Genomic DNA, 57,671 nt, shown 5'->3' on the forward strand with positions numbered 1-57,671 from the left:
GATCCCAATGTAGTTGAAAGAAATCAATTGATCGAAACTGCTCGTAAAATTTATGAGGCGTTTGAACTTGATCCTCGACTGCAAAAATTAGCGGCTAATCTTATTGTTGAACTAACTGAAATGGGGTTAAGAATTCAGATTTTAGCAACTGATGATAAACCAATGTTTGATGTTGGTAGTGCAGTTATTCATCCTAATATGCAAGAAATTCTTCACGCTCTAGCACCAATAATAAACGATTTACCCAATAAGATGACCTTATCTGGGCATACTGATGAGCGCCAGTATATAACAGGTGATAGAGGTTATAGTAACTGGGAATTATCTGCTGATAGAGCAAATTCATCAAGACGAGAACTTATCGCTGCTGGATTAGATTCAAGCAAAATTATTCGAATTATTGGTTTAGCTGATACGGTTGGTTTAAACAATCCTAATTATAGTAAAGATGCTAATCGTCGTATTAGTATTTTAATTTTGAATAAGTCAGCTCAAAAATATATTGAAGATGAAAATACAATGACTGGAATAGATTTTTTAAAACAAGCAACTAAATCTGAACAATAGCATTGGAATTACTTAGGTTAAGCGTGTTAAAAAATTAAATTTCAATTATTTTCTAAAAATAACTAAAGTTTTATCTTTTTTATCCGATATAAGAATAACCCTTTAAGTTAATAATTTGATTATTGACTAAATATATTTAGGAGCTTTTATGTCAAATTCATTGATGAATACCGGTATTAGTGGATTAAATGCTGCGCAAAATATGCTTAATGTTATAAGCAATAATATCAGTAATGCGCATACCGTTGGTTACAATCGTCAACAACAAATTTTGCAACAAGCAAATGGCACTAAATATAATTATGGTTTTGTTGGTAACGGTGTATCTGTATCATCAGTTAATCGGGCATATAATAGTTTTGTGGTTGGCCAATTACGTCAATCTCAATCACAAAATGGCTCTATAAAGGCTTATTACAATGAATTGTCAAAAGTCGATAATTTATTAGCGGAGAATGATAATAGTATTTCCTCGCAACTAAATAGTCTGTTTGCAAGTTTAAATAAACTTTCTTCAAATGCGGGTGATGCCGCTTCCAAGCAAACAGTAATAAATGATCTTAGCTCGTTAGTCAGTCAGTTTAATAAAACGGAATTGAATTTAAAAAATCAGATTGCCAATATCAATACTGAAATTGTTAATAATGTTGATACCATTAACTCTTATACCCAACAAATTGCTGATCTTAACCAAAAAATAGCAAGATTACAGGCAGTAAGTGGTGGTCATGAGCCGAATGCATTGCTTGATGAACGCGATCAACTGGTTAATGAATTAAGCGAGATGATAGGCATCACCGTTACTGAGCAAAATGGACAATACAATATTTCACTACCTAATGGTTTAAGTTTAGTGCAAGGGTCATCGGCAACTCAGTTATCTGTACAGCCGTCTAAAGATGATCCTGCTTTAAATACAATTATTTACACTCATAATTCTGGTGCGACTCAAGAACTATCAAGTCAAAATATCGCATCAGGCCGATTAAATGGATTATTAGCTTTTCGTGATGGACCACTCCTAGAATCTCGCAACCAATTAGGTTTGATTGCGTTAAATCTAGCAGAACGATTTAATGAAGTACACATGTCAGGGGTTGATATTAATGGCGAACCAGGTCAGAAATTATTTGATTATCATAGCCCAACTAGTATTGCTAACGCCCAAAATCAAGGTAATGCCACTGCTAAAATTAACTATAACTCAGTGACAGACGTCAAAGCATCTGATTATAAAATTGAGTTTAATGGTAACGATTGGGTCGTAACCAGATTGTCTGATAACAAGCAAATTACCCCACAAGTTGAAGATGGTAAATTATTGTTTGATGGATTATCTATTGAAATAAATGGTGATCCAGTAGCGGGTGATAGTATCTTACTTAAACCTGTTGCAGATGTAGCATCATCACTCCAGCTACTAGTTAAGGATGTCAACAAACTAGCAACAGGTATTAATGATGATGAAAATGGTAATGGCGATAATCGTAATGTAGCTAAATTGCTTGATATCCAAAATGAAAAATTAATTAATGGCACTAAAACGTTAAATAGTGCTTATAACGCCTTAGTTAGTTATGTGGGAAGTGAAACACAGACAGCTAAAATTTCAGCGCAATCTAGTCATAATATTACTCAAGAAATTTATGAGCAAAATCAATCAATATCAGGCGTTAATATTGAAGAAGAATATATCTCTATGCAGGTTTATATGCAGTATTACCAAGCTAATGCAAAGATTATTGATGCGGCAACCACAATATTCGATACCATTTTAGGTTTAGCTAAATAATAGAAGGGTTTAAATATGCGTGTTAGTACTAATGCAATGTATCAAAAAAATTTAACGAGTATTTTAAATACCAACAGTAAATGGCAAAAATCAGGATTGCATTTAGCAACCGGTAAAAAAATCTTATCACCTTCTGATGATCCTATGGGGTCATCGCAAGCATTAATTTTAAAACAGGCTCAATCAAGAAATACTCAGTATCAATCAGCTCGTGAAAGTGTTAATAACTCGTTAAGTCGCCAAGATACAGTACTAAAAGAAGCGAATACTGTTATCCAATCAATTCAAGAGACACTAGTTTATGCGGGTAATGAGACGTTAAACGATGAAAATAGACGTGACTTAGCCAATAAATTACAAGGACTAAAAGATCAATTAATTTCGTTAGCTAATGCTAAAGACACTAATGGCAATTATATCTTTGCTGGAAATAAAAATGATACACCTCCTTTTGTTGTGGATGAATCTGGTAAAGTTAATTATGTCGGTGGTTCTACAACGATTAATATTTTTATTGATGATACGCGTGAAGTGTCATTGAGTTTTACTGGTGATCAGATTTTTATGTCAGGCGCCAATAGTTCTGTGGAAAGTGATGTTTTTGCTAGCATTGACTATGCATTAGAAGTACTGCAAATCGGTTTAGATGATAATGACCCTGATGCGATTACGCAATTCAGAGAAGGTTTATCGAAAGCTAGTCAAGGCGTTGATAATTCGTTTGAAAATATCTCAACAGTTAGGGCTGCAGGTGGTAATGTGTTAGCGGAAGTTGAACGATTAACTGCACTAGGTAAAACCTTGGACATTGATTTTCAGACACAAATTAGCCAAATTGAAGATGTTGATTGGTATGAAGCCATTGCAGATTATGTGATGTTACAGGCAAATTTACAAGCAGCTCAATATACTTTTATGAATATGCAAAATATGTCCTTATTTCAAATGAAATAACTTTCTGTCATCACTTATTTAAATCGTTAATAAACAGGAGGCTTATGCCTCCTATTTATTAACTTCATTAAAATTTAGTTAATTTATTTAGTTATTATTTAAAGGCAATTTGTCTAAAACCTGATATTGATTTTTGCGGTGTATTTCTAGCAATTTCTTCAATTCGACTAATAATTTGAATTAACTTTTCGCTATAGTTAGGATCGGTTGCATAGTGTGCATCTTGCAGTGCTTTGGCTGCGGTTCTTGCATCAGGTGCGTTAACAACGGCACGATAACGTGGGCTTTTGGTAAGTAAATCAAGATAATCTGCTAATGCATGTTGTTTACTTTTATAAACTCTAAATTCATCTTGAATCTTAACCATATTGTTATTTAAAAATTCTCGTGTTGTTAACCGAGTTGAATTGCCTTTCCATGATGATGTCGCTTTTATGCCAAAATAGTTGTGACTTGGTTGATTGTCGGCTGTTTTTATCTGCTTTTTACCCCAACCTGTTTCTAAGGCCGCTTGTGCAATGATAACCTCATAAGGAATACCTGACATTTTGGATGCCTTTTTAGCTGGTTCAAACCACTCGACTATAAATTGCGTGATATGGTCTTTATCAAAATCATTAACTGCTGGCGGTAATGGTTTGACGTTAGTATTCGTTAATTTATTCGTTTGCTGGTAAAGCATTTGACCTAATGCCGCAGGCGATGAATTTGAATCACTAAATAAAGATTGTGCTAATTCTATATTATTAGCCTGAGATTGTGGGGTAATAGATCTATTTGGCTGATTATTTAATTGTTTGGCAATAATATTGGCAAGACCTAATCCTTTACCTGCAGCCTGTTGAGCAATTTGCTGATCAAACATCGAAGTAAATAACTGCATTGCAGATTGATTAAATAATCCACCATTAGGAACGGCTTTTCGCATAGATTGCATCATCATATTGACGAATAGTGTTTCAAACTGATCGGCAACTTGCTTGACACTTTCACTTGATCCACTAACAGCGTTACGCCTTAATTGGCCAATGCTCGAAAAATCATAAGCAAAGCGATTAATAGACTGATTAACTAGGTTTTTCATAATAATTATACTTTAAATCGTTTCCAATGCAGCGTGCAAACAACCTGCGGTTTTTAATGCCTCAAGTATCGACATTAATTCTGTTGGATTTGCTCCTAATAAATTAAGTGAGCTAATTACTCGGTTTAAATCAGCGCCAGAAGCTAAATTATGTAATGCTCCGCCATCTTGTTCGATGCTAACCTCATCATCAGGAACAACTACGGTTTGTCCTCCGGCTAACGGAGTGTTAGGCTGGCTAACTTTTAATTTGTTATTGACCACCACAGACAAATTACCATGAGCAACGGCACAATTGTCTAATTGAACTTTTTGATTCATCACCACCACGCCAGTGCGTGTATTAATGACTACTTTTGCTGAAATTGGTGAAGCACTAATTTGTAGGTTTTGAATCTTCGATAATAATTTAACTCTTGCCTGACTATCTTGTGGCATGTTCAATTTAACCGTCATACCATCTAAAGCAACTGCGATATTTTTTTGTACCTTGTTAATTGCTTCAGCGATTTTTGATGCCATGGTAAAGTCAAAATGGTTAAGGTGTAAGTGAATGGAACTTTTTTCATCTAAGCGGGTTGTTAATTCCCTCTCAATTGTCGCTCCACTCGGGATAGTTGCACCAGCCATTTGATTAACTGTTACACTACTGCCTTTGCTGCTTGCGCCCATACCACCAACAAAAAGATTACCTTGAGCAATGGCATAAACTTGATTGTCGGCACCTTTCAATGGCGTCATAATCAATGTGCCACCGCGAAGGCTTTTGGCATTACCTAATGAAGAGACAACAACATCAATTTGTTGCCCAACTCGTGCATAAGATGGTAATTTAGCAGTAACCATTACCGCAGCAACATTCTTTAATTGCATGTTACTACCTGATGGTACGGTAATACCTAATTGCGAAAGCATGTTGGTTATACTTTGAATGGTAAATGGTGTTTGTGAAGTTTGGTCTCCTGTACCATCTAGCCCAACAACAATTCCATAGCCTACTAAGGCGTTTTCACGCACGCCTTGAATAGTTACTAAATCCCTTATTCGTTCGGCATAACTATAGGGTGTGCCCACTATCATTATTAAAATAATAAAAGTTCGTAATATATTAAGCATAATCAGATTCATTAAAATGGTGAAAGATTAAAAAACAGGCGTTGTAACCAACCCATAGTTTGAGCTTCATCAATGTAGCCATTACCTACATATTCAATGCGAGCATCGGCAACTTGAGTTGAAATAACGGTATTGTTACCACTTATTGTCCTAGGGTTAACAACGCCTGAAAATCGAATAAATTCTGTTCCCTGATTTATTGCAATTTGTTTTTCACCAATTACTTTTAAATTGCCATTAATCATGACATCTTGAACGGTGACGGTGATGGTTCCACTAAATGTATTTTTTGCATTAGCGCCACCAGAACCTTTAAAATCGTTACTGCCTGAGATATCAGTATCTACTTTGCCTCTACCAACTAATCCATCTAAAAAGTGAGGAACAGTTTTTACACCTAAATTTACCCCACCATTACGGCCAGCATTAATAGATGAACTTTTGCTCGCACTCACATTTTCTTGTAATACAATGGTTAATACATCACCAATATTGCGAGGTCTACGATCTTCAAACATTGGTTGATAGCCAAAACTACTTGGTTGTGATGCTTGATATATTGAGCCACTTGAATTAACAATTTCTGGTATTTGAGGAACAATACTGGTTTGCCCTTCAACTAATGCTTTTTTAGGTAATTGGCTACAACCAACTAATAACATCATTACTAAAATATAAAGATATCTCATTATCATAGTTTTATAACTGGTTTAAACGTTGCAACATTTGGTCAGACGCTGATATTGCTTTACTGTTAATTTCGTAAGCACGTTGTACTTGAATCATGTTAACTAACTCTTCTGCGACATTTACGTTAGAGGTTTCGATATAACCTTGATACAGCAATCCAGCACCATTTAATCCCGGTGTATTTTCAGTTGGAGCACCAGAGCTTTCGGTTTCTAAATAGAGATTTTCCCCAACACTTTCTAACCCAGTGTCATTAATAAAAGTATGTAATGTTAATTGACCAACTTGCACTTGAGTTGATTGATTGGCTAACGTCACACTAACAATACCATCCCGTGCCACGGTCATTTTTATCGCATTTGATGGAATGTTGATGGTTGGTTGAATTTCGTAACCAGCAGCCGTAACTAATTGACCATTTTGGTTAACTTGAAAAGCACCACTTCGAGTATAAGCTAGCGTTCCATCAGGCATCAGAACTTGGAAAAAACCTTGTCCATTAATAGCGATATCACTGCTATTATCAGTTAATTCTAAATTTCCTTGGCTATGGATTCGTTCGGTAGCTACAGGTCTAACACCGGTACCAATTTGTAATCCAGAAGGTAGTGTTGTTTGTTCAGATGATTGGGCGCCAGGTTGGCGAATAGTTTGATATAACAGATCTTCAAAAACAGCACGTTGGCGTTTAAAACCACCAGTACTAACGTTGGCTAAATTATTGGAAATTATATCCATATTCATTTGTTGTGCAGTTAGCCCAGTTTTTGCAATCCATAATGATTTAATCATTGCTTTTTCCTATTTTAATTATGTTAACGATAATATTTGATTGGCTCTTTGTGCATTTTCATCTGCTGTAGTAATTTGCTTCATCTGCATTTCAAATTGACGAGAATGGCTAATCAAATTCACCATTGCAGTAACAGGATTAACATTACTGCCTTCTAATACTCCAGACATTAGTTTTGCGTTAGGATTATCTTGTAATACTGCACCACGATTGTTAACAGTTGTTGCATGAAAAAAACCGTCATCGCCACGTACCAACTCATTAGGTTCAAGGTGAACTTTCTTTATTTTTCCAACTTGAGCAATGGTTGTGCGTTTATCACCTGCACCTAACGCTGATAAAGTTCCGTCGGCACTGATACTAACCTGTGAACGCTGAGGAACTGTTAATACGCCATTATCACCAAGCAATGGATGACCTTGGATATTAAGTGTGCCATTTTCATCAATTTGAATCGCACCATTACGAGTATATGCTTCACTACCATCAGCTAACTGTACAGCTAGCCAATCATCTTCTGATAAAGCAACGTCTAAATCTCGCCCAGTGTAATTAAATGCACCCATTGTTGAATCATAGGTAGGCGTGGTTGCTGCAACCATGGTCCTTGTTGGCATACTATTACCCACAATAGGAACGGCTTTCATTGCCGTTAATTGAGCACGAAAGCCTGCTGTTGATACATTAGCTAAGTTATGACTGGTTATGGATTGTTGATTTAATGTTTGGCTAGCGCCAGACATGGCAGTATAAATAACGCGATCCATACATATTCCTTAAATTATCTTAAATTAACTAATGTATTAAGAATTTGATCTTGTGTCTTAATGGTTTGAGAATTAGATTGATAATTACGTTGGGCAACAATCATATTGACTAATTCTTGGCTCATATCGACATTAGATGATTCAACGGCGCCACTGGCTAATGCTCCAAAAGTACCTGTATTGGCTGAGCCTAATACTTCACCACCAGAATTAAGTGTTGAACGCCAGTTATTATTCCCTGCTGACTCTAATCCATTAACATTGGCAAAATCAGCCATGGCAATTTGACCTAATAACATGGTTTGTTGGTTAGAATAAACACCATAAATAGTGCCATCATTGTTAATACTATAGCCAACTAAATCACCTGCTGCGTAGCCATCAACGATAGGGGTTTTTATGCTACCGACTTCTTTACCCATATTTTGTTGAGTACTGTTTGCAAGTGACAATGTAAAGCTATTATCTTCTGATCCATTTATGCCATTAATATTTATAGTCATTTCTGGATCACTGATTAATTTGCCTGATGAATCAAATTCCATTTTTCCTAATGCTTGTAGAGTTGCATTAGGATCGCTACTATCAAGGTAATGAACATCCCATTGATTATCTGCTGTTTTTACATAAAAAAGCTGAACATTACGTTGATTACCTAATGAATCATAAGTGGTGATAGTGGTTGAATAATTGAATGTGTCAGCATCTGTTGCATTAATGGGTTGTTTTTCAGGAACTTTACTATTTGAATTTAGATTTGTTTGCAAAGCAGCTTTATTGGTTGCTGATGCATTTAACATTTCTTGTGAAATTTTTAATGGACCCGGTGCTGAACCTTGTTGAATTTGTGGTGGAGTACCTGTCGCAAGATAACCAGTCAAATTGAAACCGTCAGCAGATACGATATTACGTTCAGCATCTAATTGAAACTGACCATTACGGGTATAGTAGATTTGTCCACTACTATCAACTAATCTGAAAAATCCATTACCTGAAATCGCTACATCTAAACTGTTGTTGGTTGAAGTTGTTGTACCGTCATTAAAATTTTGCATAACAGCAGCAACTTTAACACCCATCCCTACTTTTGAACCGGCATAGATATCAGCAAATGAAATACTAGCACTTTTAAAGCCAACTGTTGCAGAATTGGCAATATTATTACCAATAACATCTAATTGTTTAGAAGCGGCATTCATACCACTGATTGCTTGAGAAAATCCCATATAAACTTATTCCCCTTTAAAGAATTTGACGCACTTCGTCAATACTAATTGAACCAAGTATCCCTAAATCAAGTAATACTTTATTATTAACTTTGCTATTAATTACTCCGTAAACAACAGAGTAAGCTAATGGTGTTGATGTGACTTTTTGCCCCTCGTAAGTAGCATTAACTAAAAACGTGTAGCTACCATCTGGAGCTAAAGTTCCATCGTTAAGTTCTCCATCCCAAGTAAAAGAGCTGACACCAGCAGGGATGGATCCAAGATCGACTTCTCGTACAACATTACCATTTTCATCTTTTATGGTGATAACAACCGAATCAGCATCACGCATAAGTTCAAAACCAAACGGCGTAGTAATGGTCTCTTTATCACTTTTTGAACCATCTATTTCTGAAGTTGCGACTAATATTTTATTACCAGGAACCATAACGCCTTTACCAATCATATTGCTCGCATTGACAGATAAACTATCGTCAATCTGGCCTGAAACCATACCTAACGTTGTATTAAGTCGTTCAATGCCTGCTAGCGTATTAATTTGCGCCAATTGCGAGGTTAACTGACTATTATCCATTGGATTAGTTGGATCTTGATTCTTCATTTGGGCAATAAGTAATGTTAAAAAGTTATCTTGTAATTCCTGACTAGAATTACCATCAGATGAACCTTTCCTCACTGCTTGTGGACTAGCCATATTTGACGATTCTGAAACTGGTACATTCGAAATACCCATGAATTAAGCCCCTTTATTGCCCTAAGGTAAGTGTTTTAAGCATTAAGCTTTTTACGGTATTAATGACTTCCACATTTGCTTGGTAGCTACGAGATGCTGAAATGGTATTGACCATCTCTGCCACTACATCTACATTAGGTTTTTGAATGTAACCTTTCTCATCAGCTAAAGGGTGCTTAGGGTCATAGACTAAATTCATTGGTGATGGGTCTTCGATGACCTCAGATACTTTTACTCCAGCAACGCTATTTGGATAATTAATATCATCGACTTGGAAAATAACTTGTTTAGCTCGATAAGCCTGACCTGAAGTACTCGTCACACTGTCAGCATTTGCTAAATTACTTGCACTAACATTCATTCGTTGAGTTTGAGCCATTAAGGCAGAACCAGAGATAGAAAAAATAGAAAAGCTCATAATGGTTATCCTTGCTGTAATACGGATACTACATTTCTAAATTGTTCACCTAAAAATGTTAAATTACTTTGATAATGGATACTGTTATCCATAAAAGCTGTTCTTTCTTGATCCATTTCAACAGTATTACCATCAGCAGATGATTGATAAGGAATGCGATACAGAAGTTGATAATCAGCTGAGCCGATAGTGTTGGTTTGAATATGCTTTGCTGATGTTATATTAAGTTTTATATTATTAAGCGTATGTTGATTATTGATAGCTTTTTTTAATTCAATATTAAAATCAATATCTCTAGCTTGATAATTAGGCGTATCACTATTGGCAATATTGGTCGCAAGTATATTTTGTCGTTTTTCACGAACACTTAATGCTTGTTGATGAAAGTTAACAAAAGTATCTAATTTATTTAGCATAAAATCATCTCATCTTTTTTTATGTAGAGAATTTTAAGCAAATCAAAAAAAAATCATCGTATAAATAACGATAAAAATTGCCCTTATTTCAACATTCAATAAATTAGCTGATAAAGTAAAATTTAGTTACCAATAATGTTGTGAACAAATATGTCTCAGTTTATAAAATATATAAGCCTTTTAGGTATGTTGTGTAGCTCAAAAATAGCTTTGGCTAACTCAATGGAAAAACAGATTAGCGATCTAATCTATCAACAAATTAGCGAAGCTAATATTGATAATATTGCTATTGATTACCTCACTTTGAAACCTCAATTAAAATGTGATTCACCAACATTTGCGATTTTAAATAAAAATAAGCAGTGGGGTAATTTAACTATTACTGCTAAATGTGAAAACATTACTAAATATATTCAAGTTTATGTTGCTGTTACTGGGAGTTATGTTATGGCGAATCAGCCGATAAGTGCAGGAACATTAATGACAGAGCAGCAAGTGAAAATGCAATCTGGGCGGTTAGATAAATTACCACCTACTGTAATTTTGAATAAATCAGAGGTTATCAATCATATTGCTTTAAGAAATATTAATAATGGTGAGCCTATTAAAAATTCAATGTTACAAAAAAATTGGCATGTTAAAGCAGGTCAAACAGTAAAAGTAATTGTTAATGGTGAGGGGTATTCAATTGCTGCTAATGGCAAAACACTAAGCAATGGTGCCTTGGGTGAATTAATAAATATCAAACTTAATACAGGTAATATTGTTCAGGGTGTTATTACAGAAAAAGGTATCACAATTTTAAACAAATAAAATTAATGATTTTCTAATTTTTGCCGATAATTAGATTAAACCTCCCCTATAAACCTCAACGTTAATTGAAGGAATTTTATGAGTATAGATGCAACAAAAATGGTTACCACCGTATCAGGGGTACTTAATCGTATAAATGAGCAAAATAAAAAAACTAATGCATCTATGCAAAACTCAAATAACTTAACGTTGAATGTTAAGTTAAGCCAAAATACTATAGCATTGTTGCATTCAACTGAAAATGATATCGATATTAGTAAAATTGAAAAGATAAAACAGGCCATTACTGAAGGTAAATTAGTGATCAATCTAAATAAAATTGCCGATGAAATTATTAAGCAAACTTTCGAAAATATTGAAATCTAATTGATTTTGAAGGAATGTCGTCATGTTAGAATTAGATAACATTTTTAATAATGTAACAGTTATGTTACAAGCCCTGTCAGATATTTTAGAAGCTGAACAACAAATATTATTTAAAAATAATTCAGTAAATCAATTGAGTGAGATTATAAACCAAAAAAGCCAATTACTCATTGAGTTAAAATTACTGGATGAAAAAAGACTAAAAGTTAGTCAGCAATGCAATATTCAGTCACCTTATAGTGAAAAACAAGAGTTAGCATTAAAATGGCAAGCTATCACAAAAATGACTCAGCGATTAGCTCAAATCAATCGGGAAAACGGAGTGCTTATTCAAAACCGAATGAACGTAACGCAACATTCAATAGATTATTTGAAAAGTATGAATAATCCTGCTGTTTATACCCATAATGGTTATCAACAACCAGAAACTATTTCATCTAAACGCGCTAAAGTTTAATCATTTTGAAGTTGTTTTACGGTAAACGAGATAAATAACTATTAAATTAGGGTCTTATTAAGCCAATAACTTTCTCAAGTTGCGTTCATACTGTGCTGTAAACGGTAATTAGGCAATAAAATTGATTTAATTAAGATATGGCTGATGATAGTGATCTAGATAAAAGCGAACAACCCACCGATAGCAAATTAAAAAAAGCCAAGGAAAAGGGACAAATCCCACGATCTCGCGAGTTAACATCGTTAATTATTTTGTTGGTTAGTATCCTATTATTTTGGATGATGGGCAGTCATTTTGTTGCTAATTTAAAAACAATTATTCAACACGCTATGTTGGTTGCATACCGAACAGATGATGATAAACAAATTATTTTCAATTTAATTAATTTATTAACCGCTGGATTTTGGTCGATTTTACCTATTTTTTTCGGATTAGTCATTATTGCCATCATTGCACCTATGGGAGTTGGTGGTTTACTTTTTAGTTTGCAATCAATTAAACCCAATTTTGGTAAATTGAATCCGATTAGCGGATTTAAAAGAATGTTTAGTATTCGAATTTTTTCAGAGTTATTTAAAAGCCTGCTTAAAGTTGTTTTAATCGGTTTTGCCGTGACATTGTTTCTAATCAATCAATTTCCAAATATGCTTTCGCTGCCAAATATGTATTTAAATAGTGCATTATCTAACGTTATGCAACTGCTTATTTATTCAGGAATATTAACTATTTTAGCTTTAATTCCTATGGTTGGATTTGATATTTTTTATCAAATCTGGAGTAATTTAAAAAAATTAAGAATGTCTAAACAAGAGATTAAAGACGAGTTCAAGGAGCAAGAAGGTAATCCACAAATTAAAGGGCGCATTCGCCAGATGCAACAAGCAATAGCAAGACGTCGAATGATGAAAGATGTACCAAAAGCCAATGTTATTATCACTAACCCAACTCATTATGCTGTTGCACTACAATATGATGATAAAACTATGTCTGCCCCTAAACTTATAGCTAAAGGTACCGACAATATCGCTATCAAAATTAAAGAAATTGCCCAAGAGCATCGCATTCCACAATTAGAGGCTCCCCCTCTCGCTCGGGCTTTATATCGCTATGGTGAAATAGGACAAACCATCCCAGCTGAACTCTATGCTGCCGTTGCGCAAATTTTAGCCTGGGTTTATCAATTAAAACGTTGGCATAAACATGGCGGTGATAAGCCTCAAAAACCAACGAATATACCGATCCCTGAATCTTTATCCGTGAATGAGTAAAAGTAAATCTCTATGATGAAATCAAAATTAGCCAATTTATTATCAGTAAATCTATCAAAAAGTGGTCATTATCGAATTTTAACAGGACCAATGCTTATTTTATTGATTCTTTCAATGATGGTATTACCTTTACCTGCATTTATATTGGATCTGTTTTTTACTTTTAATATTGCATTATCAATTATTATTTTGATTGTTGCCTTGTTTACTAAGCGGGTTTTAGATTTTGCAGCGTTTCCTACAGTTCTGCTTTTTGCAACGTTATTACGACTATCGCTAAATGTTGCTTCAACTCGGGTTGTACTGTTAAAAGGTCATACTGGTAGTGATGCAGCAGGTAGAGTTATTGAGGCTTTTGGACATTTTTTAGTGGGCGGTAATTTCGCTATTGGTATTGTTGTCTTTATTATTTTAGTGATCATCAACTTCATGGTAATCACTAAAGGTGCTGGTAGGATAGCTGAAGTTGGTGCTCGCTTTGCGTTGGATGGTATGCCAGGTAAGCAAATGGCAATTGATGCTGATCTCAATGCTGGATTAATTGGTGAAGATGAAGCCAAAGCACGGCGCGCAGAAGTTACACAGGAGGCCGATTTTTATGGCTCAATGGATGGTGCAAGTAAGTTTGTACGTGGTGACGCCATCGCTGGATTACTAATTATGGCCATAACCATTGTTGGTGGATTATTAGTTGGGGTAATGCAGCATGGTATGACATTTTCAGATGCGAGTAAAACCTATGTATTATTGACGACTGGTGATGGTCTAGTTGCACAAATCCCTTCACTGATTATTTCTACCGCTGCGGGTGTAATTGTGACTCGGGTTACCTCACAAGAAAACATTAGCGACCAAATGCTTAAACAGTTATTTAATAACCCTCAAGTATTAATCTTAACTGCGGTTGTTATTGGTCTGCTTGGACTTATTCCAGGGATGCCAAATTTAGTATTTTTAATGTTTACTGCGGTATTATCAGTAATTTCTTGGTGGTTAACCAAACAAAAGAGAGTTGAAAAAACAGTTGCCGCTCCACCCAAAAGTGTTGCAGCGCCAACAAATATTGACGCTTCATGGTCTGATGTCAATATTGAAGATATCTTAGCGATGGAAGTTGGATACGGGCTCATTCCTATGGTTGATCAAAACCAAAATGGTGAATTACTTGGTCGAATTCGTAGTTTGCGTAAAAAGTTTGCGCAAACATTAGGCTTTTTACCGCCTCAAGTTCATATTCGCGATAATCTCTCGTTATCACCTTATCAATATAAAATTTTTATAAAAGGTGGTGAAATTGGTCAAGGCGAAATTATGAATAATAAGTGGTTAGCGATCAACCCCGGCACAGTAACCGAAACTATCGAAGGCATTGAAACTATTGAGCCGGCTTTTGGTTTACCTGCTGTTTGGATAGATGAAAATGACAAAGAAAATGCACAAATATTGGGTTACACTGTTGTTGATACTAGTACCATGATTGCCACCCATTTCAATCATTTGTTACATCAATTTGCCAGTGATTTATTGGGACGATTAGAGACACAAGAATTATTGGATCGAATAAAGCAGGATATTCCTAAATTAGTCGAAGATTTTATTCCTGACGTAGTGCCTTTAACTACTTTTCATAAAATTCTACAAAACTTACTTTCTGAAAAAGTGTCGATTCGTGATATGCGCACAATTATTGAGACGATTTGTGAACAGGCACCAAATCAAAACGATGCCTATCATTTACTCAGTATTGTTAGAATAGCGCTAGGGCGTGTGATTACCCAACAATGGTTTCCTGGGACGGAACCGATAAGAGTAATTGGATTAAATATTGATTTAGAAAGAATATTACTGCAAGCTTTGCAAAATACTAGTAATGTTGAACCGGGACTAGCAGAACATATTCTTCAACAACTCAAACAAGCATTAAATCAGCAAGATGCAATGGGAGCGCCGCCTGTTTTATTGGTTAATCACACATTAAGAGCGATGCTCTCCCAATTTTTAAGACCTAATTTTCCTCAATTAGCCGTGTTATCTAATTTAGAAATACCTGATAACCGAAAGATCCAAGTGACATATCAAATTGGCAGTGAATTATGATAAATTTACTGCACAATATTGATCGTCATTTAATCTATTTTTTTTCAAATATTGTCCCTTTTTTGAAAGGTGAGTTTTTAAATGAGAATTTGGTGAGCAATATATAACTTATACCACCAACAACAAAGCCGACAATCCATGTTAAGCTCACTTCATAAAATGCAGCTGCTGATCCAATAAGCATCGCTAGAATAGCAGCGGGGTTAAATCCAGCAAATTGACCGTTGTTATCATATAGTGTATTTACATCAATTTTTTGGCGACGTAACAGATAGTATTCCACCAACAAAATTGCCACAATTGGTCCCAAAAATGCGGAGTAAATTAGAATAAATAAACCTAATCCTTTTGCTGAGGTATCCTGAACAAGAACCCAAGGAAAAGAAGCGATAGCTAATAATCCTGTAATGGTTACTGCTACTTTATATTTAGCTTTTGTTAATAACGTAATTACGTAAGCTGGTGGGATGATATTAGCAACGATATTTACAGCAATGGTGCCTAATACAATAAAGGATGATACCACGATGGTGATATATGGATTATTTACTACAATCGCAAATGCTTTAACTGGATTAGAGTTACCTGTGACTGAAGCTAACATCACACCAATAGTAATAATAAAACCGTAAGCAACAAAAATTGGTAGAAAATAGAGGAGCCCCCTTTTTTTATCGCTAAAACCTGCTTTTAGTTCTCGTGAGTAATCAGCTGCACTAAGAAAAATTGCAGCGTAATTACCTAAGAACATCATAATGAAGCCGCAGAATGGTAATCCCCAAGTTCCTTCGGTATTTACCCATTTGTCTATAATAATTTCTTGATGATTATTGAGTAATATAATAAAGACATAAATTAACGCACAAAGAATAACAATTGAAATTAACGTTTCTACCCATTTTATTGCATGGAATCCATAAAGCGACAAAGCGATTTGGAAAAATTGTAAAATAAGAAAACAGATAAATATATTATTAAAATCACCATTAGATAATATTCTAATAATTTCATTGAGCGCAGTTGCACCTATCCAACTTTGAAATCCATACCAAACAATAGCAGGAATACCGCGGAGTAATGAAGAAATAATAGCGCCTTTTATACCAAATGACATGCGAAGTTGTACCACATAAGGAATACCTGTGCGATATCCTAAGCGATCATTAAAAACAAAAATTGTCGTGATAATCAATATTGCAATTAATGTTGCGGCAAAAGTTTGGAAAATATTCATGGTGGCAACACCAGCTACAACTAAGCTTGCACCTAAGGTCATATTACCCAAATTCATGCCATCGCCAATCCACATAAAAGAATAGGCTAAAGGATTCATAGTTCGATCTTTGCTAGATTTGGGTAATAAAGAACTATCAATCTGCATCAATGTATTTGGTGATTGTGCTGTATTATTCTTCATGACTTTCCTTCCCTACTTATTTCTGTCGTTTCAATTCCATTATTAACGCCGAATAAATTCACCTCTTGGTGTTGAATTAATACCGGCATTAATTTGATAAATAGTTTTGCCTCGTAATAATGTTTGAACCACTTGTGCACCAATTTGTCGTCCTACATAAGGACTAAATTTATTACGATATTCGAGATCTTGCTCTTTTAATACATAGCTAGAATGAGGTTTAATAAAGATGATGTCAGCATCTTTACCTACTTGAATTGAGCCTTTAGTTGGTAAGTTGTATCTTTCAGCTGGGTTTTTAGCGATGATATCGGCAAATTGTTTTAATGACATCCCCCGTTTTTGTACGGCTTCATCAAACATAATATCCACATTATTTTGAACACCAGAGATTCCGCCCCAAGCATCAAAGGCATTGGCTTTGTCTTTTAAATCGTAAGTACATGGTGAATGGTCAGACACCGCAGTGATGATGTGGCCAGCAAATAGATATTTCCATAATCCTTCTTGAGCTTGCTGATCACGGATTGGTGGTGAACATTTTGCAATTGGTCCAATAGCATCCAATTGGTCTGTAGTAAAATAGAGGTAATGGATACAGGTTTCGCACGTCACATTAATGCCTTCTTGACGAGCTTTGATAACCTCTTCAACTCCTTCAGGACAAGCGACATGGCATATATGAATCGGGCACCCAGTTTGTTTAGCGAAAAAGATTGCTCGACGAATTGCTTCAACTTCAGTAAATGCCGGACGGGTTGCTACATATTGTGATAATTTACTTTCGCCTCGTGCTTTAGCTTGTTGCCCTAAAATATCAGTAATTGCGGCATTTTCTGCATGGATAGCTAACACTTTACCGGTTTTAGCAATTTGGCGCATTCCTTCCCATAATGCGTAATCATTTACATTGGCAAAATCACCGTCAAGGTTTGGATCACCACAGGTTGCCATAAAACATTTAAATGCCGCGACACCTTCTTCGACTTGTTCTGCAATACCATTATTGGTCAGATTATAAGGAACTAATCCACCATAAGAAGCAACATCAACATAAAGTTTTCCTTCACCAGCAGCATATTTGGTACGAAGAGTTTCGCCACTTGTAGTCGCCGGGAGTTGGTTAAGAGGCATTTCAACAAAGGTTGTTACGCCACCTTTTGCACATGCTTTTGTTCCTGTGATATAGCCTTCCCACTCATGACGAACACCACCAGGTTCACTAATATGAACATGAATATCAACCATTCCGGGACTAACAATTAATCCATTAGCATCAATAATTTCATCGGCTTGCACTAAATTAGGGCCAATTGCTGCAATTTTGCCATTTTTTATTGCAATATCGGTATAAGTTTCGCCAGATTCGAGAATGACAAGACCATTTTTAATAATGAGATCGTACTGCATAATAATTTTCCCAACTGAATTGATTACAAATTAGACATATACTAATTCATATTATCAGTATTATTTGTTTTATCAAATTTTCATAATAATCTTTATACTTATGCAATAAACGTGCCACAAAATCAAAAAGTAAGTCATAACTGACATGATTTGGTTTTCTGTAAGTGTAATTGCACTAAAATGATCCATTTAAATCAGTTTGGTTAATTTTTTTGCACCATTTTGGGTGATTAGATAGGAAAATCGAATAAAACATTGGAATGATTAGATTATGTGCCTTACATTAAAGTAAACCTTTTAGGTATCGCTATTAATGTAAGGTCTTGAAAATATTATTTAGTAGCTACAGTAAAACGTTGTTTAATGTGTTTTGCATTCTCCGCTTCATCAATCATCGCGATTGCATAGTCAGCATAGCTGATTTGACTTTTCCCTTGGCTATTAACCAAAATTTGCTCGCCACCAACAATATAATGACCAGTTCTTGGACCATCAGCAATAAACTCAATTGCTGGGCTTAGATAGGTCCAATTTACATCATTACAAGTTCTTAATTGATCTAAAGCTTTTGCCATGTTATTGGCTAATGGTTTAAATTCATCTGGGAAATCCGGAGAGTCAACTAAACGAATAGTATGCTCAGGATTGACATATAAACTACCTGCACCGCCAACAACTAATAAACGATTAGGTTTACCGCTTAAAATATCAGTTAAGTGTTTTAAGCTAGTTTGATGTTGTGGAAGGGTTTCTGGCGTCCATGCCGCAAAAGCATCAATAATGACATCAAAAGGTTTCAAATCTTCATAAGTTAGATCAAACAGATCTTTAACTAGAATTTTTGCCTTAGGGTCAACATGAGCGTTCGGATTACGAACAATCGCCGTTACATCATGTCCACGCGCAATTGCTTCTTTAACTATCAGACTACCTGACTTACCACTAGCACCAATAACCGCAATTTTCATTTTTTACTCCTTTATTAATTTATAAGTATTGTTTGATTCAGGTTTTAAATTGGAAAAATCTTTTAACAATTTGATATTTTTAGGTTAATATTCTAAGTATCTATTGTAAAGTAGGTACCAAGCAGTAATATAGTTACCGAAATGATACTATTATTGAATTTAAAGGATTTTTAACTAATGTCACTCAACGGAATTTTACCTCCTTGCCCTGTCGAAATTACCCTTACGTTAATGGGTGATAAATGGAAAGTCTTAATCGTTCGTGATTTATTAACAGGTACAAAACGCTTTGGAGAATTAAAAAAATCACTAAACGGTATATCTCAAAAAGTCTTAACCCAACATCTAAGAACAATGGAAAAAAACGGCTTAATCAGCCGAAAAGTCTATGCCCAAGTACCACCTAAAGTGGAATACACATTGACCGATGTCGGTCAAAGTTTAAAACAAGTACATGATGCTATGTTAGCGTGGGGAAGTGCTTATAAATCAAAACAAAGTGCTAATAAATAGGTTTATACATAAGTAATGTTAGTAAACTAATAGCAAGATTTTCATTAAGCAAAAAATTATGGCTAATTAGCCTCAAATTTAGAACAAATGAAATAGAATTCATCCGGCTTTGAGTCTTTATCCTGACCAATAACGATTGTATTTGGGTAGAGATTGTTGTCGGTAATAGGGGTAATTTCCTTTCGGAATATGTCTGTATCATTTAAAGGAATAGGTTCTTCACAGCTGCGTAATATAGGGTTAACCTCAATCAATTTAGCGAACTTGTACATATCACCTTTGGCTTTAGCATAAAAAGATGTGACAAAATTATCGCTTTCATAACGAATCATATTAACCCATACATTCTTAACTTTGATAGGTTGCCCAAAATAGTATTCGATTTCATTTATACTATCATGTTTTTTTATAGTAATTTTTTGTTTTGCAAGTTCAGCAATGATCTTTTTATCTTCTATGGCAAAAGGTTTTGACTGACATAATAATGCGGATCTGAATTGTTCTGTTGTAGTCTTCGTATCATCACTAGACGCATAGCCAGATAAACTCAAAAAATATAGCGTGTAACCTAAAAGTAAATATGATTTTTTCATAATTAATTGTCTATGTGAGGTTATTAATGCTTTGTTGATTCTGTTTTATTCCTCTGTCAAATCTCAATCTAATTATAAATGAAGAATAAGTAATAGTTAATAATTTTGATATTAACTTATTAGCCAACCTATCGCCATTTTGTTAAAACTATATTACTATGATTTAATTGATTTTCATTCTAAAAATTGATTATGAATAAGCCATCACCGAATTTAACCATTAAAGATATTGCCAAATTGAGCGGGGTGAGTAAATCCACTGTTTCGCGAGTTATTAATCACGACCCAATGGTGAAGGAATCGACACGTAACAAAGTGATGGCAATTGTTGAACAATATCAATTTACCCCATCCAAATCAGCTAGAGCAATGCGTGGTTATGGTAATAAAGTGATTGGTATAATTGTTACTCGCCTTGATTCCATATCCGAAAATCATGCAGTTCGAAACATGTTGCCTGTTTTTTATGCAAATGGGTATGATCCGATTATCATTGAGAGCCAATTTAGCCCGCAAAAAGTCGAAGAACACCTGACAATGTTAAAAGAAAAGCAAGCTGACGGTGTAGTGATTTTTGCTTTTACAGGATTGAATAGCTCTCGGCTGACATTTTGGCAAGATAAATGTGTGGTTATTGCTAGGCCTTTTTCTGATTATACTTGCATTTGTTATGATGATGTAGGGGCGGTAAACAAAGCATTAACCTATTTATATCAAAAGCATAAAAAAATTGGCTATATTGGTATTACTAAACAAGATCAGACTACTGGTGAATTACGCTACCAAGCGTATACTAATTTTTGTCATACTCATAAACTTAAGCCAAATGCGGTGCTTGGCAAATTAAGTTATTATTCTGGTTATGAACTTGCCGAGTCAGTATTGGTTGATTCACCAACAGCAATCATTTGTGCTACCGATTCAATTGCTTTAGGCCTAAATAAATTCTTATCTGAAAAAAATATCAATCATATTGTTGTTATTAGCATTGGTAGTAGCGATCTGCTTAAATTCTTGTTTGCCAAAACGATTACAGTCGATCTTGGTTTTGATAAAGCGGGTACTTACGCTGCAAACGAGTTATTGCAAATACTACAAAGTGGAGCAAAACCTAAAATTATTACGGTTCCTTCCCAAATACTTATTTAATTATTTTTGAGTGATATATTGCCTAAAATTGTGAGGTTTATCACAAAAAGGGAACGTTCCCATTTATTTAAATAATAATTCAATTTATGCTTAATTGTTACCAAATTAGGGTCGAAATAATTAAAAAAATTTTGGCTTAAATTGAAAATAAGGAGACTTAACAATGGCAAAAGCACCTAAAGTTTCAACAAAATCAATTATGCAATTGATTGAACTTGTTGGAGGAAAAGAAAACATTGCTAGTGTTACCCATTGTTTGACAAGATTAAGGTTTGCGCTTGCTAATCCCAAATTAGCCAATGTTGAAGCGATTGAAGGATTGTCTTTTGTCAAAGGATGCTTTAATAATGCCGGGCAGTTTCAGGTTATTATTGGAACGGATGTTGATAGTTATTACAAGTTATTGATTGAACAATTAAATATTGACGAAGCGACCAAAGAGCAAACAAAAGCCGCAGCTAAACAAAATATGTCATGGTTTGAACGGTTAATCTCAAATTTAGCTGAAATTTTTGTACCATTATTACCTGCACTGATTGCGGGTGGTTTATTACTCGGCTTGCGTAATGTAATTGGTGAAATGCCAACTATTAACGATAAACCGCTTACTGACACGTATACTTGGTTGGTACCTATTCACAGTTTCCTTTGGTTACCGTGTGAAGCGATTTTCCACTTTCTACCGGTGGCTATTTGTTGGTCTACAGTCAAAAAAATGGGCGGTTCTCCTGTGTTAGGGATTGTTTTAGGTATAACACTGGTTTCTCCACAACTGATGAATGCTTATAATCTAGGGAAAATCGTTCCTGAAGTGTGGGATTTTGGTTGGTTTACGATTCAAAAAGTCGGCTATCAAGCACAAGTGATTCCATCTATTTTTGCTGGTTTGGCATTGGGATGGATCGAAACTCGATTACGTAGAATTGTCCCTAATTACCTAACTTTAGTGATTGTACCAATCGTATCACTGCTATTAGCCGTCGTCCTTGCACATTTTCTTTTAGGGCCAATCGGACGAATGTTAGGCAATGGTATTGCTTATGTGGTTAAATACTTAATGACTGGTGATTATGCCTTCATTGGTTCGGCAATTTTTGGATTCTTTTATGCACCGTTGGTTATTACTGGAATTCACCATACTACATTAGCTATCGATATGCAGATGACAGAAAGTATGGGCGGTACACCAATTTGGCCAATCATTGCTTTATCCAATATTGCTCAAGCTTCAGCCGTTGTTGGCATCATTTTGATCAGTCGAAAACATAATGAGCGCGAAGTTTCCATTCCTGCTGCTATATCCGGCTATCTAGGTGTTACTGAGCCAGCTATGTACGGTATTAACTTACGCTATAAATTCCCAATGTTTTGTGCCATGGTCGGTGCGGCTAGTGCTGGATTAATCTGTGGTTTATATGGTGTATTATCTAATGGTATCGGTGTGGGAGGATTGCCTGGTATCTTATCAATAAAACCTGTTTATTGGTCAATTTATGCCTTAGCAATGCTAGTAGCGATTATTGTTCCAATCGCATTAACCATCATTGTTTATAAAATAAAACAGAAAAAAGGCACACTAAATATTCAATAATGATAATAAATAGTAATTCACCCGTTTTATGTGAATTTAATTTTACTGATTAAAAATAAAGAGCAAACAATGAATACGAACGAAATCCCTTGGTGGCAAAATGGTACTATTTATCAAATCTATCCCAAAAGTTTTCAAGCCAGTGGTGCGAGTTCAACGGGGGATTTATTAGGTATCATAAGTCGATTAGATTATCTGAAAAATCTGGGAATTAGTGCGATTTGGTTAACGCCAATTTATCCTTCTCCGCAAGTAGATAATGGTTATGATGTATCGGATTATTATAATATTGATCCGGCTTATGGCACGATGGACGACTTTGAATTATTGGTTAAGCAGGCGCATGAACGTGATATCCGTATTATGATGGATATGGTATTTAACCACACTTCAACAGAGCATCCATGGTTTAAATCCGCCTTAGATAAAACCAGCCCATTTCGATCGTTTTATATTTGGAAAGATGCCAAAGCTGACGGATCAGAACCCAACAATTGGCGATCTAAATTTGGCGGCAAAGCCTGGCAGTGGCATGAGCAATCAGGACAATACTATTTACATCTATTTGCAAAACAGCAAGCCGATCTTAACTGGGAAAATCCAACCGTCCGCCAAGAGATTAAAAACGTCTGTCAATTTTGGGCGGATAAAGGGGTTGATGCATTAAGGTTGGATGTGATCAATTTGGTTTCTAAACAGCAAGACTTTCTGGATGACGTGAATGGTGACGGGCGAAAATATTATACGGACGGCCCGAAAATACACGAATTTTTACAAGAGTTAAGTCGAGATGTTTTTCAACCTAATGGTTTAAAAACCGTGGGTGAAATGTCATCAACTACATTAGAAAACTGTCAAAAATATGCCGCATTGGATGGCAAAGAGTTGACCATGACGTTTAATTTTCATCATTTAAAGATTGATTATCCAAATGGGGAAAAATGGACGCTGGCTAAGCCTGATTTACTTGAACTCAAAAAGATACTTGGCTATTGGCAAGTGGGTATGCACGGTAAGGCATGGAATGCGATTTTCTGGTGTAATCACGATCAACCTCGCATTGTGTCACGTTTAGGTAACGAAGACCAATACCACAACGAATCAGCAAAAATGCTAGCGATGATTCTTTATGGACTCCAAGGCACACCGTACCTTTATCAAGGTGAAGAGATCGGAATGACAAACCCCCATTTTACCGATATTTCGCAATATAAAGATGTAGAAAGTCTTAACATCTACCAAGAAAAAATTGCCGAAGCTGTGTCAGAGTCTGATATGTTAGCGATTCTTGCCAGTAAATCACGGGACAATAGCCGAACGCCAATGCAGTGGGACAACACCGCCAATGCCGGATTTAGCCAAGGTAAACCTTGGATCGAGGTGGCAAACAATTATCCAAAAATCAATGTTAAGGCAGCGCTTGATGATCCCAATTCAATCTTCTATTGCTATCAAACTTTAATCAAATTACGCAAAACATACCCGGTTTTTATTTTTGGTGACTATCAAGATCTAACGCCTGATGTTGCTAATTGCTGGTGCTATGTCAGACATTGGAATAATCAAACATTACTTGTGATAGCCAATCTGACCGAAAATACGGTTAAATGGCAATTGCCTAAAGCATTAGAAAATAGTTCTTGGAAAAATTTGTTAAGTAATTACTCAAATCAAACAGAGTTTGAAGGTGAAATGGTATTACAACCTTATGAGGCTATGTATTTGTTGCACGAAAATAATTAGCAATTTTTAACATACTAAAATTAACGCAGAATTGAATGGCTCAGCTGGGTCTGGTGAGTTATTTTTCTGCTGGCTTATGCAAACAATAAATATGTTTACCATATTTATTGTTTGGCAATTTTTGATTATAAATTAACGCTCGTTTCAGCTCTGAGGGCCTTAATCCGAAACTTGCAACACAAGTTCGGCTAAAGTGAGCTGAATCGGCAAAGCCCATATTATTAGCTAAAGTTGTTAATGTTGCCGATGCGTCAAGCGTGTTAATAACATCACGCAATCTTTTCCATAACAGATAGCCTCGGAAATTGATACCTAGATTTTCTCGAAATAAATGTAAAAAACGACTTTCGGATAAATAAATTTTATCAGCAATTTCTTTTGAGGATATCTGTTTTACCGGCAATAACGAAATTATTGAGGTCGCTTTAACTATGCGACTATCTTGCCGACAAAGACAACTTGTATTAGGGCGATATAATAAATTAACAATATGCTCGATATCGAATACCTGTTTATTTTCAATAGTATGTATAAAATATTGTGCCAGTATTGAGGCTTCTTCACGTGATAAACGATAAATAGGATCGTTTTCGGTAAAATGTGACAACAAATGAAAATAAGGCGCGTCGGGTTCGAGTAATAAATTGATAGCGCAAGTTGTATTTAATTTATGTGACAGATTTGAACGAATAATAAAACCAAATTCACGATACTTTTTATCTTCTGTTTCTAAACTTAAAAAAATATCGTTTAGTGATATCGTTAATTGTAAACAAGGATGGCGATGAAAATCGGTATTAACGTTTTGGAGAAAGTACAAAGTTGCTGAGTCTTGTTCATCTAATTGAATCACTGAATCAATATGCAAAATGCGCTCTCCTGCTTATTTTATATCTGAATAATATACCACTGATTGATACTTAACTCCTGCCACAAAATAAAAATCACGTTGATTTAATTAGCCTGGTATCAATTAACCTTCACAGAAGATTTTGCTAACCATACTATACCAATTAAACCTAAAAATATCATACCATATAGCCAAAAAATTTCATTAATGCCAATTAATAAACCTTGATTGGTAATTTGTTGTGCCAGCATAGCTGATACTTGCATGTTAGATAAATCTAGTTGATTGAACTGTTGATAAGTGTAATTTAATGCTTGGGAATTTTGATAAATTATATCAGTCAATTGACTATGATGAATCACTTCACGACGCTCCCATAAAGTAGCGGTTAACGAGGTACCAACTGATGTCGACAACGTTCTAAAAAAGTTAAAGATACTGCCGGCAATTGCTAATTTATGAATGGGAATATCAGATAAAATAATAATATTTAATGGCATAATAAAACACGCTATCGCAAAACCTTGATAAAACTGAGGCCATGCTGCATCAGCAAAAGTCATGTTTGATTCAAATGTATATGCTCGCCAAAAAAAACAGAGTGCAAACACAATAAAGCTAAACGTCACCACTTTTCGCATATCGACATTCGAAGCAAATCGGCCAATTATTGGCGCAAGAAAAATAGGAACCAAACCAATTGGCGCTAACACTAAACCGGCGTAAGTTGCAGTATAACCAAACACACGTTGTAATAATTGTGGTTGAATAACCAGCGTGCCAATATGGAGTAAAAATGCCAAACTAATACAAATTGTGCCAATGGTAAAATTTCGGGATTTAAAAACGGATAAATCAATAATTGGATAATCTGTTGTTTGTTCCCAAACAATAAAATAACTAATAAAAACAACAGCTAATACAGAAAGAATAATAATCTGATTAGAATTAAACCAATCAAGCTCTTTTCCTCTATCTAATACCAGTTGTAAACATCCCACGCCAGCTATAAATAAAACTAATCCAATCCTATCAATGGGTAATTTGCTGGTAGCCGTTTCACGATCTTTTAATAAAAGGTGAACACCAAACCAAATGATGATCCCGAAAGGAATATTGATTAAAAAGATCCATCCCCAAAAATAATTATCACTAATCCAACCCCCTAGAATTGGACCACAGATTGGCGCAATAATAATTGTCATTGACCATATAGCTAATGACATATTTTTTTTGGCCGGCGGGCAATACGCTAATAGCAAGCTTTGCGATAGAGGGATGATTGGTCCAGAAACCATACCTTGCAATAATCTTGAAAAAATCAGCATTGCTAAACTATTTGAAATACCACAAAGCCAAGAAGTGACTACGAAAAATAAGATAGAATAAGTAAATAATTTCACTTCACCAAAACGCTGAGCTAACCATCCCGTTAAGGGGATCGAAATAGCATTAGCAACGGCAAAAGAGGTGATAACCCACGTTCCTTGCGAATTTGAAGCACCAAGATTACCCGTAATGGTTGATAACGCCACATTAGTAATTGTTAAATCCAAAATCTGTAAAAACGCGATTACCGCTAATAAAATAATTAGTAAGATAAATCTGATGCCAGTTAAAGGCAATGAGGACGCTTTACTTTGATTCATTGAATAATCTGCGTAGCGTAAAAATTGTTTTTTACAATATTCTTAACGAGCTGCTCAAATTCAGTTTCATCAAAAGAAAGTGAATCCGTTTGATATTTTATCGTCTTCGCTGGAATATCGGTTAAAAGCTTACCTGACGTATCATGCGTATCCACATTAACATTCATTGATAAGCCTATACGTAATGGAAATTGTTTAAGTTGCACTTTGTCTAATTCAATCCGTACCGGTAAACGTTGAATCACTTTGATCCAATTTCCTGTCGCATTTTGTGCAGGTAGCAAAGAAAAAGCACCGCCAGTACCCATCGCAATACCACTTATCTTTCCTTTATACTCAACTTTTTCACCATAGTAATCACTTTCTAAGGTAACTGGCTGACCGATACGAATATCGTTTAACTGTACCTCTTTAAAATTTGCTTCTACCCATACTTGATCTAACGGAACAATAACCATTAAACGCTCACCTTTAGTCACTTGTGTACCAACTTGGACACTTCGCCTCGCGACATACCCAGTTACAGGTGCGGTGATTTTGGTTCGCTTTAAGTTAAGCCAAGCTTGTTTTAATTTAAAAATTGCTTGCTGAATACTTGGTTGTTCTAATAATGGCGTTTTCATTAGTAGCGCATTATTAATGGCTAATTCATGCTGAGATATCTTTAAATCATTAATAGCAAAATCGACATCTTGCCTTGCATGAATAATCTCTTCTTTTGAAATGACCTTTCGTGACCAAAGATTCTCCCGGCGATCAAGATCTTGCTTAAGTTTGTCTAAGGTGACTTGTTTTAACTGAATGCTGGCTGAAAGTTTTTCATTTGTGATCTGAATTTGATGCAACTCTCTAATCGCTTTGATTAACGCATTTTTGGCATAACCAAATTCATTTTCTGCATCAACTGCATCAATCGTTGCTATCACATCATTTTGTTGAATAAAATCGTTATTATCGACATTAATCGTTAATATTCCACCATTTACTTGCGCATCAACCGGGACCTGATTACCCATAACATAAGCATTATCAGTTGATTGATTAAATCGACTAAACATAAACCAATAAACGCCATAAGCCAAAGCCAAAAAAAGAAATAATAGCGTTAATATAATCAGCTTCTTTTTACGTTTAATTGGGGGCGGTGGCGAATCTATCTCTTTATCCATACTTTTGTCCGTCTTACTACAACATAATTAAGGGTAGAAAACAGTAGTATTAGATAGATAATTGGCTTTGTCTTGAATAAAGTAGCTAACTTGATTTTAAATTGATATAGCCGATTTATTTGAATGAATTTTGGTTAATATATCGACTATAGAATGTAGAAAGCAAAAACAGCAGTCAAAATTCTATAATCGCGATTTTAATGAGAAATCATTTAACGTGCTGATTGAAACGGTATAGACTCCTCAATCTTTTTTACAAAGATATGAATCAAAAATGTGATTTATGCCTAAAACGAGAGCCAACGGTGGGTAAAAATGTTGCTCCGGCTTTAACATCTAACCAAATTTGCCGATAACGTTGGCGTCGCTTTACTCGGCAATAATTCGCCAATATGGAAAACCCTTGCTTTTCCATTATCCACAGAAAACAGGACTTCCATTTAGCGGCGGTATTGGAGTTAATCCCTAATTGCTGATTAGCGGTTTTAAGAGTTTCACCTTGTAGCAATAAGTCAACAAAAGGTAACCACAGTTCGCAATGAGATAAATGATCTAATTGATATTTTTTGAGTGGATTAAACGTGCGTCGACAACTTCGGCAACGAAAATTAAGGCGGTGACCAATACGAACCGTCAGAGGTGATTCGCAATAATCGCAAGGCATGACGGATGTACTGAGCAAATCTTTAAGCCATGATTTAAATGCTTTCGATTGCTGACTGACCTGGTTAGGGGTGTTTTGCTCAAGGTCTAATACCGCTTGATAAAGGTCAGGCTCATGCTGCTCCAGCAATTGCCGTATAACATTATCCCGTCTACGAGCTGCTCGTGGTGACAGGTTGAACTGAGCAGCAATAAAACTGTGGGGCTGAGCCGTTAAGGTATACGCAGCAATATCAATCAGCAATGATGTCGGTTTAAGGCGCTGGCATAATGGACTTGCTGCAACAAACTTGGGCAACTGTTGCAAAAATCGCTCTGCAGCAGGCTGTTGCTTACTCGGTAAAATTGCATGATACATCATTATGCTCCTTATAACGGTATAGACTCCTCAATAATTTTCACAAACACTATAACCTAAAAATTAAACAGTTGGAATTGTTTAATTAACGACTGCCCAGCCTAAACAGAATATGCTATATTATTTTTTAACTGATTTTACAAGGTGATAAGATAGATATAAAACTCACCAAGTATGATGAAGGTACGGACGATGTGTACAGCATTATGCAACGTGTGTTATTGCGTGATAACCCAATCGACCAAGAAAATGAACATCTTTGTATGATTGGTATAAATTAAGCTGGTTACATCCTGTATATCGAACTTATTGCGCTTGGCGGTTATAAATCGGTCGATGTTGAACCGATGAATGTATTTCGTGTTGCGGTAATGAAAAACGCCTCACGCGTGATATTAGTTCACAACCATCCGTCAGGATCGCTGACGCCGTCCGAGGCGGATAAAGATATCACTGATCGCCTCATTCAAGTTGGCCGTATTCTAAATATCAATCTAATCGACCACCTAATCATCACCCCAAAATCCTATATCAGCTTTCGCAGTACTAAACTTATGGACGAGTTAGAGCAAAGCCTAAAATACGTACCGACTTATCAAGTGGTTGAACGCATCCGTAAGGAAGAAAAATTGATTGCTAAAGAGAAGTTGGCGGTTGAAAGGGATAAAACAAAAATAGAAAAAGCACGTCGAGAAAAAGCAGAGTCTGAAAAGAAAATACTGATTAATGCATTGTTGAAAAAAGGTTTTTCGGTTGATGATATTGCTAAAATTTTGGGGATAACGGTGAAGGCGGTGGAGAGGGTTGTAAAAAAACAGGATAGTTGCTTGAATTTGATATAACAACTATCCGCTAGTGGTTGATAGAAAATAGGATCAATAATTATCTTTATATACCAAAAAAACGATTACTAGATGATAGTTCTAAAATTACACTTCCTGTAAATGATTCGTCTAAATTATCAAATTTGTCTTGAATAATTGGCGCGATAAGTTGCCCATTTGAATTTAAAACTAAATCCGCTAATTTATATAATTCTTTAATATCAATAATTTCAATCTTGTCTTGAGTCGTAAATCTCGGATAAGGTAAATTAATATTTTTATCCTGTATGAAAGACATATAGGCAATATCAAATGCTGCAACTAACGTTTGTTTTTTTCCACTACCCGCATTTGACTCAAAGGCTTTAATATCAAATCGATAAGAATCTTCATCAAATGTCACATACCATTTTTCTTTATATATTGATTCAGAATAATTAGAAAAATAAGTATTAAATATATTAATATTATTTTTTGTAAAAACACTTATACTTTCTTTCAAACTAAAGATTAAAGAATCTAATTGTGTGTTAATTGCTATTTTATCTTGAGCTAAAGCAGCTAACTGACCAAGCAAAGCTTTATCATTAGATATTTCAGATGATAATTTTGTTATGCTTTCATTTAGTTTGGTATATTCAGCTAAAGAACCTTGTTGACCAAGTTTGCTTAATACCGAATTATAGCTTTCAATAGAAGTTAATCGAATCGAAAATAAAGTATTTAACTTTTCATCAATTTTAGCTATACGTTTCAATAAATAACTTTCTTCGTTTTTTAGCATGCCATTATGAAAATTTATCGTATCTTCAAATTTACGCTGAACATCAATATTTAAAAGATTTGCCTCTTCATAAATATATTTAACATTTTTAGCATCATATTTAAATTCATCATTAATTAATGTATTCAATCTTTCAACTAATACATCTTTATCTAATGTCAATTTAGTTATACTTTCTTCGATAGAATGTATTTTAGATTGCAAAACTGCTAATTCATCTTCATCTTGAGCATAACGTCTTTCAATCTGAAAAGAATCTCTCAATTCAATTTTTTCAGATAATTCGACTTCTAATAAATCTATTTTTTGTTGTAATCCATTAGGTACAATTGATTTCAATGCTTTATAATTTTCTGATACTTTTTTAAAGTCATTTGCTAAACTTAATTTACTATTAATTTTTTCTATATTTTCAAAACCAAATAAAAATAACCAAATAGTTGTATAATCAATTATGCTAGTAGAGGCATGAAGGTATTTTAAAATATTGCTAACTTCATAATCTTTATTTCGGACAAATTTTGGAATTAATTGCCTGAAAGTAGGTTTCGGCTCTTTTAAAGAAAATAGTTTTTGTTTTAATACTTCATGAAATGATTCTAAAGAATAAGTTTCTCCATTAATACTATTAATTGAATCTATCTTTGATGTTTTACTGTTAATAGCGATTTGTCGAGATATTTTTATATCACTAATACTATCGGTTTCTAGATTATTTCCCAAAGTAAGTTCAAATTTTAATAGGTTTGATATCAAAAAGTCTTTGACTACCGTATTCTCAATTTTTTTATTTTCATTATCTGTATAAAATTCTTCAATTTTCCCACCAAAACAGTAATTCAAGCATCGAACCAATGTTGTTTTGCCAAGGCTATTGGAAGTTCCATCTTTGTTTGATATACCAACGATAAGATTTAGACCTTTAAAAAACTTTATATGACGTATAACATCACCATTATCTTTAGTAATCGTTAGCCTTTTAAGATACATTTTAACCTACCTTCTTTGCTTTCACTTACAATACCAAGCATAAATAACCAATCTAATGCTAACATAAACCGATTAAACGTTATTGGATAAAGTTTATTATATTTTTGATATAAATCGGTTAAATGTAACTCTGTAATACCCGACTCATAAAAAAACTGAATTAAAGACGCACCTAAATAATATAAAGAAATATTAGGGCGAGTTTCGTTAAGAATTAGCATTTTTTTTCCATATATTCAGATTTCGGTTTATCAAAAATTTTACAGCTTGCAAATACAAAAATACAACATAAGATAAATCTTCGGGAAATAAAGTATGCTTATAACATTTCTTAAATTCATCATTTATCTTACATTCAATAGATTGATTTAAATCATCAGCAGTAATATTTTTAAAATCCAATTTTAAATTACATTTTAACCTACCTCCTTCGCTCTCACTTACAATACCACATAAAAATAACCAATCTAATGCTAACATAAACCGATTAAATGTTATTGGATAGAGTTTATTATATTTTTGATATAAGTCGGTTAAATGAAATTCTGAAACACCTGATTCATAAAAGAAATGAATTAAACGTGAACCTAAATAGTATAATGAAATATTTGGGTAAGTTTTATTAAGAACTAACATTTTTTTGTGCCATATATTCAGCTGTTGGTTTGTCAAAAATTTTACAGCTTGCAAATACAAAAAATACAACAAAACCAACATAAGATAAATCTTCTGGAGATAAAGTATGTTTATAATATTCCTTTAAATCATCCTTAATTTTACATTCAACCCGATGAATTAAATCATCAGCAGTAATATTCTTTGCTTCATATTTTATACCACGATAAACATTATTAACAAACTGAATAATTTGATGGCGTATAGAACCATCAGCTGATTCTTCTATTGTCTTTAATCTTTGCTCAATAATATACATTCCTTCATCATAATATTCGTAATCATCGGCATATCTTTTAAGATTATTGAACTCTATTTTATCTAAAATATTATATAACTCTGTATCGGGTAATTCCGGATAATATTGTTTTTCTGATAACATCATTGCTATGTCTTGTAGCAGTTTTTGCATAATATTGCCTTTTGGCTCTGGTACAGAAAAGTTATAAACATTACCATTGTTAACAATATTATTACTGCCATTAATATACCTAATTTTATGGCTATTTGACATTCTGATCCCTTTTATTAGTTACGTCACCATTTATAACGTTGTTATTATCACCAATAACATCACGCATTTTATGAGATCTTTTATTAATATAAGAAAATACCCCAATAATCGCTATAATCAAACTAATTACAGCTATAATAATTTTCACCCAATCATCTGAAGAAATACCTAGCCACATAGAATATACTCCTTTACTGAGAAATAATAACAATTAAATTCAATTAAAACCGTAAAATAATATTGCCAAAGATCATACTATAATCACATGTATATAGAAACAGTATATACTGTTTTTAGGTATGAAAACCAAGTATCTTTTTTTATTAATTATATTTCTTTATTTTAACCAAATTTTTCGAAGTATTTCACAAAAATAACCACTTTTTAGAGTTATGCATAGCTATACCATTAGCATATTAATCGACTAACATATCCCAAAACTTGTCAAATATTTGCCTTCACATGTCACAAGTAGTAGGACAAAAAAATAGTTATATTATTTTGAGTGAATGATAACTACGAACATTCAAACAACAATATTGCACAATTACATTAAACACAAAACGGATTAAAATAGCTTATAGGAAAATCTGCAAATATATTATCAAAGATAATACCAATGCAATTATGGTACTTTTTCAGTTTGGTGATTTAAAATTAATAACAGTAAATATTGAATAAATATCGAGGATCGCTCCTCGATAATTTTTACCCCTTTACACACACCACTTGCCTTAATTGATGCATTATCTCGACCAATTCATTTTGTGTAGCCATAGCAGCATCAATATCTTTGTATGCCATTGGGATTTCATTAATCACATTAGCATCTTTTCGACATTCAACATGTGTCGTTGCTTTGATTTGATCTTTAATGGTAAATCTGTTTCTCGTCGCTGTTGGGTTTATCATTCACAACACAATGTGAACAGGAGCAGAAACTATCTGCTTTGACCAGTTATTGTAAAATAGAGCTTTTTACAGTTTCGAGAACGAAAAAACAGAAGAGTAATGATGCCGACAGGCTGAAAAAATATTTGATGGGCTGAGTTGGGATGAGATTAACAGCCCCTAGAGCAAATTAGAGATCATGCATTAAAGACCAAATAATTGCTTCACCATTTGTTGATTGTATTTATCCTGACCACGCCAATAAGTGGCATATACCCAATCGTGTTTTCCCCTTGTTGGGCGTTCATAAGAAGCGGGTTGTAAAATCCCCACACAAGCCAAAATTTCAATAACGGTGTTACGTTCATCCTGATTGGATTTAAAGTTAGGTACATCCGTCAGTTTATCACTCAGTGAACCCGGGTAATCATCTTGCTGACAGGATGCAATAATGGCTAATATCCCTTTTAAAATAGCTATATCATCTTTGGTCGGTTCAGAGATTGCCTGTTTGGTGAATTGCATGAGATCAAAGTAGGTATAAAGTAAATCACCATGACGCACTCCCCCCCACTTTATTCGTTCAAAGTTTAAGATATTTAAATCTGCTTTGACGTAGTTTTCATTACCTATCATGCCATATTTGAGATCTCGGCAGACCTGACACGTATAGGATGAATGACTCATTTGGCCATCTTGATAAGATTGACCAGACACGACTGGCGTATATTGATGCGCTGTCATTAATTTGGCGATAAAGTATGATGCAATACCTGAGCGCCAATCAAGTCGCCGCGTTGATAAGCTGCTCAAAAAGGCCTTGGCAACGTGTTCAAGTGTGATTGTGGCGACGATGTTTATGATTTTATTGACACAATCATCGTGTGATATGGTAATGGGATCAAACATTAATCCTTTTTCTTTCGCATACGCGAAGTCGTTCGGCTCTGTTTTTATCTCCTTTCTGTCTTTCCAGCCATTTTTCCAATAGGTTTGAAACAGAATCTTTTTTGCTTTTTTGTCCATTTAATCACCGTATTTGTCTATTTTACTTTGAATTAGAACGAGTGAGCGCCCTAGCCATTGAATTTAACTTATTGCGATAAATGATCAGATTCAGCAGTGATGTGATGTTTTTCTTTTACTTCAATTAGCTTCGATCCGTCATTCAAAGTCACGTGATAATCTTTAGCAAGCAAATAGTGTGTTAACACTTGCACAAGCCCAAAGCCAAATTTCCAAAGCATAGGAAAACCTTCCCAATATTTGGATTGAAAAATACAAATCATCACCCAAAATGATCGGCTGTTTTTGCATATCAATCTGCCAAGGTTGACCATCAATAACACCTTTTAAGATTTAAATAAACTTCATCAATTTATCGGTGAGTTTGCTATTTTAAAGCAAATGAGCAAGTCATAAAAATAAATTTATCAGACTTACTATATCAATTTTATCCTTTACAAATAAATAATCAGCGTATAGAATTCACCCGCTTTCCTGAATAGTGCTGCTGCAGGAAAACTGTAATTATCTTCTCAATTTGAGGAGACGCTTTTTTATTGTTTTCTAGGTGGCTATTATGTCTACATTTTCCCGTTTACAAAAACGTTTGTCCCGTCTTGGGATTGAAAGTCATTTTAATAATGATATTTATACTTTAAATAAAGAAAATACCTCTGCTCAAATTTTGTTACCGAGTCTATTGCCTTTAGAGCAAAAAGCGGTAGAACAGCTTCTAAACTTTGCATCAGTGAGCGTTCCTAATAGTGTAGGAAAAGTTTGCATGGCTCGTGCTACACCTGATTTTCATCCGGGTGCGGTTGCGCCTGTTGGTAGTATTGTTGCAACTACACAGGATTTAGTTATTCCGGCAGCAATTGGTACCGATATTAATTGCGGTATGCGGCTTTTTACCACCGGTTTAAGCTTTGATCAGGTGTGTGAACAAAAATCGACAATTATTGCACAATTAAAACGTGTGTTATTGCAAGATGAACGCGATGTACCTGTTACACCGCAATCTTTTCAAGCATTATTTGATCAAGGTCTTTCAGCATGGTTATCGGCGTTACCGCAGCAAGGTTTGTGGAATTCAGTTAATTATGAACGATTACACGCAGAGCTTAATAAAATATCGGGTAATCATTTAATTAAGGCAGATAGTCAGTATGCACCTGAAGCCTTTTTTGAAAAGCGCGATATTATCCGCCCAGCGAGTTTAGGTACTGTCGGATCTGGTAATCATTTTGTCGAGTTACAAATTGTTGATGATATTATCGATCGAAATTTAGCTTATCAATTAGGTCTTGAAAAAAGTAGTGTCGTCGTCATGATTCACACCGGATCGCGTGATGTTGGTTTTTACATTGGTCAGCGTTGGCAAGATAGAGCAAAAGCTTTATGGCCGAATAATGAAAAGCAACCAAAATCAGGATTGTTTGGTTTAACAGATCGTCACGCACAAGCCTATTTACAAGCTATGGGCGTTGCTGCGCGTTATGCTTGGATTAATCGAATTGTGATTACCGAATTGATACGTAAATCACTTGCAACTATTTTTCATCAAGATAATAGTCAACTCGTGGTCGACATTTCGCACAATATCATTTTGCCTGAACATGAGATGAATATTCATCGTAAAGGGGCGACGCCTGCTTATGCTGGTCAGATAGCTTTAATCCCTGGCTCAATGGGTGATCACTCTTATGTGGCAGTAGGAAAAGGTAATGCTGATTGGTTATGGTCTTGCTCACACGGTGCAGGTCGAGCAGAAAGACGACAAGCTATGCGTAGCAAAAAAGTTGAATATGATAAGGTTAATTTGCCATGGCAATGTATTACCTTAAAAGAAGAACGCCTACGTGAAGAGGCTCCTACAGCCTACAAACCGATCACACCGGTGATTGACGCACAACAAAACGCCGGTTTGATTCAAACAGTGGTTAAACTTAAGCCGTGGATTACGTTTAAGGTGTAATTTTTATACAACAACCGCATTGAATTGGCTTGATGCGGTTTTAAAAATTACTTTGTTTGCGCAAGCATTGGCTAAATCAGCAAAAAAACTCACAACAACTTGTTTATAGCAAACAATACCAAGCCAATAGTTATTGCTTATTAAAATTTGTAAAAAATATTGGGGAGTCTATACCGTTATCTGGTTTAAGGTTTCCAACATTTAACGGTGGAAACCTTAACAAGATTATATATAGTTCAAAAGGGATTTTTCTGCATTGAGCAACTTTATTTAACCGCTATCAATTCATTACCCAAATAGTATCAATACCCAGCCGCTAAACCATCCCCTCTCGGGTCGGTTGCGCCCATTAGTAGATGATGATTGGTATCGATAAGAATGGCACCAGCATGACCCATGGTATCGGTGTAATCATCAATAACTTGCACATCATGCCCACGTAATTTGAGGGAATGAATTACATCGTTAGGTATGCGCCCTTCCACTTTAAGATTATTGGAAGATGCACCCCATGTGCGGCCATGTAACCATCTTGGTGCATTAATGGCATCTTGAGGTGTCATGCCAAAATCAACAATTCGTGTCACAATTGCCGCTTGCGTTTGGGGTTGTCCTTCTCCGCCCATGGTGCCATAAACCAAATAAGGTTTATTATCTTTTAAAAGCATGGCTGGATTTAACGTATGAAAGGTGCGTTTATTTGGCTCTAAACGATTAATATGGTTAGGCTCTAACGAGAAAAAACTACCACGATTTTGCAATAAAACTCCTGTATCTTTAGCAACAATGCCAGAACCAAAATCATGATAAATACTTTGAATAATAGAAACCGCATTTCCTTCTGCATCAACAACACCAAACCAAACGGTATCGCCTTTTGGATCTAATGGCTTTATTTCTACACAAGCCTTTTGCATATCAATCTGTTTTGCTTGTTGTTGACCATGTTGGGTAGATAATAAGAGATCAAGCGGAATCTGATTAAAATCGGGATCAGTAAGGTATTTATCTCGATCAGCAAATGCTTGTTTTGTTGCTTCAATTATTAAATGGTAATAATCCGCACTGCCTTCCCCCAAGGATTTTATATCAAAATTATTGAGTATATTTAGAATCTCTAACGATGCCATACCTTGTGTATTGGGTGGTAGATTATAGGCAGTATATTGTCGATAATTAACATGGATCGGGGCTACCCATGTAGCACGATGCTTAGCAAAATCATCTAAAGTCAATACACCACCATGGCTTTGCAGATCGTTGACAATATTTTTGGCAATATCACCCTGATAAAATTCCTTAGCGCCTTTATTCGCAATGGTTTTTAATGTGTTAGCTAAATCGGGTTGTTTAAGGATTTCGCCGATTTGGTAAGCTTGCCCATCGTCTTTTAAGAATACTTTTTTAAACTCCGAAAAACGCTGTAACTCCCGAAACTCTTTGTCTTTTGGATCAATATTAATTGTAGACCAATAATTTAGGCTAGGTGAAACCGAAAATCCATTTTCGGCATAATCAATTGCTGATGTAAATAACGTGTTCCATGGTAGTGCATTTTTCATATTTTTAGATGCGTATTGGTACGCTTCATCCCAACCGGAAACCACCCCAGGAACGGTATTGGCTACCAGATAGCCTCGCGACGGAATTTTATGGAAACCTTGATTTTTATAATAGTCTATCGTGGCCAAACTACCAGAACGACCACTGGCATTTAGTCCTTTTAGTTCTTTGGTTTTAGCGTTGTAGATTAACCAAAAGTTATCGCCACCAATGGTATTCATTTGAGGATAAACAACAGCAAGCGTTGAGGCTACGGCAATCGCTGCATCAACCGCATTGCCTCCTTTGTGTAATACATCAATTCCAGCTTGAGTCGCTAAATAATTGGGGGACGTTACCATAACATTGGTCGTTATCGGGTTAAGACAACGGGAAGGGGTATCACAGTACTTTCCTGTCTCTGATAGCGGTATATCAGCAGCACCAGATAAAGGATTAATAAGCAATAAACTTAATAATATTGGGTGTCTTTTCCACATTTTAGTCGTTCCTCAATTGTTAACAGTAACATTTTGAGGAATGCATTTTCTATGCCAAGAATAAACTAATTAAATTTTGCAGCTAAAATGATTATGACCAATGACAATAATACCGATCTTAATTGCCTTATAATGCTAGCGGTGTTCCGCGATACTTCAAATCCGGCTGTTTAATCCACTGCTGAGCATCAATAATCGTGAGCTCTCGGGCATTTTGTTGTTTGGTGATATCAAGCACGTGATTGGCGGCATTGGCGGCGAGTTCAAAGGCGGTTAGTTGGGATTGTCCATTGACTAAATGGGCAGTAAACAGACTACAGATTAAATCCCCAACGCCTAATGGACGGTGTGGAAAATCATATAATGGTCGAGCCAGATGATAGCTTTGCGATGGTGTGGCTAAAATCATTTCAAATAATTCCGTCGTTTTACCGGCATGCAGCAGATTTTTAACCAATATGGCTTGAATCGGCTTATTTTGCAGTGTTTTTATGGCGTTAAGCACATCGTTAAAGGTTTTGATTTCCAGATTCGATAATATCTGTAATTCCAATAAATTTGGCGTGATATAGTCAGCGTATTTGATTGCTTGCTTAGTGAAGAAATCAATAATATTTTGTGGCAGAGAGCTGCCTTTATTGATGTCGCCCCCCATAACCGGATCGCAAATATAAATTGCATTAGGATTATAAAATTTAATCTTTTTTACGGCTTCAAGGATTTCTTCACCTTGTTCGGCAAGTCCAATATAGCCCGAAATAATGGCGTCAATGGATGACAATACGCCAATTTTTTCTAAACTATTGACGATTCGAGTGATTTGCTGAGCGCCCAGCACAATGCCGTCATAATGTGGATAAACCGTATTACTCGATAACTGAACGGTGTGTATTGGCATCACTTCGACACCTTGTAATTGCATCGCTAGCGTCGCCACTTTATTACCGGCATAACCATAAACAACATTGGACTGAATTGATAAAACGGTTTTCATATATTGACCTTATTATTCATCATAATAACGATATTTGCTTAACAAGTAGATGCAGATAATGGATATCAGTGCTAAACCGCAATAAAACAAGGCTAAGGGTAACCAAAAACTTTTGAAGGTATAAATAACATAACCACCTATCATCGGAATTAAGCTACCAAAAATAGCCGCACACCCTTGATAACTCATTGATAACCCAGTATAGCGCATTCTGGCAGGGAAAATACGACTTAAATACCCAGCTATTACACCATAAAAGCCGCTGTAACAAATCACATTTAACGAAATCCCAATAATAAAACTGGTTTTTGTGCCTGAATTTATAATCGGGAATAACAAGAATACCGATGCCATTGCCAACATTGCTGTACAAATCAAAAAGCGTGTTGCCGAGAATTTTTCTGACCAATAAGAGATAAACGGTTGAGCAACAAAATGGACAATAGCGATCCAAAACAGTGCATCGACTATCACTGATTTTTCGACACCAAGTACCAAAGTAGTATAACCAATCATTAAGGTATTGGAAAAGATACCGCTAAATGACAGCACATTAGCACCAATCGCTAATATTAATAATGGCAATGCTTTTTTAAATACTTCAATAATCGGTGCTGACTCTTGCTTTAAGTCCGCTTGTTTTTTAGATGCTTCAACAAAAACCGGCGATTCGGTTAACGTCACTCTAGCAATAATGCCAATAATTAATAAAATAGCACTGGCTAAAAAAGGAATACGCCAATAACCACTATCAATCAGTTCATTAACAGGTAAACGAATAATATAAGAAAAAACCAGTAATGCTAAAATATTGCCTGCTGGGCTTCCCCACTGAGCAAAGGATGAAAAGAAGTTTTTCAACCCTTTCGGCGCATGTTCATTCGTCATCAACACGGCCCCACCCCACTCACCACCAACGGCAACACCTTGTAAAATTCGCAATGCAACCAATAACGTTGGTGCCAAAATACCGGCTTGTTGATAAGACGGTAATAACCCAACAAAAGTGGTCGCCGTCCCCATTAAAAGCAAAGTGATAATAAGTGATTTTTTACGCCCTAAACGGTCACCAATATGCCCAAATAACATAGCACCTAAAGGACGGGATAAAAAACCTACTGCAAAGGTAGCAAACGCCCCTAAAATTTGTACAAACTCGTTATCAGACGGAAAAAATAGCTGACCAAAAATCAATACCGATGCTAACGCATAGATATAAAAATCATACCATTCAATAGTAGTACCAATAAAAGCAGCAAACGCCACTTTTTTTGCAGATGAATTTGACATAAGTAAACCTTGGGTAGAGGAATGTATGACCAATAATGAATAATAAAACTAGCACAAAGCTATCAACATCACAATTCGTTATCTGAAAAGAGATTAAAAATTATATATAGAAATTTAATAATATTTCTATTTTATTAAATACGTTCAACTTGATGTATGCGAATTAATTATAACACTTTAGCTTTGGGCTTCCGATAACTTTTATCTTATTGTAGTGATAACATCTTCCATCAACTTTGAATATGCACAAATCGCATAATGGTATATAAAATTGATATTTCCTTATTTATCGATAATCGCTTTTAATTAGATTTAATAAAAATATCGGTAAGGAATCATTATGGGATTGATCGCGCCTCATGCTAGTGACAGTCTACAACCTTTACAGGTTGATGACGATGAACGTCTAGCCCTGCAACAATATGCAAAAAATTTACCAGCAATTACCTTATCCAGTCGTGAAATTGGAGATTTAGTCATGTTAGGCATCGGGGGGTTTACACCTCTGTATGGCTTTATGCGAGAAGAGGACTGGCGTAGCGTTTGCGATAATATGCATTTAGCGAACGGGGTTTTTTGGCCAATTCCCATAACCGTATCGGTGACCGATGCTCAAGCTGAAACCCTAAAATTAGGTGATGAAATCGCCTTAAAAACACCAGATGGACAGATAATCGGTATTTTGAATGTGGATAGCATTTATCGTCCAGATAAACAATATGAAGCTAATCAGGTGTTTACAACGACAGATCCAAGCCATCCTGGTGTTGCAATGCTGATGGCTCAACCACCGGTTAATTTAGGTGGTAAAGTCCGAGTTTTGCACGATAATGGCTTTAAAGCACAGTTTGGTCAATATGCTTTAACGCCACAACAGACACGGGAACGCTTTAATCAATTAGGTTGGAAAAAAATAGCGGCCTTTCAAACTCGTAATCCAATGCATCGTTCACACGAATATTTAGTTAAAACCGTGTTAGAACTTTTTGATGGTGTGCTTATCCATTCATTATTTGGTAACTTAAAACCCGGCGATGTACCGGCCAACATTCGTCTTAAAGCAATTAATAGTTTAATTCATAATTACTTTGTGCCAGATTCCGTTATTCATTCCGGTTACCCTTTAGATATGCGCTATGCTGGGCCGAAAGAGGCGTTACTACATGCTCTTTTTAGACAAAATTATGGTTGTAGTCATCTTATCGTCGGCCGCGATCATGCTGGGGTTGGGGATTTTTACTCACCGTTTGCTGCGCAAGAGATCTTTAGCCATTTGCAAGGCAACGATTTACTCATTAAGCCAATTAAGATTGACTGGACATTTTATTGCCACAAATGTGACGGTATGGCATCAACGAAAACCTGTCCCCACGATAGTGCTGATCGCGTTCTTATTTCTGGCACGGAGGTCAGACGGCGTTTACAAGCCAAAGAGCCGATACCAGAAACATTTAGTCGGCCAGAAGTCGTTGCTGAGTTATATCAATGGGTAAATCAGTAATCAGCTAAATAGTTAATCATCCATAAATCAATAAAGGGAAAAGCCATGCTAGATTTAACTAAAGTTAACCAAAAATTGCAAAATCAGTCACCGTTAACCATTATTGAATGGGCACTGAAAAAACAACAAGATATTCCAGTGAAAAGTATTATCAGTACCCATTTTGGCCCTTATGAGGCAGTACTTTTGCACCTTGTTACCCAAATCGATCCGAATATTAAGGTTGTTTGGGTTGATAACGGCTATGCAACCAATGCAACCTATCGTGTAGCCAATGAAATTACTAAACAACTTAATCTTAATCTACATATTTTTGTCCCACAAAGGACGACTGCTTATTTAAATGTGCGATATGGCGGGCTACCTGAACTTGATACTCCGGAACACACCGAGTTTACACAAATTGTTAAAATTGAGCCGTTTAACCGTGCTTTGTCTACGCTTAAACCCACATTGTGGTTTACTGCACTACGCCGTGAACAATCTGCGCTAAGGCAAGAACTCAATATTGTAACAAAAGCAGGGGACAATTTATTTAAGATCGCCCCAATACTCGATTGGACGAGTCAAGATATGCAGAATTATATCGAAAAACATAATTTACCTAACGAAATGGACTACGTCGATCCAACTAAAGGACCACAAGGTAGAGAGTGCGGTCTACATAAAATAACTTTTTGATTTTTTATAAATAAACAACATTAGACTTTACTGGCAAAAGGTAAGTGAATCTAAGTTGGTTGGATTTACCATAGCACGTTAAGGTTACGAGCCAATAGCAATTTAACGATAGCTAAACGCTATCAGATAAGGTCATCGTATGAGTACACAACATTTTCCTTTTAATTGTGATGAGTTAAAAAAAATTATTGAAAATTGCAACGATAAGCAGCTAGCTTGGTTATCGGGTTATTTATGGGGAGTGGCAGAAAAAAGTTCCATCGAACAAGCTTTACCGAGTACCACCCTCCCCTCCAATATGACACAAGCGGAGCAAAAAGTCACAATCATATCGGCATCACAAACCGGTAATGCCCGTCGAGTCGCTAACGAGTTAAGTCAGGATATTGAACGTTTGGGTATTGCGGTGACTCATCTGTCGGCAGGAGAATATAAAGCTAAAAAACTCAGTCAGGAAGAGATATTAATATTGGTGACCTCAACCCAAGGTGAGGGAGAGCCACCGGAAGAGGCGTTGTCACTCTATAAATATCTGTTTGCAGCTAAAGCGCCTAAATTAACTCATTTACAGTTTGCGGTTTTTGGCTTAGGTGACGCTTCTTATCCAAAATTTTGTCAAGCCGCTAAAGACTTTGATCAACGATTCGCTGAATTAGATGCTCAGCGCCTGCTACTACGCGTAGATGCTGATACAGATTTTCAAACCGTAAGTACCTCTTGGCGACAGGCAGTGATTGATAAACTTAGTCAATTACAACTATCAAACACACAATCGCCAACAGAAAATTCAACCAGTATAGCCGTTAACAGTAGCCTTTATCACCGCGATAATCCATTTATTGCAACCGTTAACGTTAATCAAAAAATCACCTCACGCGATTCAGATCGTGATATTCGTCATATTGAGCTTGACCTGTCCGATTCGGATCTTCATTATCAACCTGGTGATGCGGTAGGTGTTTGGTATCAAAATAGTAATGAACTTGTGGAGGAGATACTAAGTATCACCCAGCTTGCAGGTGATACGCCAGTTGAACATCATGGACAACAGATCGCTTTAAAAACGGTTCTGGCTGAATATGTTGAATTGACTCAAAATACGCCGATCATTATTGAAAAATACGCTCAAGCCGTTCAACATCCCGAACTTCTTACCTTAATTGGCGATCGAGAAGCCTTATTGGAAATGAGTCAAACATTACCACTGGTTGATATGCTTAACTGCTATCGTAGCAAGATAGCGGCACAGACCTTTGTTGAATTGCTTCGGCCTCTTACTCCGCGTTTCTATTCCATTGCTTCTGCGCAAGATGAAGTTGGCTCAGAAGTTCATCTTACCGTAAATGTAGTACGTTATCAGGTCGACGATAAGATCCGTATGGGCGGCGCATCTGGATTCTTAGCAAATCAAATTGCTGATCAAGATCAAGTCAAAATTTTTATTGAGCATAATGATAATTTTCGATTACCTGATGATACTCATGCACCAATCATTATGATTGCTGCCGGTACGGGCATTGCCCCCTTTCGGGCGTTCTTACAACAGCGTGCGAGTCAAGGTGCTACCGGTAAGAATTGGTTATTCTTTGGCAATCCACATTTTATATCCGATTTTCTCTATCAAGTGGAATGGCAGAGCTATGTTAAAGAAGGTCTGTTAACTCACATTGATCTTGCTTGGTCACGAGATCAAGCTGAGAAAATCTATGTACAAGATAAATTAATTGCTCAAGCCAGTGATATTTGGCAATGGCTACAAGAAGGTGCCTTTATCTATGTTTGTGGGGATGCTAAACGTATGGCAAAAGCGGTTGATTTAGCGCTTCAACAAATTTTGATGACTCAAGCACAATATAGTCAAGAACAAGCTATCAGTTATTTGGATGAATTAAGAAGTCAAAAGCGCTATCAACGAGATGTTTACTAATGATAAACAGATACAACAACTAATATTAATTTATCGAGTGATGTAATATGAGCAAATCTAAAACAGTTACCCTGACTCAAACAGTCAATTTAACACCGCCACAAAATGATGTCTCTGATCTGCCTTTATCGGATTCTGAACGATTTAAGCGAGAAAGTAATTATTTGCGAGGCACTATCGTTGATGATCTTAATAACGGTTTAACGGGTGGCTTTAACAGCGATAATTCTCAGCTAATTCGCTTACATGGTATGTATCAGCAAGATGATCGCGATATTCGTAAAGAACGCACAGAACAAAAACTCGAGCCACTGATCTCCATGATGTTACGTTGCCGCCTGCCCGGTGGTATCATCACCCCAAAACAGTGGCTGACTATCGATAAATTTGCTACTGAAGCAACAAAATATGGCAGTATTCGACTCACGACTCGACAAACTTTCCAATTTCACGGACTGTTTAAACGCAGCCTTAAGTCTGCTCATCAGCTGTTGCATAAGATAGGGCTGGATTCGATTGCCACTGCCGGTGATGTGAATCGTAACGTTTTATGTACTTCAAATCCTGTGGAATCAAAAGTTCATCAACAAGCTTATCATTGGGCAAGCAAAATCTCAGAACACCTTTTACCGAAAACCCGTGCTTACGTTGAAATATGGCTGGATGGTGAAAAGCTTTCTACACCCGATAGTGAGCCAATTTTAAGTTCGACTTATTTACCGCGTAAATTTAAAACTGCCGTTGTCATCCCCCCGATTAATGATGTGGATGTTCATGCTAATGATCTTAGCTTTGTAGCAATAGCAGAAAAAGGCGAACTGATTGGTTTTAATGTATTAGTTGGTGGTGGTTTGGCAATGACGCATGGTGATAAAACAACTTACCCACGCAAAGCCGATGATTTTGGTTTTATTCCTGTCGAAAAAGTACTGACTTTTGCTGAGGCCGTTGTGACCACTCAACGTGATTGGGGTAACCGCAATAATCGAAAAAATGCCAAAACTAAATATACGCTTGAACGTGTTGGCGTGGAAAACTTCAAAAAAGAGGTTGAACTACGTGCCGGAAGTAAATTTCTAAGTAGTAAACCTTATAAATTTAGTCGACGTGGTGATCAATTTGGTTGGTATAAAGGTATTGATGATAACTGGCATTTAACGCTATTTATTGAAAATGGTCGGTTACTTGATTATCCCAATAAACCATTAAAAACCGGCGTTGCAGAAATTGCCAAAATTCATCAAGGTGATCTGCGTATAACCGCCAATCAAAACTTAATTATAGCTAACGTGCCAGAGGAACAAAAAGCAGCCATTGAACAAATTGCACGTCAATATGGTTTGCTTGACGATACTGTCACATTACAACGTAAATATTCCATGGCCTGTGTGTCTTTCCCAACTTGCCCACTTGCTATGGCTGAAGCTGAGCGGTTTTTACCGACGTTTGTAACTAAAATAGAACAGATGTTAAGTCAGCATCACTTATCCGATGATTATATTATTTTGCGTGTAACCGGTTGCCCTAACGGTTGCGCCAGAGCCATGTTGGCGGAAGTGGGCATGGTGGGTAAAGCACCTGGTCGCTACAATTTATATCTTGGCGGTAATCGAGAAGGCACACGAATTCCTCGCTTATATAAAGAAAACGTGAATGTAGAGGAGATTTTATTAGCACTCGAACCACTTATTGCCGCATGGTCCATTCATCGCAATAAAGAAGAAGGATTTGGTGATTTTGTTATTCGCCATGAGATTGTGAAACCGGTACTCAATTCAGCGATCGATTTTTATCAAGAGGCGAATTGAGATAAGTATAAAAGTTGTTGATTGATAATTTTAAACTATTTTTATTGACTGTAGGCATATATAGCCATAATTCATATGGTTATTACTTTATCATATTTGTCTTTTTTATACGTTCTTTTATACTGAAATTACTTATCAAAGTACATAATTTTACTAATAAAATTACGAATAAGCATAATTTATAAATTAGACAAAATGCTTATAACCAGTTTCATCATATTGCTTATGCTTGCTGGCGGTCTGAAATTTTTTAAATAATTCACTTTTTAGTTATTAATTATATACAGCAACTTACACATAAATAATACAACTATCTAACGGGAATAAAGTAATTTTTACTAGGAAGATCGTCATGAATATACAACAATTAAGGATTATTCACGAAGCTGCGCGTTGTAATTATAATTTAACCGAAGTCGCAAATTCTTTATACACATCTCAGTCTGGTGTAAGCCGACATATCAAAGAGCTAGAAGAAGAGCTGAATATTGATCTTTTTATTCGTCAAGGTAAGCGCTTGATTAACATGACTGAACCTGGTTTAGAATTGGTGGTTATTGCCGAGCGAATTTTAAATGAAATTAATAATATTAAGCGGTTATCAACCATTTTTTCTAATACTGATGAAGGTTCATTAGTGATAGCGACCACCCACTCTCAGGCCCGTTATATTCTCCCAAATATTATAAAATCTTTTAGAACGCTTTTTCCTAAAGTTCATATCATTATCAATCAGGGAGCATCTAGTGAAATTATCTCTCAGCTTCTTTCTGGCGAAGCAGATATTGGTATTGATAATGAAAGAGTGGATAACAGTTCACTTGCTATTTACCCTTTTTATCGTTGGCATTACTCTATAGTTACTCCGAAAGATCACCCTTTGACTAAAGTCGATAAAGTGACGTTAGATATGTTACAAACATTACCTATCATCACTTATCGTCAAGGAATATTTCCTCGTAAAAGTATTGATAAAGCCTTTTCAGCTATCGGATTGACACCCAATATCTCGCTCAATGTTCAGGAGCCTGATGTTATTAAAACTTATGTTGAGTTAGGTTTAGGGATTGGTATTTTAGGTAATAAAATGTATAACCCTGATCATGATATCAATTTAGTTGAATTGGATGCGAAACATCTGTTTGAATCACATGTTACATGGCTAGGATTAAAACGACATAAATTACAACGTAATTATATTTGGCGCTTTATTCAATTATGCAATCAAGAGTTGTCACTGGAAGATATCAAAAGTCATGCATTAATTGAGCAAACTCATTCCAAAATACTTGATTATCAGATTTAATTTATAGGAATCATTCTCCTTAAATCATAAACTCTAATAGTTCATCTTGCATAAAAATATTAACGAGTGCAGGTTGCCAGTAGACAGTATCACCAATTTCAACTTGCTGTTGTTCATATTGTCGATAGCTAATAGATACATCAATATGCTTTGGTTGTCCGGCTACAGCAATTTCCAGAAAGACGGTTGGACCAGCAGTATGTATACGTACAACTTCTCCTTGGATATCATTTTTTCGGGCAATTTTAGCAATACTGATTTCGTGAGGTCGAACATAAGCGATAGTAGACTGATCAGGCCAGGTACCTTGTTCCCTCATATCTTTGTGAAAATCACCAATGATTAATGTATTATTTTCAATATAACCATATAAAAGGTTAACATCCCCTAGAAAATGCGCAACAAAGGCGGTTTTTGGTTGCTTATAGACTTCAGCAGGGGTACCTATTTGCTCTATGTGACCTTGATTCATTAAAATTATTCTATCAGCAACTTCCAGTGCTTCTTCTTGATCATGGGTAACAAAGATGCTGGTAACATTAAGTTCATGATGAAAATCACGTAACCAACGTCTTAAATCTTTACGGACTTTAGCATCTAAAGCACTAAATGGTTCATCAAGCAACAACACATTAGGTTTTGAAGCCAACGCACGCGCTAACGCAACTCGCTGACGCTGACCACCTGACAGTTGGTCTGGATAACGTTTGGCAAAATGGTCAAGTTGCACTAATTCGAGTAATTGATTAACGCGTTCATCAATTGCTGTTTTATTTAATCGTACAGATCTTGGTTTCATTTTTAGTCCAAATGCCACATTTTCAGCTACATTCATATGCCGAAATAACGCATAATTTTGAAAGACAAAACCAATTTCTCGTTGCTTGGCGCTCAGCTTAGTTACTTCCCTATCAGCAAAATAGATTTGCCCTGAACTGGCAGTTTCTAAACCGGCTATAATGCGCAGTAAAGTTGTTTTTCCACAACCAGATGGGCCTAATAGTGCAACTAATTCACCTTGTTTTATGCTGAAATTGATATTTTCTAAGACATTAACGTGTTCAAAACTTTTACTGATATTGTGTAGTGTAATACTCATATCTACCTCTTAGTTCCCGTAATGACATTCATTGGCTAAGCGCCTTTCAACCCATTGACGAATCAAGAGTAACGCAAGCGACATCATTAATAGCAAAATAGCGACACTAAATGCGGCAACAATATTGTATTCATTGTATAAAATCTCAACATGAAGCGGTAATGTATTGGTGTAACCACGAATATGCCCAGAAACAACCGATACCGCGCCAAATTCACCGAGTGAGCGAGCGGTGCAAAGAACAACACCATGCATTAAGGCCCATTTAATATTGGGTAAAGTAATGTGGAAAAAAATTTGCCAGCCATTCGCACCAAGGACGCTGGCGGCCTCTTCTTCATGAATGCCTTGTAATGCCATTATCGGAATGAGTTCTCTTGCCACAAAAGGAACGGATACAAAAATCGTTGCTAAGATAATTCCTGGAATCGCATAGACAATTTGAATATTCCACGCCTGCAAAAACGGATACAACGCACTTTGTGCGCCAAATAGCAATACATAGATTAAACCTGCAACAATGGGGGAAATCGAGAACGGTAAATCAATTAATGTGACTAATATTTGTTTGCCTTTGAACTGATATTTAGTTATGACCCAAGCTGCACATACACCAAATATCACATTTAATGGTACCGCTACACCAACGGCAATCAGTGTTAATTTAAAAGCGGATAAGGTATCTGGCTCAATAATCACTTGCCAAAATGCATTTACACCATTAGCTAGCCCCTGCGCGAGCACCACAACCAGCGGCAACACCAAAAGTCCGAAAAACAGCAATATCGCCAATAAGATTAGCAATAGCTGTAAACGGGTTACTCTCTTTTTTTCTGTTATTGATTGTAATATCTGCATAATCTTATATTAATGGTTTTTATTAATCTTACGGTTAAGTTTTCGCTGTAAACTGTTCATAATTAATAACAATACAAAAGCAATCACTAACATTGTTACACCAATCGCGGCAGCGGCATCATAAGCATATTGGTCAAGTTTTGAGACAATTAATAACGGTAATATTTCGGTCTTAAATGGAATATTACCGGCAATAAAGACCACTGAACCATATTCGCCAATAGCACGAGCAAAAGCGAGGGTAAACCCCGTTAGCCAAGCAGGTAAAATGGCCGGTAAAATAATATGCATAAAAATTTGCCTAGGCGATGCACCAAGCAAACTCGCCGCTTCTTCTTTTTCACGTGGTAAATCAGCCATCACCGGTTGCAAAGTACGCACAACAAACGGCAATGTAACAAATAACAGCGCTAAGGTAATGCCAATGGGGGTATAAGCAATTTTAAAACTGAACCATTGCCCAATTGGCCCATTTTTGGCATAAATTGCGGTTAACGCAATGCCAGCAACGGCTGTTGGTAAGGCAAACGGGATATCAATACAGATATCCATTATCTTACGTCCTGGAAATCGATAACGCACCAGTACCCAAGCCAATAATAAACCAATAAAGCTGTTTAAACCGGCACTGATAAATGCGGTACTTAATGAAAGAGTTAATGCCAATAAAAACTGTTTGCTGACTAATAACCGATGCCACTCCTCAAAAGACAGCTTTGTTGAATAAAGAAATAAACCTAATAACGGAATAAGCACAATCAAACTAAGAAAGGTTAAAGTATAACCTAACGTTAAGCTAAAACCTGGGATGATCCGTTGTTGTTTAATGCTTGCAACTTTCATAACATTCACCTTTATACCGCAAAGCTAAGTGAGCACACACATAACATCGCCAGAATAAGTAGTAATTAGTTTATCTCAGCATAAATTGCATCAAAGATGGCCCCATCACTAAAAAATTTTTTTTGCACTGTTTGCCATCCACCAAAATCGTTATCAACCGTAACTAACTTAATAGTAGGAAACTGATCAGCATATTGTTTAAGGACATCAGGATTAACAGGACGGTAAAAATGCTTGGCAATGATGTGTTGTGCCGGATCGCTATATAAGTATTCCAAATAAGCTTGCGCTTGCTTACGTGTACCTTTGCTATCAACAACTTTATCGACTAAAGCCACAGTCGGCTCAGCTAAAATGGATAATGAGGGCATAATAATTTCTAATTGATCGCCACCTTGCTCTCTTAACGCCAAATAAGCCTCATTTTCCCAAGAAATTAAAACATCACCTAAGCCTCGCTGTACAAAGCTAATGGTTGCGCCTCTGGCACCAGTGTCTAAAACCGGAACATGTTGATATAATTTGGTGACAAAATCTTGAGCTTGTTCATCGTTACCATAGGTGCTTTTAGCATAAGCCCAAGCCGCCAAAAAATTCCAACGAGCCCCACCCGAGGTTTTGGGATTGGGTGTTATTACTTCAACATCATCTTTAATGAGATCACCCCAATCATAAATCTGTTTTGGATTACCTTTACGTACTAAAAAGACAATAGTTGAATGGTAAGGCGCACTATTATTTGGCAGCCTAGCTTGCCAATCAGGTGATATGTTAGTTTGATAACGGTTTAACGCATCAATATCACTCGCTAAAGCAAGCGTCACCACATCGGCCTGCAAACCATCAATGACCGAACGCGCCTGTTTACCAGACCCACCATGCGAATTATTTATCGTCAACCGTTCACCGGTTTGCTGCTGCCAATACTCGATAAAAGCCTGATTATATGCTTTATAAAGTTCTCGCGTTGGATCATAAGAGACATTGAGTAATTCAATTGCTTGCGCTTGATGCATAAAAGTGCAAATTGCCAATAATATTAAGCTTATCCCATGCCTATATAACTTTTGAAAAATAGGTAAATCTTTCACTCGACACCTCACGCTACGCTACTAATGTATTGGATTAGTAATGATAAAAATATGAAATAATTAGACCAAATTATGGTGAGATGCGAAAACGATTATTTTGCATTTAGTTATAACAAAAATAGATATATAGGAGTGAAGAGAGATGAGAGTGGCGAGATTTTGGGTATAAAAAATAATTCAAGCAGATATTCTTTGAGCAGATCTTAGATGTGCTATTGTATTACGATACAACGATTGTAAATCGTCGTTACACAATCTTTCAAACTATCATATTACAAACAAAATTTATTATTTGGAGTTTATAATCAGCTCAAGACAGTTCTTAATTCATATACTTTTTTAATTGATTTATAAAAGCAAGCTATCTAGCATCATAACTATCACTGGTAATACAACGGAAATGCTTAAAAAAGATAGAGAATATATTTATTTAGCGGAATTTCAGACACAAAAAAACCAGCTTTCGCTGGTGTTCCTTTTTCGTAATTGGTGCCCGGACGCGGAATCGAACCACGGACACGGGGATTTTCAATCCCCTGCTCTACCGACTGAGCTATCCGGGCAACAATGGAGGTGTATTAAACACGATTCCCGATTATCAGTCAATCCCTTTTGTAAGATATTTTGAAAAATATATGTCGTTTGGTTGAAATTTAACTAGTTATTACTATATTAGTAACTTATTATGACATAATATCACTCTATACTTAGAGGAATTTTATATGCGAGTCTTTGGATTTATTGTTTTTTTTATTTATGCTTATTTGGAACTTAGCTTCTTTATAAAAGTTGCTGATTCAATAGGTGTTTTTCTTGCTTTAATTGGCATTATTGCCACTTCGATTATTGGGTTTTCTTTAATTAAAAAGCAGGGTTTAAATAACCTAAGTATTATGCAACAAAAAATCGCTAATAATCAAAGCCCTAAAGATGAAATTATTAAGAGTGTGTCCTTACTCTTTGCGGGTTTTTTATTGCTAATTCCTGGTTTTTTAACCGATATGCTTGGCGGGATTTTGTTAATTCCACGCGTTCAAGATTATATTGTTCGCTTTATTGTTAAAAAATTTCCTTTCAAAGTTCGTTCATTTTCTTCTAGCAACAATGCGCAACTTAATGATGTAATTGAGGGTGAATTTGAGCGTAAAGATGACTAATAATTAATCAATTAAAAAATTTTTTAATGTTATTCTCTTGAAGAATTTAAAACAACCCCCATTTAATGTTCACTATATTATATAGATCATAATTTTATGATTTATTGTTAATAATTATTTAATTTATATTAGTGCTAGGAGATAACTAATGAAAATTCGTCCATTGCATGATCGTGTGATCATTAAACGCAAAGAAGTAGAGTCAAAATCAGCTGGCGGTATTGTTTTAACAGGCTCAGCTGCGGGTAAATCAACACGTGGTGAAGTTTTAGCTGTTGGTAATGGTCGCATTTTAGAAAATGGTCAAGTTCAACCACTAGATGTAAAAGTTGGTGATATCGTTATTTTCAATGAAGGATATGGCGTTAAAACAGAAAAAATTGATAACGAAGAAGTGCTTATCTTATCTGAAAGCGATATTTTAGCCATTGTTCAAGCGTAATTGGCAAATAATTTAATTTATAGACAGAATTTAGGAGAAATACAAAATGGCAGCTAAAGATGTAAAATTTGGTAATGACGCTCGCGTTAAAATGCTTAAAGGCGTCAATGTATTAGCTGATGCAGTTAAAGTCACTTTAGGTCCAAAAGGACGTAACGTAGTATTAGATAAATCATTTGGTGCACCAACCATTACTAAAGACGGTGTGTCAGTTGCTCGTGAAATCGAATTAGAAGATAAATTCGAAAACATGGGTGCACAAATGGTTAAAGAAGTGGCTTCAAAAGCAAACGATGCCGCTGGTGACGGTACAACTACCGCAACAGTACTTGCTCAAGCTATTGTTAATGAAGGTTTAAAAGCGGTTGCTGCGGGCATGAATCCAATGGATTTAAAACGTGGTATCGATAAAGCAGTTGTTGCAGCAGTTGAAGAGCTTAAAAAATTATCTTCACCATGTGCTGATTCTAAAGCGATTGCTCAAGTAGGTACAATCTCTGCTAACTCAGATGAAACTGTTGGTACTTTAATTGCTCAAGCAATGGAAAAAGTGGGTAAAGAAGGTGTTATCACTGTTGAAGATGGTACTGGTTTACAAGACGAGCTTGATGTTGTTGAAGGTATGCAATTTGATCGTGGTTATTTATCACCATATTTCATCAATAAACCAGAAACAGCTACTGTTGAATTAGATAGCCCATATATTTTATTAGCTGATAAAAAAATCTCTAACATCCGTGAATTATTACCAGTATTAGAAGCAGTTGCTAAAGCAGGTAAATCACTACTAATCATTGCTGAAGATGTTGAAGGCGAAGCATTAGCAACTTTAGTTGTGAACACTATGCGTGGTATTGTTAAAGTTGCCGCAGTTAAAGCACCTGGCTTTGGTGACCGTCGTAAAGCAATGTTACAAGATATCGCTATTTTAACAGCTGGTACTGTAATTTCAGAAGAAATTGGTTTAGAGCTTGAAAAAGCAACTTTAGAAGATCTAGGTCAAGCTAAACGTGTTGTTATCAATAAAGACAATACCACTATCATTGATGGTGTTGGTGAAGAGTCTTTAATCAGTGCACGTGTTGAACAAATTCGTAAACAAATCGAAGAATCAACTTCTGATTACGATAAAGAAAAACTTCAAGAACGTGTAGCTAAATTAGCTGGTGGTGTTGCAGTAATTAAAGTTGGTGCAGCAACTGAAGTTGAAATGAAAGAGAAAAAAGCACGTGTAGAAGATGCATTACATGCAACTCGTGCAGCTGTTGAAGAAGGTGTGGTTGCCGGTGGTGGTGTTGCGTTAGTTCGTGCTGCATCTGCAATTTTAGACCTTAAAGGTGCAAACGAAGATCAAAACGTTGGTATTAAAGTTGCCCTTCGTGCAATGGAAGCGCCATTACGTCAAATCGTGACTAACTGTGGTGAAGAAGCATCAGTTGTTGTTAACGCAGTTAAAGGTGGTAAAGGTAACTATGGTTACAATGCTTCAACTGAAGAGTACGGCGATATGATCGCAATGGGTATCTTAGATCCAACTAAAGTAACTCGTAGCGCATTACAATATGCTGCATCTGTTGCTGGTCTTATGATCACAACTGAATGTATGGTTACTGATCTACCTAAAGATGATAAAGCTGATTTAGGTGCTGCTGCAGGTATGGGCGGCATGGGTGGAATGGGCGGAATGATGTAATTCTGCTGTTTCTCCTAATAAAAACCACTCCGTTATGTGAGTGGTTTTTTTATACCTAGCGATTGATTATATAAAATATTCAAAATTAACTTGTTAAGTGCTGGTAAAGTGTTATTGAACCAATGATGATAAGAACTATACCGCCAATAAATGATGCTTTTTTCCCAATTAAACAACCAATTTTTTTACCTAGCAATAACCCAAGGGTAACCATAATACAAGTCGCTAACCCGATCATTGTTGAAGCGAAGTAGATGTTGACACTAGCAAGGGCTAATCCAACACCAATTGCAAAAGCATCAATACTAGTTGAAATAGCCGTAAGGACTAATATTAGAAATGATTTTGAGGAGAGGGGTTTTTGGTCGTCATTTTCATCGTTTTCTTCTTTAAAACTATGATAAATCATATTAAGACCTAACAGAAGCATGACGGCAAAAATGATCCAATGATCCCAGTTTTCAATATATTGAAGTGCAATATAGCCAATAAACCAGCCTAGTATAGGGGTAATAGCTTCGATAAAGCCAAATAAAACGCCTACTTTTAATGCACCGAAAAAGGGTGTTGATTTAAGCGAAACGCCACGACAAACCGCTACCGCAAATGCATCAGTCGACATGGCTAATGCTAATAATAAAATAGCCCAAAAACTCATGATATTTACTCTTGCTTCTAATGATTTTTATTTTAATTTTTATAATTTATTTTTTTGATATTAAAAATAGATAATTAGCTATCTTTTTATCGCCTTTGTTTTTATAAAATTCTGCTGTTTTTATTACATTATTTCGGCGGTTTGAATCATATTCAAAAAGTTGTTTGAACATAAGGTCTGCCGTTTTTGTATCTCCATTTTGAATCGCACAATAACCATATTGCTCATAGGTATCGGCTTTCCAGCGGTGTCGATCAAATTGTAGGCTTTTGCTAAATTGTTCTTTGGCTTCTTGATAACGATTCCTGCCACATAAAAAGGAGCCATAATGGACATGAAATAAGCCATTACCAGGTTGCATTAATGTAATACGTTTGTAGATCATTTCTGCTTCATTATATTCACCAACATGCTGATCAAACATTGCCATTGCCAGCATCACTTGTGGATTATTGGGTGAATACTGAGCGGCTAATTTTAGATTATAATGTGCAGCTTTAACATTATCCTCGGATTCATTGGCTTTAGCTAAGTAGCCTAACCCCAATCGCATTCTAGCGATTGCCGCTGCTTCAGGATCAAATTCTTCACGAGTATTTGTTTGACAGCCAGCTAGTATTAACATACTAATTAATGCAATTAATACGCCTTTCATCCACAACTCCTTTTTATTGTTGAATAAGGTTTTGTTTCTTATACAGTGTGCGTTTAGTACGATCAACCACTTCTCCAGCAAGTTGCCCGCAAGCCGCATCAATATCATCACCGCGTGTTTTACGAACAATAACCGTAAATCCATAACCCATTAATGTTTTCATAAAGCGATCAATTCGAGTATTTGAACAACGAGAATAAGGTGCTCCAGGGAATGGATTCCATGGAATTAAATTGATCTTACTAGGCACATTTTTTAAGAATTTTGCCAGTTCATGCGCATGTTCAACACTATCATTGATTTGATTGAGTAAAACATATTCAATTGTCACCTTA

General features: G+C 35.8%; 56 protein-coding genes, 1 tRNA gene and 1 pseudogene (2 of these 58 cut by a window edge). 22 read left to right on the top strand and 36 right to left on the bottom strand.

Annotated features, from left to right (window positions below):
• The 3 genes from motB to flgL all read left to right on the top strand — a co-directional run.
• On the top strand, positions 1-567 hold the 3' portion of the coding sequence (gene motB / locus J3U18_RS09010; protein WP_267330843.1) for a flagellar motor protein MotB. Its footprint begins 321 nt before the window's first position; the window shows 567 of its 888 coding nt (coding positions 322-888); its start codon lies off the left edge, out of view; its stop codon occupies positions 565-567.
• 148 nt (positions 568-715) lie between these two features.
• Positions 716-2,359: a flagellar hook-associated protein FlgK gene (gene flgK / locus J3U18_RS09015; RefSeq protein WP_267353722.1), complete on the top strand. Its 1,644-nt coding sequence runs from the start codon at positions 716-718 to the stop codon at positions 2,357-2,359.
• A gap of 15 nt (positions 2,360-2,374) precedes the next feature.
• The gene (gene flgL / locus J3U18_RS09020) at positions 2,375-3,313 is read left to right on the top strand and encodes a flagellar hook-associated protein FlgL (RefSeq protein ID WP_220225467.1); all 939 of its coding nucleotides are present in this window, start codon (positions 2,375-2,377) and stop codon (positions 3,311-3,313) included.
• A gap of 94 nt (positions 3,314-3,407) precedes the next feature.
• On the opposite strand, the gene flgJ is transcribed toward flgL, so the two are convergent.
• The 9 genes from flgJ to flgB are packed head-to-tail and all read right to left on the bottom strand — an operon-like array spanning position 3,408 to position 10,559.
• Entirely contained in the window at positions 3,408-4,397 is a 990-nt protein-coding gene (flgJ, locus tag J3U18_RS09025) for a flagellar assembly peptidoglycan hydrolase FlgJ (protein ID WP_065733618.1), read from the bottom strand.
• 12 nt (positions 4,398-4,409) lie between these two features.
• Positions 4,410-5,513 carry a flagellar basal body P-ring protein FlgI gene (locus J3U18_RS09030; protein ID WP_220225465.1) on the bottom strand — a complete coding sequence of 368 codons (1,104 nt, stop codon included), beginning with the start codon at positions 5,511-5,513 and terminating at the stop codon, positions 4,410-4,412.
• 11 nt (positions 5,514-5,524) lie between these two features.
• Positions 5,525-6,202: a flagellar basal body L-ring protein FlgH gene (locus tag J3U18_RS09035; RefSeq protein ID WP_267353724.1), complete on the bottom strand. Its 678-nt coding sequence runs from the start codon at positions 6,200-6,202 to the stop codon at positions 5,525-5,527.
• Positions 6,203-6,212: 10 nt separating this feature from the next.
• On the bottom strand, positions 6,213-6,995 hold the full coding sequence (flgG, locus tag J3U18_RS09040) for a flagellar basal-body rod protein FlgG (protein ID WP_065562527.1): 783 nt from the start codon (positions 6,993-6,995) through the stop codon (positions 6,213-6,215).
• 18 nt (positions 6,996-7,013) lie between these two features.
• Positions 7,014-7,763, bottom strand: coding sequence for a flagellar basal body rod protein FlgF (locus J3U18_RS09045; RefSeq protein ID WP_267337177.1), 750 nt, complete (start codon positions 7,761-7,763; stop codon positions 7,014-7,016).
• Positions 7,764-7,777: 14 nt separating this feature from the next.
• Positions 7,778-8,989, bottom strand: coding sequence for a flagellar hook protein FlgE (flgE, locus tag J3U18_RS09050; RefSeq protein ID WP_267353726.1), 1,212 nt, complete (start codon positions 8,987-8,989; stop codon positions 7,778-7,780).
• A gap of 16 nt (positions 8,990-9,005) precedes the next feature.
• Positions 9,006-9,686, bottom strand: coding sequence for a flagellar hook assembly protein FlgD (locus J3U18_RS09055; RefSeq protein WP_416380403.1), 681 nt, complete (start codon positions 9,684-9,686; stop codon positions 9,006-9,008).
• 52 nt (positions 9,687-9,738) lie between these two features.
• Positions 9,739-10,146 (bottom strand): flagellar basal body rod protein FlgC, encoded by a 408-nt coding sequence (gene flgC, locus J3U18_RS09060; RefSeq protein WP_141677437.1) that lies wholly within the window; start codon positions 10,144-10,146, stop codon positions 9,739-9,741.
• A 2-nt stretch (positions 10,147-10,148) separates the two neighbouring features.
• On the bottom strand, positions 10,149-10,559 hold the full coding sequence (gene flgB / locus J3U18_RS09065) for a flagellar basal body rod protein FlgB (RefSeq protein WP_267353730.1): 411 nt from the start codon (positions 10,557-10,559) through the stop codon (positions 10,149-10,151).
• Between the two features lie 150 nt (positions 10,560-10,709).
• On the opposite strand from flgB, the gene flgA reads away from it, so the two are divergent.
• From flgA to flhA, 5 genes are all read left to right on the top strand, one after another.
• Positions 10,710-11,372, top strand: a complete 663-nt coding sequence (flgA, locus tag J3U18_RS09070; protein WP_267353732.1) for a flagellar basal body P-ring formation chaperone FlgA — start codon at positions 10,710-10,712, stop codon at positions 11,370-11,372.
• A 78-nt stretch (positions 11,373-11,450) separates the two neighbouring features.
• Complete coding sequence (gene flgM / locus J3U18_RS09075) at positions 11,451-11,738, top strand: flagellar biosynthesis anti-sigma factor FlgM (protein ID WP_267353734.1); 288 nt, start codon at positions 11,451-11,453, stop codon at positions 11,736-11,738.
• A 22-nt stretch (positions 11,739-11,760) separates the two neighbouring features.
• A complete protein-coding gene (locus tag J3U18_RS09080; protein ID WP_065562519.1) occupies positions 11,761-12,195 on the top strand; it encodes a flagella synthesis protein FlgN in 435 nt (144 codons plus the stop codon).
• A gap of 137 nt (positions 12,196-12,332) precedes the next feature.
• Entirely contained in the window at positions 12,333-13,463 is a 1,131-nt protein-coding gene (flhB, locus tag J3U18_RS09085) for a flagellar biosynthesis protein FlhB (RefSeq protein WP_267330837.1), read from the top strand.
• A gap of 15 nt (positions 13,464-13,478) precedes the next feature.
• A complete protein-coding gene (gene flhA, locus J3U18_RS09090; protein WP_416380404.1) occupies positions 13,479-15,560 on the top strand; it encodes a flagellar biosynthesis protein FlhA in 2,082 nt (693 codons plus the stop codon).
• Positions 15,561-15,594: 34 nt separating this feature from the next.
• Here the strand turns inward: flhA and J3U18_RS09095 are convergent, their stop codons facing one another.
• The 3 genes from J3U18_RS09095 to J3U18_RS09105 form a co-directional block, all read right to left on the bottom strand.
• On the bottom strand, positions 15,595-16,977 hold the full coding sequence (locus J3U18_RS09095) for an NCS1 family transporter (RefSeq protein ID WP_267353738.1): 1,383 nt from the start codon (positions 16,975-16,977) through the stop codon (positions 15,595-15,597).
• 42 nt (positions 16,978-17,019) lie between these two features.
• Positions 17,020-18,387: an allantoinase AllB gene (allB, locus tag J3U18_RS09100; protein ID WP_267353740.1), complete on the bottom strand. Its 1,368-nt coding sequence runs from the start codon at positions 18,385-18,387 to the stop codon at positions 17,020-17,022.
• A gap of 332 nt (positions 18,388-18,719) precedes the next feature.
• On the bottom strand, positions 18,720-19,355 hold the full coding sequence (locus J3U18_RS09105) for an NAD(P)-dependent oxidoreductase (protein ID WP_065562515.1): 636 nt from the start codon (positions 19,353-19,355) through the stop codon (positions 18,720-18,722).
• Between the two features lie 177 nt (positions 19,356-19,532).
• Between J3U18_RS09105 and J3U18_RS09110 the strand changes: the two genes are divergently transcribed.
• Positions 19,533-19,868, top strand: a complete 336-nt coding sequence (locus J3U18_RS09110; RefSeq protein ID WP_267353741.1) for a winged helix-turn-helix transcriptional regulator — start codon at positions 19,533-19,535, stop codon at positions 19,866-19,868.
• A 62-nt stretch (positions 19,869-19,930) separates the two neighbouring features.
• Here the strand turns inward: J3U18_RS09110 and J3U18_RS09115 are convergent, their stop codons facing one another.
• Positions 19,931-20,461 (bottom strand): hypothetical protein, encoded by a 531-nt coding sequence (locus J3U18_RS09115; protein WP_267353742.1) that lies wholly within the window; start codon positions 20,459-20,461, stop codon positions 19,931-19,933.
• 192 nt (positions 20,462-20,653) lie between these two features.
• Between J3U18_RS09115 and treR the strand changes: the two genes are divergently transcribed.
• The 3 genes from treR to treC all read left to right on the top strand — a co-directional run bounded on the left by treR (position 20,654) and on the right by treC (position 24,944).
• The gene (gene treR, locus J3U18_RS09120; RefSeq protein ID WP_267353743.1) at positions 20,654-21,610 is read left to right on the top strand and encodes a trehalose operon repressor TreR; all 957 of its coding nucleotides are present in this window, start codon (positions 20,654-20,656) and stop codon (positions 21,608-21,610) included.
• Between the two features lie 163 nt (positions 21,611-21,773).
• Positions 21,774-23,201: a PTS trehalose transporter subunit IIBC gene (treB, locus tag J3U18_RS09125; RefSeq protein ID WP_267353744.1), complete on the top strand. Its 1,428-nt coding sequence runs from the start codon at positions 21,774-21,776 to the stop codon at positions 23,199-23,201.
• A 69-nt stretch (positions 23,202-23,270) separates the two neighbouring features.
• Positions 23,271-24,944: an alpha,alpha-phosphotrehalase gene (treC, locus tag J3U18_RS09130; RefSeq protein WP_267353745.1), complete on the top strand. Its 1,674-nt coding sequence runs from the start codon at positions 23,271-23,273 to the stop codon at positions 24,942-24,944.
• Between the two features lie 58 nt (positions 24,945-25,002).
• On the opposite strand, the gene J3U18_RS09135 is transcribed toward treC, so the two are convergent.
• The 4 genes from J3U18_RS09135 to J3U18_RS09150 form a co-directional block, all read right to left on the bottom strand.
• The gene (locus J3U18_RS09135; protein ID WP_267353746.1) at positions 25,003-25,812 is read right to left on the bottom strand and encodes an AraC family transcriptional regulator; all 810 of its coding nucleotides are present in this window, start codon (positions 25,810-25,812) and stop codon (positions 25,003-25,005) included.
• Positions 25,813-25,913: 101 nt separating this feature from the next.
• Positions 25,914-27,443, bottom strand: coding sequence for a DHA2 family efflux MFS transporter permease subunit (locus J3U18_RS09140; RefSeq protein ID WP_267353747.1), 1,530 nt, complete (start codon positions 27,441-27,443; stop codon positions 25,914-25,916).
• A complete protein-coding gene (locus J3U18_RS09145) occupies positions 27,440-28,612 on the bottom strand; it encodes an HlyD family efflux transporter periplasmic adaptor subunit (RefSeq protein ID WP_267353748.1) in 1,173 nt (390 codons plus the stop codon). The genes J3U18_RS09140 and J3U18_RS09145 overlap by 4 nt, the downstream gene beginning before the upstream one ends.
• Before the next feature lie 268 nt (positions 28,613-28,880).
• Positions 28,881-29,636: a hypothetical protein gene (locus J3U18_RS09150; RefSeq protein ID WP_267353749.1), complete on the bottom strand. Its 756-nt coding sequence runs from the start codon at positions 29,634-29,636 to the stop codon at positions 28,881-28,883.
• Between the two features lie 296 nt (positions 29,637-29,932).
• On the opposite strand from J3U18_RS09150, the gene J3U18_RS09155 reads away from it, so the two are divergent.
• A complete protein-coding gene (locus J3U18_RS09155) occupies positions 29,933-30,475 on the top strand; it encodes a JAB domain-containing protein (protein ID WP_267353812.1) in 543 nt (180 codons plus the stop codon).
• 46 nt (positions 30,476-30,521) lie between these two features.
• On the opposite strand, the gene J3U18_RS09160 is transcribed toward J3U18_RS09155, so the two are convergent.
• The 8 genes and pseudogenes from J3U18_RS09160 to J3U18_RS11930 form a co-directional block, all read right to left on the bottom strand.
• The gene (locus J3U18_RS09160) at positions 30,522-32,231 is read right to left on the bottom strand and encodes a DUF2326 domain-containing protein (RefSeq protein ID WP_267353750.1); all 1,710 of its coding nucleotides are present in this window, start codon (positions 32,229-32,231) and stop codon (positions 30,522-30,524) included.
• Positions 32,213-32,452 (bottom strand): ABC-three component system middle component 6, encoded by a 240-nt coding sequence (locus J3U18_RS09165; RefSeq protein WP_267353751.1) that lies wholly within the window; start codon positions 32,450-32,452, stop codon positions 32,213-32,215. The genes J3U18_RS09160 and J3U18_RS09165 overlap by 19 nt, the downstream gene beginning before the upstream one ends.
• Entirely contained in the window at positions 32,439-32,867 is a 429-nt protein-coding gene (locus J3U18_RS09170; protein ID WP_267353752.1) for an ABC-three component system middle component 6, read from the bottom strand. The genes J3U18_RS09165 and J3U18_RS09170 overlap by 14 nt, the downstream gene beginning before the upstream one ends.
• Positions 32,854-33,420, bottom strand: a complete 567-nt coding sequence (locus tag J3U18_RS09175) for a hypothetical protein (RefSeq protein ID WP_267353753.1) — start codon at positions 33,418-33,420, stop codon at positions 32,854-32,856. The genes J3U18_RS09170 and J3U18_RS09175 overlap by 14 nt, the downstream gene beginning before the upstream one ends.
• A complete protein-coding gene (locus J3U18_RS09180) occupies positions 33,410-33,598 on the bottom strand; it encodes a hypothetical protein (protein ID WP_267353754.1) in 189 nt (62 codons plus the stop codon). Before J3U18_RS09180 ends, J3U18_RS09175 begins: the two co-directional genes overlap by 11 nt.
• A gap of 530 nt (positions 33,599-34,128) precedes the next feature.
• Positions 34,129-34,366: pseudogene (locus J3U18_RS09185) on the bottom strand (RtcB family protein); the annotation flags it as partial.
• 149 nt (positions 34,367-34,515) lie between these two features.
• Positions 34,516-35,337 (bottom strand): hypothetical protein, encoded by an 822-nt coding sequence (locus J3U18_RS09190; protein ID WP_267376905.1) that lies wholly within the window; start codon positions 35,335-35,337, stop codon positions 34,516-34,518.
• Between the two features lie 162 nt (positions 35,338-35,499).
• Positions 35,500-35,628, bottom strand: a complete 129-nt coding sequence (locus J3U18_RS11930; RefSeq protein ID WP_416380100.1) for a hypothetical protein — start codon at positions 35,626-35,628, stop codon at positions 35,500-35,502.
• 265 nt (positions 35,629-35,893) lie between these two features.
• Between J3U18_RS11930 and J3U18_RS09200 the strand changes: the two genes are divergently transcribed.
• Positions 35,894-37,291, top strand: a complete 1,398-nt coding sequence (locus J3U18_RS09200) for an RtcB family protein (protein WP_267353756.1) — start codon at positions 35,894-35,896, stop codon at positions 37,289-37,291.
• A gap of 302 nt (positions 37,292-37,593) precedes the next feature.
• Here J3U18_RS09200 and ggt read toward each other — a convergent pair whose 3' ends face one another.
• From ggt to J3U18_RS09215, 3 genes are all read right to left on the bottom strand, one after another.
• Positions 37,594-39,333, bottom strand: coding sequence for a gamma-glutamyltransferase (ggt, locus tag J3U18_RS09205; RefSeq protein WP_267353757.1), 1,740 nt, complete (start codon positions 39,331-39,333; stop codon positions 37,594-37,596).
• Between the two features lie 127 nt (positions 39,334-39,460).
• A complete protein-coding gene (pdxY, locus tag J3U18_RS09210; protein ID WP_267353758.1) occupies positions 39,461-40,327 on the bottom strand; it encodes a pyridoxal kinase PdxY in 867 nt (288 codons plus the stop codon).
• Positions 40,328-40,339: 12 nt separating this feature from the next.
• Entirely contained in the window at positions 40,340-41,617 is a 1,278-nt protein-coding gene (locus tag J3U18_RS09215) for an MFS transporter (protein ID WP_065733644.1), read from the bottom strand.
• A gap of 340 nt (positions 41,618-41,957) precedes the next feature.
• Between J3U18_RS09215 and sat the strand changes: the two genes are divergently transcribed.
• The 5 genes from sat (at position 41,958) to J3U18_RS09240 (ending at position 48,840) form a co-directional block, all read left to right on the top strand.
• Positions 41,958-43,118: a sulfate adenylyltransferase gene (gene sat, locus J3U18_RS09220; protein ID WP_267353760.1), complete on the top strand. Its 1,161-nt coding sequence runs from the start codon at positions 41,958-41,960 to the stop codon at positions 43,116-43,118.
• Between the two features lie 45 nt (positions 43,119-43,163).
• Positions 43,164-43,799 carry a phosphoadenosine phosphosulfate reductase family protein gene (locus tag J3U18_RS09225; protein WP_065562758.1) on the top strand — a complete coding sequence of 212 codons (636 nt, stop codon included), beginning with the start codon at positions 43,164-43,166 and terminating at the stop codon, positions 43,797-43,799.
• 139 nt (positions 43,800-43,938) lie between these two features.
• On the top strand, positions 43,939-45,726 hold the full coding sequence (locus J3U18_RS09230) for an assimilatory sulfite reductase (NADPH) flavoprotein subunit (protein WP_267353762.1): 1,788 nt from the start codon (positions 43,939-43,941) through the stop codon (positions 45,724-45,726).
• A gap of 47 nt (positions 45,727-45,773) precedes the next feature.
• Complete coding sequence (cysI, locus tag J3U18_RS09235; RefSeq protein WP_267353764.1) at positions 45,774-47,534, top strand: assimilatory sulfite reductase (NADPH) hemoprotein subunit; 1,761 nt, start codon at positions 45,774-45,776, stop codon at positions 47,532-47,534.
• Between the two features lie 352 nt (positions 47,535-47,886).
• The gene (locus tag J3U18_RS09240) at positions 47,887-48,840 is read left to right on the top strand and encodes a LysR substrate-binding domain-containing protein (RefSeq protein ID WP_267353766.1); all 954 of its coding nucleotides are present in this window, start codon (positions 47,887-47,889) and stop codon (positions 48,838-48,840) included.
• 19 nt (positions 48,841-48,859) lie between these two features.
• Here the strand turns inward: J3U18_RS09240 and J3U18_RS09245 are convergent, their stop codons facing one another.
• The 5 genes from J3U18_RS09245 to J3U18_RS09265 form a co-directional block, all read right to left on the bottom strand.
• Entirely contained in the window at positions 48,860-49,939 is a 1,080-nt protein-coding gene (locus tag J3U18_RS09245) for a sulfate/molybdate ABC transporter ATP-binding protein (RefSeq protein ID WP_267353768.1), read from the bottom strand.
• Positions 49,940-49,948: 9 nt separating this feature from the next.
• Positions 49,949-50,797, bottom strand: a complete 849-nt coding sequence (gene cysW, locus J3U18_RS09250) for a sulfate ABC transporter permease subunit CysW (protein WP_267353770.1) — start codon at positions 50,795-50,797, stop codon at positions 49,949-49,951.
• Positions 50,798-50,806: 9 nt separating this feature from the next.
• A complete protein-coding gene (cysT, locus tag J3U18_RS09255) occupies positions 50,807-51,625 on the bottom strand; it encodes a sulfate ABC transporter permease subunit CysT (RefSeq protein WP_416380405.1) in 819 nt (272 codons plus the stop codon).
• 80 nt (positions 51,626-51,705) lie between these two features.
• A complete protein-coding gene (locus J3U18_RS09260) occupies positions 51,706-52,656 on the bottom strand; it encodes a sulfate ABC transporter substrate-binding protein (RefSeq protein ID WP_416379906.1) in 951 nt (316 codons plus the stop codon).
• A gap of 562 nt (positions 52,657-53,218) precedes the next feature.
• Positions 53,219-53,294 (bottom strand) — tRNA-Phe (locus J3U18_RS09265).
• Positions 53,295-53,453: 159 nt separating this feature from the next.
• Here J3U18_RS09265 and J3U18_RS09270 point away from each other — a divergent pair.
• The 3 genes from J3U18_RS09270 to groL all read left to right on the top strand — a co-directional run bounded on the left by J3U18_RS09270 (position 53,454) and on the right by groL (position 56,023).
• Positions 53,454-53,888, top strand: coding sequence for an FxsA family protein (locus tag J3U18_RS09270; RefSeq protein WP_065562752.1), 435 nt, complete (start codon positions 53,454-53,456; stop codon positions 53,886-53,888).
• 148 nt (positions 53,889-54,036) lie between these two features.
• Positions 54,037-54,330, top strand: coding sequence for a co-chaperone GroES (locus tag J3U18_RS09275; protein WP_034915350.1), 294 nt, complete (start codon positions 54,037-54,039; stop codon positions 54,328-54,330).
• A gap of 46 nt (positions 54,331-54,376) precedes the next feature.
• Positions 54,377-56,023 carry a chaperonin GroEL gene (groL, locus tag J3U18_RS09280; protein WP_065562751.1) on the top strand — a complete coding sequence of 549 codons (1,647 nt, stop codon included), beginning with the start codon at positions 54,377-54,379 and terminating at the stop codon, positions 56,021-56,023.
• A gap of 85 nt (positions 56,024-56,108) precedes the next feature.
• Here groL and J3U18_RS09285 read toward each other — a convergent pair whose 3' ends face one another.
• The 3 genes in view from J3U18_RS09285 to J3U18_RS09295 are tightly spaced (at most 46 nt apart) and all read right to left on the bottom strand, a layout consistent with a single transcriptional unit that may run on beyond the window.
• Positions 56,109-56,681, bottom strand: coding sequence for a manganese efflux pump MntP family protein (locus J3U18_RS09285; RefSeq protein WP_065562750.1), 573 nt, complete (start codon positions 56,679-56,681; stop codon positions 56,109-56,111).
• A 46-nt stretch (positions 56,682-56,727) separates the two neighbouring features.
• Positions 56,728-57,336, bottom strand: a complete 609-nt coding sequence (locus J3U18_RS09290) for a hypothetical protein (protein ID WP_267353774.1) — start codon at positions 57,334-57,336, stop codon at positions 56,728-56,730.
• Positions 57,337-57,349: 13 nt separating this feature from the next.
• Positions 57,350-57,671, bottom strand: the end of a protein-coding gene (locus J3U18_RS09295; protein WP_267353775.1) for a bifunctional tRNA (adenosine(37)-C2)-methyltransferase TrmG/ribosomal RNA large subunit methyltransferase RlmN. 857 nt of this gene lie beyond the right edge of the window; 322 of the gene's 1,179 nt are visible here — the last part of the coding sequence; the start codon falls outside the window, past its right edge — the gene reads right to left on this strand; its stop codon occupies positions 57,350-57,352.

Origin of the sequence: Gilliamella sp. B3482 (assembly GCF_026536805.1) — a bacterium.
Classification (GTDB): domain Bacteria; phylum Pseudomonadota; class Gammaproteobacteria; order Enterobacterales; family Orbaceae; genus Gilliamella; species Gilliamella apicola_E.

Coding starts and splice junctions, on each gene's coding strand:
- flgK (WP_267353722.1), top strand. CDS start 716: ATGTCAAATTCATTGATGAATACCGGTATTAGTGGATTAAATGCTGCG.
- flgL (WP_220225467.1), top strand. CDS start 2,375: ATGCGTGTTAGTACTAATGCAATGTATCAAAAAAATTTAACGAGTATT.
- flgJ (WP_065733618.1), bottom strand. CDS start 4,397: ATGAAAAACCTAGTTAATCAGTCTATTAATCGCTTTGCTTATGATTTT.
- J3U18_RS09030 (WP_220225465.1), bottom strand. CDS start 5,513: ATGCTTAATATATTACGAACTTTTATTATTTTAATAATGATAGTGGGC.
- J3U18_RS09035 (WP_267353724.1), bottom strand. CDS start 6,202: ATGAGATATCTTTATATTTTAGTAATGATGTTATTAGTTGGTTGTAGC.
- flgG (WP_065562527.1), bottom strand. CDS start 6,995: ATGATTAAATCATTATGGATTGCAAAAACTGGGCTAACTGCACAACAA.
- J3U18_RS09045 (WP_267337177.1), bottom strand. CDS start 7,763: ATGGATCGCGTTATTTATACTGCCATGTCTGGCGCTAGCCAAACATTA.
- flgE (WP_267353726.1), bottom strand. CDS start 8,989: ATGGGATTTTCTCAAGCAATCAGTGGTATGAATGCCGCTTCTAAACAA.
- J3U18_RS09055 (WP_416380403.1), bottom strand. CDS start 9,686: ATGGCTAGTCCACAAGCAGTGAGGAAAGGTTCATCTGATGGTAATTCT.
- flgB (WP_267353730.1), bottom strand. CDS start 10,559: ATGCTAAATAAATTAGATACTTTTGTTAACTTTCATCAACAAGCATTA.
- flgA (WP_267353732.1), top strand. CDS start 10,710: ATGTCTCAGTTTATAAAATATATAAGCCTTTTAGGTATGTTGTGTAGC.
- flgM (WP_267353734.1), top strand. CDS start 11,451: ATGAGTATAGATGCAACAAAAATGGTTACCACCGTATCAGGGGTACTT.
- J3U18_RS09080 (WP_065562519.1), top strand. CDS start 11,761: ATGTTAGAATTAGATAACATTTTTAATAATGTAACAGTTATGTTACAA.
- flhB (WP_267330837.1), top strand. CDS start 12,333: ATGGCTGATGATAGTGATCTAGATAAAAGCGAACAACCCACCGATAGC.
- flhA (WP_416380404.1), top strand. CDS start 13,479: ATGAAATCAAAATTAGCCAATTTATTATCAGTAAATCTATCAAAAAGT.
- J3U18_RS09095 (WP_267353738.1), bottom strand. CDS start 16,977: ATGAAGAATAATACAGCACAATCACCAAATACATTGATGCAGATTGAT.
- allB (WP_267353740.1), bottom strand. CDS start 18,387: ATGCAGTACGATCTCATTATTAAAAATGGTCTTGTCATTCTCGAATCT.
- J3U18_RS09105 (WP_065562515.1), bottom strand. CDS start 19,355: ATGAAAATTGCGGTTATTGGTGCTAGTGGTAAGTCAGGTAGTCTGATA.
- J3U18_RS09110 (WP_267353741.1), top strand. CDS start 19,533: ATGTCACTCAACGGAATTTTACCTCCTTGCCCTGTCGAAATTACCCTT.
- J3U18_RS09115 (WP_267353742.1), bottom strand. CDS start 20,461: ATGAAAAAATCATATTTACTTTTAGGTTACACGCTATATTTTTTGAGT.
- treR (WP_267353743.1), top strand. CDS start 20,654: ATGAATAAGCCATCACCGAATTTAACCATTAAAGATATTGCCAAATTG.
- treB (WP_267353744.1), top strand. CDS start 21,774: ATGGCAAAAGCACCTAAAGTTTCAACAAAATCAATTATGCAATTGATT.
- treC (WP_267353745.1), top strand. CDS start 23,271: ATGAATACGAACGAAATCCCTTGGTGGCAAAATGGTACTATTTATCAA.
- J3U18_RS09140 (WP_267353747.1), bottom strand. CDS start 27,443: ATGAATCAAAGTAAAGCGTCCTCATTGCCTTTAACTGGCATCAGATTT.
- J3U18_RS09145 (WP_267353748.1), bottom strand. CDS start 28,612: ATGGATAAAGAGATAGATTCGCCACCGCCCCCAATTAAACGTAAAAAG.
- J3U18_RS09150 (WP_267353749.1), bottom strand. CDS start 29,636: ATGATGTATCATGCAATTTTACCGAGTAAGCAACAGCCTGCTGCAGAG.
- J3U18_RS09160 (WP_267353750.1), bottom strand. CDS start 32,231: ATGTATCTTAAAAGGCTAACGATTACTAAAGATAATGGTGATGTTATA.
- J3U18_RS09165 (WP_267353751.1), bottom strand. CDS start 32,452: ATGCTAATTCTTAACGAAACTCGCCCTAATATTTCTTTATATTATTTA.
- J3U18_RS09170 (WP_267353752.1), bottom strand. CDS start 32,867: ATGTTAGTTCTTAATAAAACTTACCCAAATATTTCATTATACTATTTA.
- J3U18_RS09175 (WP_267353753.1), bottom strand. CDS start 33,420: ATGTCAAATAGCCATAAAATTAGGTATATTAATGGCAGTAATAATATT.
- J3U18_RS09180 (WP_267353754.1), bottom strand. CDS start 33,598: ATGTGGCTAGGTATTTCTTCAGATGATTGGGTGAAAATTATTATAGCT.
- J3U18_RS09190 (WP_267376905.1), bottom strand. CDS start 35,337: ATGGACAAAAAAGCAAAAAAGATTCTGTTTCAAACCTATTGGAAAAAT.
- J3U18_RS11930 (WP_416380100.1), bottom strand. CDS start 35,628: ATGCAAAAACAGCCGATCATTTTGGGTGATGATTTGTATTTTTCAATC.
- J3U18_RS09200 (WP_267353756.1), top strand. CDS start 35,894: ATGTCTACATTTTCCCGTTTACAAAAACGTTTGTCCCGTCTTGGGATT.
- ggt (WP_267353757.1), bottom strand. CDS start 39,333: ATGTGGAAAAGACACCCAATATTATTAAGTTTATTGCTTATTAATCCT.
- pdxY (WP_267353758.1), bottom strand. CDS start 40,327: ATGAAAACCGTTTTATCAATTCAGTCCAATGTTGTTTATGGTTATGCC.
- J3U18_RS09215 (WP_065733644.1), bottom strand. CDS start 41,617: ATGTCAAATTCATCTGCAAAAAAAGTGGCGTTTGCTGCTTTTATTGGT.
- sat (WP_267353760.1), top strand. CDS start 41,958: ATGGGATTGATCGCGCCTCATGCTAGTGACAGTCTACAACCTTTACAG.
- J3U18_RS09225 (WP_065562758.1), top strand. CDS start 43,164: ATGCTAGATTTAACTAAAGTTAACCAAAAATTGCAAAATCAGTCACCG.
- J3U18_RS09230 (WP_267353762.1), top strand. CDS start 43,939: ATGAGTACACAACATTTTCCTTTTAATTGTGATGAGTTAAAAAAAATT.
- cysI (WP_267353764.1), top strand. CDS start 45,774: ATGAGCAAATCTAAAACAGTTACCCTGACTCAAACAGTCAATTTAACA.
- J3U18_RS09240 (WP_267353766.1), top strand. CDS start 47,887: ATGAATATACAACAATTAAGGATTATTCACGAAGCTGCGCGTTGTAAT.
- J3U18_RS09245 (WP_267353768.1), bottom strand. CDS start 49,939: ATGAGTATTACACTACACAATATCAGTAAAAGTTTTGAACACGTTAAT.
- cysW (WP_267353770.1), bottom strand. CDS start 50,797: ATGCAGATATTACAATCAATAACAGAAAAAAAGAGAGTAACCCGTTTA.
- J3U18_RS09260 (WP_416379906.1), bottom strand. CDS start 52,656: ATGCATCAAGCGCAAGCAATTGAATTACTCAATGTCTCTTATGATCCA.
- J3U18_RS09270 (WP_065562752.1), top strand. CDS start 53,454: ATGCGAGTCTTTGGATTTATTGTTTTTTTTATTTATGCTTATTTGGAA.
- J3U18_RS09275 (WP_034915350.1), top strand. CDS start 54,037: ATGAAAATTCGTCCATTGCATGATCGTGTGATCATTAAACGCAAAGAA.
- groL (WP_065562751.1), top strand. CDS start 54,377: ATGGCAGCTAAAGATGTAAAATTTGGTAATGACGCTCGCGTTAAAATG.
- J3U18_RS09285 (WP_065562750.1), bottom strand. CDS start 56,681: ATGAGTTTTTGGGCTATTTTATTATTAGCATTAGCCATGTCGACTGAT.
- J3U18_RS09290 (WP_267353774.1), bottom strand. CDS start 57,336: ATGAAAGGCGTATTAATTGCATTAATTAGTATGTTAATACTAGCTGGC.